Origin of the sequence: Neisseria sp. HMSC068C04 (assembly GCF_001810105.1) — a bacterium.
GTDB lineage: Bacteria > Pseudomonadota > Gammaproteobacteria > Burkholderiales > Neisseriaceae > Neisseria > Neisseria flavescens_B.
In genome coordinates this window covers 1-57671 of the sequence record NZ_KV800009.1, presented here as the reverse complement: position 1 = coordinate 57671, position 57671 = coordinate 1, and the positions used below count along the sequence as shown (strand labels likewise).

The 57671-nt window shown below is 49.5% G+C and carries 47 protein-coding genes and 2 tRNA genes (1 of these 49 running past the window's edge); 25 read left to right on the top strand and 24 right to left on the bottom strand.

Annotated features, from left to right (window positions below; translation table 11 throughout):
- The 3 genes in view from HMPREF2700_RS10905 to HMPREF2700_RS10895 are tightly spaced (at most 10 nt apart) and all read left to right on the top strand, a layout consistent with a single transcriptional unit that may run on beyond the window.
- Positions 1 to 1123, top strand: partial view of an MBOAT family O-acyltransferase gene (locus HMPREF2700_RS10905; protein ID WP_070592084.1) — the 3' portion only. Its footprint begins 314 nt before the window's first position; only the last 1123 of its 1437 coding nucleotides appear in the window; its start codon lies off the left edge, out of view; the stop codon is at positions 1121 to 1123.
- A gap of 10 nt (positions 1124 to 1133) precedes the next feature.
- Complete coding sequence (gene patB, locus HMPREF2700_RS10900) at positions 1134 to 2162, top strand: peptidoglycan O-acetyltransferase PatB (protein ID WP_070592083.1); 1029 nt, start codon at positions 1134 to 1136, stop codon at positions 2160 to 2162.
- Positions 2159 to 3271 (top strand): SGNH/GDSL hydrolase family protein, encoded by a 1113-nt coding sequence (locus HMPREF2700_RS10895; protein WP_070592081.1) that lies wholly within the window; start codon positions 2159 to 2161, stop codon positions 3269 to 3271. Before patB ends, HMPREF2700_RS10895 begins: the two co-directional genes overlap by 4 nt.
- 294 nt (positions 3272 to 3565) lie before the next feature.
- On the opposite strand, the gene HMPREF2700_RS10890 is transcribed toward HMPREF2700_RS10895, so the two are convergent.
- On the bottom strand, positions 3566 to 4156 hold the full coding sequence (locus HMPREF2700_RS10890; protein ID WP_070592080.1) for a LemA family protein: 591 nt from the start codon (positions 4154 to 4156) through the stop codon (positions 3566 to 3568).
- A gap of 142 nt (positions 4157 to 4298) precedes the next feature.
- On the bottom strand, positions 4299 to 5387 hold the full coding sequence (locus tag HMPREF2700_RS10885; RefSeq protein ID WP_070592079.1) for a metallophosphoesterase: 1089 nt from the start codon (positions 5385 to 5387) through the stop codon (positions 4299 to 4301).
- A gap of 103 nt (positions 5388 to 5490) precedes the next feature.
- On the opposite strand from HMPREF2700_RS10885, the gene HMPREF2700_RS10880 reads away from it, so the two are divergent.
- The 4 genes from HMPREF2700_RS10880 (at position 5491) to recB (ending at position 16093) form a co-directional block, all read left to right on the top strand.
- Positions 5491 to 6399, top strand: coding sequence for a Dyp-type peroxidase (locus tag HMPREF2700_RS10880; RefSeq protein ID WP_070592077.1), 909 nt, complete (start codon positions 5491 to 5493; stop codon positions 6397 to 6399).
- Positions 6400 to 6610: 211 nt separating this feature from the next.
- A complete protein-coding gene (locus tag HMPREF2700_RS10875; protein ID WP_070592075.1) occupies positions 6611 to 8278 on the top strand; it encodes a ShlB/FhaC/HecB family hemolysin secretion/activation protein in 1668 nt (555 codons plus the stop codon).
- Between the two features lie 255 nt (positions 8279 to 8533).
- Positions 8534 to 12292 (top strand): beta strand repeat-containing protein, encoded by a 3759-nt coding sequence (locus HMPREF2700_RS10870; RefSeq protein ID WP_070592074.1) that lies wholly within the window; start codon positions 8534 to 8536, stop codon positions 12290 to 12292.
- A 144-nt stretch (positions 12293 to 12436) separates the two neighbouring features.
- The gene (gene recB, locus HMPREF2700_RS10865; RefSeq protein WP_070592073.1) at positions 12437 to 16093 is read left to right on the top strand and encodes an exodeoxyribonuclease V subunit beta; all 3657 of its coding nucleotides are present in this window, start codon (positions 12437 to 12439) and stop codon (positions 16091 to 16093) included.
- Positions 16094 to 16152: 59 nt separating this feature from the next.
- Here the strand turns inward: recB and HMPREF2700_RS10860 are convergent, their stop codons facing one another.
- The 3 genes from HMPREF2700_RS10860 to HMPREF2700_RS10850 all read right to left on the bottom strand — a co-directional run bounded on the left by HMPREF2700_RS10860 (position 16153) and on the right by HMPREF2700_RS10850 (position 19185).
- A complete protein-coding gene (locus HMPREF2700_RS10860) occupies positions 16153 to 16884 on the bottom strand; it encodes a phosphoadenylyl-sulfate reductase (protein WP_070592071.1) in 732 nt (243 codons plus the stop codon).
- A 115-nt stretch (positions 16885 to 16999) separates the two neighbouring features.
- On the bottom strand, positions 17000 to 18058 hold the full coding sequence (gene dinB / locus HMPREF2700_RS10855) for a DNA polymerase IV (RefSeq protein WP_070592070.1): 1059 nt from the start codon (positions 18056 to 18058) through the stop codon (positions 17000 to 17002).
- 77 nt (positions 18059 to 18135) lie between these two features.
- A complete protein-coding gene (locus HMPREF2700_RS10850; RefSeq protein WP_210389913.1) occupies positions 18136 to 19185 on the bottom strand; it encodes a sulfate ABC transporter substrate-binding protein in 1050 nt (349 codons plus the stop codon).
- 388 nt (positions 19186 to 19573) lie between these two features.
- Here HMPREF2700_RS10850 and HMPREF2700_RS10845 point away from each other — a divergent pair, with 388 nt between their 5' ends.
- Complete coding sequence (locus HMPREF2700_RS10845) at positions 19574 to 20410, top strand: DUF4198 domain-containing protein (RefSeq protein ID WP_070592067.1); 837 nt, start codon at positions 19574 to 19576, stop codon at positions 20408 to 20410.
- Between the two features lie 44 nt (positions 20411 to 20454).
- On the opposite strand, the gene HMPREF2700_RS10840 is transcribed toward HMPREF2700_RS10845, so the two are convergent.
- The 7 genes from HMPREF2700_RS10840 to HMPREF2700_RS10810 all read right to left on the bottom strand — a co-directional run bounded on the left by HMPREF2700_RS10840 (position 20455) and on the right by HMPREF2700_RS10810 (position 27121).
- Positions 20455 to 21306, bottom strand: a complete 852-nt coding sequence (locus tag HMPREF2700_RS10840; RefSeq protein ID WP_070592065.1) for a DUF5672 family protein — start codon at positions 21304 to 21306, stop codon at positions 20455 to 20457.
- Positions 21307 to 21343: 37 nt separating this feature from the next.
- On the bottom strand, positions 21344 to 23944 hold the full coding sequence (gene mutS / locus HMPREF2700_RS10835; protein ID WP_070592064.1) for a DNA mismatch repair protein MutS: 2601 nt from the start codon (positions 23942 to 23944) through the stop codon (positions 21344 to 21346).
- A 97-nt stretch (positions 23945 to 24041) separates the two neighbouring features.
- Positions 24042 to 24989: a DUF4424 family protein gene (locus HMPREF2700_RS10830; protein WP_070592062.1), complete on the bottom strand. Its 948-nt coding sequence runs from the start codon at positions 24987 to 24989 to the stop codon at positions 24042 to 24044.
- Between the two features lie 68 nt (positions 24990 to 25057).
- Positions 25058 to 25894, bottom strand: a complete 837-nt coding sequence (panC, locus tag HMPREF2700_RS10825) for a pantoate--beta-alanine ligase (protein WP_070592060.1) — start codon at positions 25892 to 25894, stop codon at positions 25058 to 25060.
- 119 nt (positions 25895 to 26013) lie between these two features.
- Positions 26014 to 26805: a 3-methyl-2-oxobutanoate hydroxymethyltransferase gene (gene panB, locus HMPREF2700_RS10820; RefSeq protein ID WP_070592058.1), complete on the bottom strand. Its 792-nt coding sequence runs from the start codon at positions 26803 to 26805 to the stop codon at positions 26014 to 26016.
- A 128-nt stretch (positions 26806 to 26933) separates the two neighbouring features.
- Positions 26934 to 27009: transfer RNA gene (locus HMPREF2700_RS10815), tRNA-Thr, on the bottom strand.
- A gap of 36 nt (positions 27010 to 27045) precedes the next feature.
- Positions 27046 to 27121, bottom strand: a tRNA-Thr gene (locus HMPREF2700_RS10810).
- Positions 27122 to 27336: 215 nt separating this feature from the next.
- Here HMPREF2700_RS10810 and HMPREF2700_RS10805 point away from each other — a divergent pair.
- Positions 27337 to 28131, top strand: a complete 795-nt coding sequence (locus HMPREF2700_RS10805) for a polyamine aminopropyltransferase (protein WP_070592056.1) — start codon at positions 27337 to 27339, stop codon at positions 28129 to 28131.
- A 40-nt stretch (positions 28132 to 28171) separates the two neighbouring features.
- Positions 28172 to 28810, top strand: a complete 639-nt coding sequence (locus HMPREF2700_RS10800; RefSeq protein WP_070592055.1) for an alpha/beta hydrolase — start codon at positions 28172 to 28174, stop codon at positions 28808 to 28810.
- 129 nt (positions 28811 to 28939) lie between these two features.
- On the opposite strand, the gene HMPREF2700_RS10795 is transcribed toward HMPREF2700_RS10800, so the two are convergent.
- From HMPREF2700_RS10795 to folB, 3 genes are all read right to left on the bottom strand, one after another.
- Complete coding sequence (locus tag HMPREF2700_RS10795; RefSeq protein WP_070592054.1) at positions 28940 to 29476, bottom strand: NUDIX hydrolase; 537 nt, start codon at positions 29474 to 29476, stop codon at positions 28940 to 28942.
- Between the two features lie 85 nt (positions 29477 to 29561).
- Entirely contained in the window at positions 29562 to 30209 is a 648-nt protein-coding gene (locus HMPREF2700_RS10790) for a nuclease-related domain-containing protein (RefSeq protein WP_070592052.1), read from the bottom strand.
- 46 nt (positions 30210 to 30255) lie between these two features.
- Positions 30256 to 30606 carry a dihydroneopterin aldolase gene (folB, locus tag HMPREF2700_RS10785; RefSeq protein WP_070592051.1) on the bottom strand — a complete coding sequence of 117 codons (351 nt, stop codon included), beginning with the start codon at positions 30604 to 30606 and terminating at the stop codon, positions 30256 to 30258.
- Between the two features lie 57 nt (positions 30607 to 30663).
- On the opposite strand from folB, the gene plsY reads away from it, so the two are divergent.
- On the top strand, positions 30664 to 31275 hold the full coding sequence (gene plsY, locus HMPREF2700_RS10780; RefSeq protein ID WP_070592049.1) for a glycerol-3-phosphate 1-O-acyltransferase PlsY: 612 nt from the start codon (positions 30664 to 30666) through the stop codon (positions 31273 to 31275).
- A gap of 202 nt (positions 31276 to 31477) precedes the next feature.
- On the opposite strand, the gene HMPREF2700_RS10775 is transcribed toward plsY, so the two are convergent.
- The 6 genes from HMPREF2700_RS10775 to HMPREF2700_RS10750 all read right to left on the bottom strand — a co-directional run bounded on the left by HMPREF2700_RS10775 (position 31478) and on the right by HMPREF2700_RS10750 (position 40267).
- The gene (locus HMPREF2700_RS10775; RefSeq protein WP_070592048.1) at positions 31478 to 32980 is read right to left on the bottom strand and encodes a class I SAM-dependent DNA methyltransferase; all 1503 of its coding nucleotides are present in this window, start codon (positions 32978 to 32980) and stop codon (positions 31478 to 31480) included.
- A gap of 18 nt (positions 32981 to 32998) precedes the next feature.
- Positions 32999 to 34411 carry a restriction endonuclease subunit S gene (locus tag HMPREF2700_RS10770; RefSeq protein WP_070592046.1) on the bottom strand — a complete coding sequence of 471 codons (1413 nt, stop codon included), beginning with the start codon at positions 34409 to 34411 and terminating at the stop codon, positions 32999 to 33001.
- Positions 34412 to 34413: 2 nt separating this feature from the next.
- Positions 34414 to 37257: a type I restriction endonuclease subunit R gene (locus tag HMPREF2700_RS10765; protein WP_070592045.1), complete on the bottom strand. Its 2844-nt coding sequence runs from the start codon at positions 37255 to 37257 to the stop codon at positions 34414 to 34416.
- A gap of 268 nt (positions 37258 to 37525) precedes the next feature.
- On the bottom strand, positions 37526 to 38053 hold the full coding sequence (locus tag HMPREF2700_RS10760; RefSeq protein WP_049332709.1) for a single-stranded DNA-binding protein: 528 nt from the start codon (positions 38051 to 38053) through the stop codon (positions 37526 to 37528).
- A gap of 1 nt (position 38054) precedes the next feature.
- Positions 38055 to 39437: an MFS transporter gene (locus HMPREF2700_RS10755; RefSeq protein WP_070592043.1), complete on the bottom strand. Its 1383-nt coding sequence runs from the start codon at positions 39435 to 39437 to the stop codon at positions 38055 to 38057.
- 206 nt (positions 39438 to 39643) lie between these two features.
- Positions 39644 to 40267, bottom strand: coding sequence for a lytic transglycosylase domain-containing protein (locus HMPREF2700_RS10750; RefSeq protein WP_039863563.1), 624 nt, complete (start codon positions 40265 to 40267; stop codon positions 39644 to 39646).
- 173 nt (positions 40268 to 40440) lie between these two features.
- Between HMPREF2700_RS10750 and ppx the strand changes: the two genes are divergently transcribed.
- The 4 genes from ppx (at position 40441) to HMPREF2700_RS10730 (ending at position 44039) form a co-directional block, all read left to right on the top strand.
- Positions 40441 to 41949 (top strand): exopolyphosphatase, encoded by a 1509-nt coding sequence (gene ppx, locus HMPREF2700_RS10745; protein WP_070592042.1) that lies wholly within the window; start codon positions 40441 to 40443, stop codon positions 41947 to 41949.
- An 87-nt stretch (positions 41950 to 42036) separates the two neighbouring features.
- A complete protein-coding gene (gene rbfA / locus HMPREF2700_RS10740) occupies positions 42037 to 42408 on the top strand; it encodes a 30S ribosome-binding factor RbfA (protein WP_003685554.1) in 372 nt (123 codons plus the stop codon).
- A 67-nt stretch (positions 42409 to 42475) separates the two neighbouring features.
- A complete protein-coding gene (truB, locus tag HMPREF2700_RS10735) occupies positions 42476 to 43390 on the top strand; it encodes a tRNA pseudouridine(55) synthase TruB (RefSeq protein WP_070592040.1) in 915 nt (304 codons plus the stop codon).
- 22 nt (positions 43391 to 43412) lie between these two features.
- Complete coding sequence (locus HMPREF2700_RS10730; RefSeq protein WP_070592039.1) at positions 43413 to 44039, top strand: NAD(P)H-hydrate epimerase; 627 nt, start codon at positions 43413 to 43415, stop codon at positions 44037 to 44039.
- Between the two features lie 49 nt (positions 44040 to 44088).
- Here HMPREF2700_RS10730 and HMPREF2700_RS10725 read toward each other — a convergent pair whose 3' ends face one another.
- Together HMPREF2700_RS10725 and HMPREF2700_RS10720 are read right to left on the bottom strand one after the other, a co-directional pair.
- Entirely contained in the window at positions 44089 to 44448 is a 360-nt protein-coding gene (locus tag HMPREF2700_RS10725) for a CrcB family protein (protein WP_003679592.1), read from the bottom strand.
- A gap of 82 nt (positions 44449 to 44530) precedes the next feature.
- Positions 44531 to 45208: an energy-coupling factor ABC transporter permease gene (locus tag HMPREF2700_RS10720; protein WP_070592037.1), complete on the bottom strand. Its 678-nt coding sequence runs from the start codon at positions 45206 to 45208 to the stop codon at positions 44531 to 44533.
- Between the two features lie 164 nt (positions 45209 to 45372).
- Between HMPREF2700_RS10720 and HMPREF2700_RS10715 the strand changes: the two genes are divergently transcribed.
- The 4 genes from HMPREF2700_RS10715 (at position 45373) to HMPREF2700_RS10700 (ending at position 50206) form a co-directional block, all read left to right on the top strand.
- On the top strand, positions 45373 to 48426 hold the full coding sequence (locus tag HMPREF2700_RS10715) for a DNA translocase FtsK (RefSeq protein ID WP_070592035.1): 3054 nt from the start codon (positions 45373 to 45375) through the stop codon (positions 48424 to 48426).
- A 338-nt stretch (positions 48427 to 48764) separates the two neighbouring features.
- Positions 48765 to 49460: an aquaporin Z gene (aqpZ, locus tag HMPREF2700_RS10710; protein ID WP_070592033.1), complete on the top strand. Its 696-nt coding sequence runs from the start codon at positions 48765 to 48767 to the stop codon at positions 49458 to 49460.
- Positions 49461 to 49607: 147 nt separating this feature from the next.
- Complete coding sequence (locus HMPREF2700_RS10705) at positions 49608 to 49940, top strand: general secretion pathway protein GspG (RefSeq protein ID WP_070592099.1); 333 nt, start codon at positions 49608 to 49610, stop codon at positions 49938 to 49940.
- The gene (locus HMPREF2700_RS10700) at positions 49928 to 50206 is read left to right on the top strand and encodes an NF038104 family lipoprotein (protein ID WP_070592032.1); all 279 of its coding nucleotides are present in this window, start codon (positions 49928 to 49930) and stop codon (positions 50204 to 50206) included. The genes HMPREF2700_RS10705 and HMPREF2700_RS10700 overlap by 13 nt, the downstream gene beginning before the upstream one ends.
- Positions 50207 to 50265: 59 nt before the next feature.
- On the opposite strand, the gene radC is transcribed toward HMPREF2700_RS10700, so the two are convergent.
- Positions 50266 to 50940, bottom strand: coding sequence for a RadC family protein (gene radC, locus HMPREF2700_RS10695; protein WP_070592030.1), 675 nt, complete (start codon positions 50938 to 50940; stop codon positions 50266 to 50268).
- A 476-nt stretch (positions 50941 to 51416) separates the two neighbouring features.
- On the opposite strand from radC, the gene potA reads away from it, so the two are divergent.
- The 6 genes from potA (at position 51417) to HMPREF2700_RS10665 (ending at position 57569) form a co-directional block, all read left to right on the top strand.
- Positions 51417 to 52541 (top strand): ABC transporter ATP-binding protein, encoded by a 1125-nt coding sequence (gene potA, locus HMPREF2700_RS10690; RefSeq protein WP_070592029.1) that lies wholly within the window; start codon positions 51417 to 51419, stop codon positions 52539 to 52541.
- A gap of 15 nt (positions 52542 to 52556) precedes the next feature.
- The gene (locus HMPREF2700_RS10685; RefSeq protein WP_070592028.1) at positions 52557 to 53522 is read left to right on the top strand and encodes an ABC transporter permease subunit; all 966 of its coding nucleotides are present in this window, start codon (positions 52557 to 52559) and stop codon (positions 53520 to 53522) included.
- Entirely contained in the window at positions 53522 to 54409 is an 888-nt protein-coding gene (locus tag HMPREF2700_RS10680; protein ID WP_070592026.1) for an ABC transporter permease subunit, read from the top strand. Before HMPREF2700_RS10685 ends, HMPREF2700_RS10680 begins: the two co-directional genes overlap by 1 nt.
- Before the next feature lie 149 nt (positions 54410 to 54558).
- Entirely contained in the window at positions 54559 to 55854 is a 1296-nt protein-coding gene (locus tag HMPREF2700_RS10675) for an NAD(P)/FAD-dependent oxidoreductase (protein ID WP_070592025.1), read from the top strand.
- A 108-nt stretch (positions 55855 to 55962) separates the two neighbouring features.
- Positions 55963 to 56913 carry a thioredoxin-disulfide reductase gene (trxB, locus tag HMPREF2700_RS10670; RefSeq protein WP_049329772.1) on the top strand — a complete coding sequence of 317 codons (951 nt, stop codon included), beginning with the start codon at positions 55963 to 55965 and terminating at the stop codon, positions 56911 to 56913.
- A 170-nt stretch (positions 56914 to 57083) separates the two neighbouring features.
- A complete protein-coding gene (locus tag HMPREF2700_RS10665) occupies positions 57084 to 57569 on the top strand; it encodes a DUF4189 domain-containing protein (RefSeq protein ID WP_070592024.1) in 486 nt (161 codons plus the stop codon).
- Positions 57570 to 57671: the final 102 nt, after the last annotated feature.

Below are 57671 nucleotides of genomic sequence, written 5' to 3'. Positions count from 1 at the left end.
TACGGGGCAAAGCGCCGTCATCGACATCCTTTTGCCTTTGGGTTTGTCTTATTACACTTTCCAATCGCTGGCTTACTTGGTGTATTGCTACCGCGAGCCTAAGGGAGACCGTTTTGAATGGCACGAGCTCCTACTGCATCTGAGCTTCTTCCCCACCATCACATCCGGCCCGATTATCCGTGCAGCCGCTTTTAAAAGCATAGACGGCGAACAAGCGGGCGCATTGGCGCAAATCCGCACCAAACAGGCACGCCAGCTGATTTATCCGGCTTTGGCGGTCGGCCTGATTGTATTGGGCATTGCCAAAAAATGGTGGCTTGCCGGCGTATTGGCGGAAGGCTGGGTATCGCCTGTTTTTGAAAATCCGGCCCAGTTCGACGGCTGGGGCGTGTTGTCTGCGATTTATGGCTACACCTTCCAACTCTTTTTCGACTTTTCCGGCTACTCGGATTTGGTCATCGGCTTGGCCATGCTGCTCGGCTTCCAGCTGCCGAAAAACTTTGCCGCGCCGCTTCGCGCCATCAACATCCGCGACTTCTGGGACAGGTGGCACATCAGCCTGTCCACTTGGATTCGCGACTATATCTATATCCCTTTGGGCGGCAGCAAAAAAGGCTTCGGACGCACCCAGCTCAATCTGATGATTGCCATGTTACTTTCCGGCATTTGGCATGGCTACGGCTGGAGCTTTTTGATTTGGGGCGCGCTGCACGGTGCGGCTTTGGTATTCCTTAACTGCGGCGATAAAATCGTCGGCCGCAATGCCCTAGGCCGTCTGAAAATCGGCAAACCGCTTGCCTGGCTGTTTACCTTCCATTTCGTTTGTTTCGCTTTTGTCGTGTTCAACAGCGCAACGCTTGCCGATACGGAAATGCTGTTCAGTGCCTTATTTGCCAATGACAAAGGTTGGAACGCGCCTCTGCCGACCGACCTCATGTTGCTGGGTGCATTTGCGATGATGCTTTTGCTATACCCGTATTTGCTTCGCTTATTTGAAGCATCAATAAAAGGCTTGGACAAACTGCCTGCATGGCTATGGTTTATCCCCATCACGCTTATCCTCGCCCTGATTATCGTCTTCGCCCCGTCCGGCATTCCTGGCTTTATTTACGCCAACTTCTAAGGAGCAGAACATGAAACGCTTTATCTCCCTGTTTGTTTCGATTCTGCTCAGTGCGGTTGCGCTGACGTGGTTTGCACAAAACTCCATCAATGCCTATTGGCAGCAGACCTATCATGAAAGCAGTCCGCTTGAGCCTTTATCCGAATACGCTTGGTGGCGTATCGGTGCAGATTGGCAACAAAAAGCCTACGAATTTTCAGACGGCCTGAAAGCTTCACTGGAAACAGAAGACGCTTTGGCTTCGGAAGACTCTGGTATTGAAACAACAAGGCCGTCTGAAAATACGGAAAACATTGAAGTATCAGACAATCAAAAAGACTCTGCTGCTTCCGATGTAGCTAACAATACGGATACCGCAGCCAGCGAGCCAAGCAATCAGGCTGATCAGTCGGCAACACAGGTCGTGTTGAAAAAAGGCAATAAAGTTTTCTTTGCCGGCGACTCGCTGATGCAGGGTGTTGCACCTTTCGTACAAAAACACCTCAAGCAAGAATATGGCGTACAATCGGTCAACCTCAGCAAACAAAGTACCGGTTTGTCCTACCCCAATTTCTTCGACTGGCCGAAAACCATCGAACAAACTTTACAAAAAGAACCCGACATCCGCGTTTTGGTTGTATTCTTAGGCCCTAACGACCCTTGGGATTTCCCGATGGGTAAAAAATACCTGAAGTTCGCCTCCCCCGAATGGGAGGCAGAATACCTCAACCGCGTCCGCCGTATTCTTGATGCAGCCTCCACACATGATGTCCAAGTCATTTGGCTGGGCATTCCTTACATGAAAAAAGCCAAGCTCAACGAACAGATGCGCTACCTCGACAAAATCCTGTCGGGTACGGTGTCGCCTCAAGCCATTTGGCTGCCGACCGACAAACTGTTGAGCAATGGCGCAGAAGAATATGCCGACTCTGTCAAAGTAGATGGAAAAATCATCCGTTACCGCAGCAAGGACGGCATTCACTTTTCCGCAGAAGGCCAAAAACTATTGGCCGGAAAAATTATGGAAAAAATTAATTTTACACACGATACACAACCATGAAATTTAATAAAACCTTACTCCTCACGCTTCTCGCACTCCCTATTACCGCCTGCGCAACCAATGACGGCCTGTTAAGCAACTACGGCTCCAACCGCCCTGCCTGGCTAAACAAACTGCAACAGCTCAACCATACTTCAGACGGCAAATTCCGCATTATCCAAGTCGGCGACTCCCACACCGCCGGCGACTATTTCACCGACCGCCTGCGTCGCCGTTTGCAACAACAATGGGGCAACGGCGGCATCGGTTGGGTTTACCCCAATACTGTCAAAGGCCAGCGCATGGCAACCATCCGTTACAACGGCAGCGGTTGGAACACCATCAGCAGCCGCAAATCACACAGCGATTTTTCTTTCGGCGGTATTGAAGCACGCGCCGATGGCGGCAGCGTTACCTTAAGCGCAGCCGACGGAAGCATGGATATGCAACAAATTTCCATTTTCGGCAAACCGGTTTGGTCCGAGCAAACCCTGACCGTCAACGGACGCGAAATCCCTGCCACACAAAATGGTTGGCAACTGCTGCATACCAATACCTCCCTGCCGATAACCCTCAGCAGCGGCATGCCTTGGCAAATCGGTTTCATTAATATCGAACGCCCCGGACGCGGCGTAACCGTTTCCGCCATGGGCATCAACGGCGCGCAGTTATCCCAATGGTCAAAATGGCGGCCGGGTATGTGGGAAGATTTGGCACAAACCAAAGCCGATTTAATCATCCTTGCCTACGGTACCAATGAAGCCTTTTCCGGCAATCTCGATATTTCCTCTACCGAACGGACATGGCACAATTACATCCGCCAAATCAAAAACACCCTGCCCAACGCAGGTATCCTGATCCTCGGCGCTCCGGAATCTTTGAAAACCGCCTACGGCAGCTGCGGCAACCGTCCGGTCTTGCTCAGCGAAGTACAACAAATGCAGCAACGTGTTGCCCGTGACGAAAAAATCATGTTCTGGTCTTGGCAGGATGCGATGGGCGGAGCATGCAGCATGAAAAACTGGATGGCTCAAGGCTTGGCAGCCAAAGACGGCGTTCACTTCTCTGCACAAGGTTATGAAACTGCAGCCGATAAACTTGCCGACAGCCTGATCCGCTTTGCTCAATAAATTGGCCGAAGCCTAAGTGTTTTTCATTAACAGCACATAAAAGGCCGTCTGAAATTAATATTTCAGACGGCCTGAGACCTTTGCAATAACATAGGTTACTAAAATTTTATGCTCAATCTCATTTTCAAAATGCAAAACCTTTCTGATTTTTCCTACTTTTTGCTCAATATTAGGAGGGTTTTAGTCAATTGAAAATTTTTTGGCGCATTTTTATGCGTCAAATTTCGTTAACAGGCTATTTTTGCAAAGGTCTCGGCCTTTTGTTTATCGCTTATTCAGCAAACCGCTTAATTTTTAAGCCAACATATTGTTGCTCATTCGTTGCGTTTGGTTTTCCGTAAAACGAACCAATCCTGCCTGCTTGTCAAAGCCTAATGGCTTGGCGACAAGGCGGTTGGGCAATTTGTTTAAATGATGGTTGTAGCTTCCGGCTCTGCGGTTGTACGTGCGGCGTGCCGATGCGACTTCTGCCTCTGCTGCACCCAACATTTCCATCAAACCGGCCAATTTTTCATCAGGATACTGTTTCAAAAGGCCTTTGACAGCAGTTTGCAATTTTTTCAGCGCATGATTCAATGCTGTTTCGGCTTCACACAGATGTTTGATTTTGGATTCGGAAAATGTTTTGGCAGTTTGCGCCAATGCGGTTTCGACTTCGGCACACATCTGCTGAACGTTTGGATCCGATGCAATGCCCTGCTTTTGCAGGTGTTTGCCGTATGCATCCAATACATGACGGACGGCCTGATGTCGGCAGTCAAGCGCAATGCGCAAAGAGACAAAAGATTCGCGACAGTCTTTTTTGCGGTCTTTCAACTGTTGTTTGAAATACAATAAGACGACGGCGATTGATACGAAGATAAGTGCAAGACTAATAATGCCCATAGTGAGTTCCCTAGTTATGATGCCACTCATATCGGTGGCTGATTTTATTAACGTCGATTATAATCCAATTTCAATATTTTTTCCCATTTTTCATAAAAAAGGCCGTCTGAAATTCAGACGGCCTGAAGTTTATATTTCTATTTCAATGCTTTGACTTGATGTCGATAACCCACACTTCTGATTGTGAACCCAAACGCAGGGGAATGCCCCAAAAGCCGTAGCCCGAAGTGGTGAAGAAATGGCCGTTGCCGATCGCCTCATAACCGTAAGCAAGACGATAAAGCGTACGGACGATAAGGTTGGCAGGTGCAATTTGGCCGTTGTGGACATGGCCGGAAACTTGCACATCAATCGGCAGCCGTGCATGGGCTTCGATTGAAGTAGGACGGTGGTCCATCAATAAAACCGGTAATTGGGTATTTTGACCTTCCAAAAGCTGCTCCGCACTGGGACGCTTGCGATCCAAATCATCGCTCCGCCCTACCAGCAACACACCATTCACTTCCAAAACCTGATTGGCCAAAACCGTCAAGCCTGCCGCTTCCAATTCATGCTTGATACGCTTCTGATCGCGGAACCAGTCATGATTGCCCAAAGTGGCATAAACGCCCATCGGTGCAGTCAGCTTCTGCAAATGCGGTTTCATGTTTTCTTTCAAGTACGCATCGACGGTATCGTCCATCAAATCGCCCGGCAGCAACACCATATCGACTTGTTCCTGCTTCATGATGTCCGTCAGCTTGTCTAATTGACGTGCGCCGAACAAAATCCCCAAGTGCAAATCGCTGGCCACGCCGATACGCAGCGGCTTATCCATTTTCTTATTGATGAATACGGTTTGATGGCGGACAACGGGCGTATAGGCGTTATACATCCCAAAACCGAGTAGACCGACCACAAACAAAGGCGCAAACAGCCGCAGGCTTCGTGACAGCGGTTGGCCCGCCACAAAACGGCGCAGCAAAAGATAGAGGATAAATGTCGCCAACGCGGCATACATCACAAACAGCAAGATCACCATCCAAAACGCCACCACGCGGAACATTATATGTCCCAACTCCAGCAGCAAGCCGACCAACAAGCCGTTTGTAATGAAATAGGAAATACCCATCAGCCAACGTCTGCCGACTTTGCCAATCCAAGGCGCAAACAGCCATTGCAGCGAACGCCCGAGCCCGAATGTAAACACTTGCAACAGAATGACGCTCACAAAAAACATCTTGCCAAACATGCCTTTCCGCCCTAAAAAATCAAAAGGCAGATTTTAGGCCGTCTGAAACTTTCAGTGTATAATCCTACGCGTAAAAACCCATAATATTTTGAAAGGAATCATCATGAGCCATCCCCAATCAGCCATTATTCCTGATCATGCACAAGCCGGTATTTTTATCGAAGCAGACATTTCAGACGGCCGCAACGAAGACATCAAATCTGCCTGCCGTCTTTCTTTGGAGGCTCTGGCCAAATTAAAAACCCGTTTTCCAAATGATATTTTGGGTTTGACCATTGCCTTCGGCAGCCGCGCATGGCAATCGTTCGGCCATACTGACGAAGGCAGCGAAATCAAACCTTTCCCTGAATTGGGCAACGGCCTCGCCCCTTCCACCCAACACGACCTCTATATCCACATTCAAGCCACCGAGCAAAAAGCCGCCTATGCCTTGGCACAATCTGTTTTAGGCGCATTCGGCGACAGCATCCGCGTAGCCACTGAAGAACACGGCCTGCGCCTGTATGAAGACCGCGGCTTGGACGGTTTTGTCGATGGTACGGAAAATCCGCAAGGGGATGACAATGTACGCAATGTCGCCATTATTCCCGAAGGCAAGCCGGATGCCGGCGGCAGCTATGTTTTGCTGCAAAAATACCTGCACGATTTGAAAAAATGGGATGCCGTTCCTACTGCCGTGCAAGAAGCCAGCGTAGGCCGCAGCAAAGAAACCAATGACGAATTCAGCAAAGACGTGCGCCTGCCTGACTCCCATCTCGGTCGCGTCAATGTCAAAGAAAACGGCGTTGGCCTGAAAATCGTCCGCCGCAGTCTGCCCTTCGGCAAACTCAGCGGCGAACACGGTTTGATGTTCACTTCCTATTGCAACACGCTGCACAATATTGAAGTTCAGCTACTCAATATGTTCGGCGAATCTGACGGCAAAACCGACTTGCTGTTGAAACATTTGTCTAAAGCCGTGTCAGGTGCATACTACTACGCGCCTTCTGTCGAGCGTTTACAAAATCTTTAACGGCTCAAAGGCCGTCTGAAAAAAACCTGCCTTTTCAAAGGCAGGTTTTTGTTATTTAAATTCCATTAATACTTTTATGGTATCATCATAGAAATTTATCCTATCATTGCTTAATAAACCCTGATTACAGACAATGATAAAACTGATACGCCCCAAGCGACTATTTTCGATAAAATAAACCCAATTATTATCCCTATAAAATTACGACACCATGTATAAATCCCGCCTTCTTCCCCTGCCCGTATTGATTCTCTCCGCGCTGAACGCCTATGCGACCAACACGCCGAATCCGCTTGATCAAATCGATAAAAACGTACCCAACCAATTCGACAAAGACTTCCGTGACAATCTCGATCAGATTCATTCGGTCGAAATCCAAAAACGCGAGCAGTCAGCATGGGATTTACAGAAAAAACAAGATAACGACGCAGTTACACAAAAGGGGCCGTCTGAAAACAATACCGAATGCTTGGATTACACCGGTATCGAGCTTTCCGGCATTACCCTTATCGATTCCCCAAAAATTGAAGCTAAGTTACCCAAATGCATCAATCAAAACAGCATCAACCAACTGAACCGGGACATCGTTGCCGAGTATATCGCTCAAGGCTATCCGCACACGCAAATCAAATTTGAAACCACGCCTGAACGCATCCTGAAATTGGCAGTCATCGAAGGCAAAATCCGTGAGATTACCGGCGGCTCCCGTACAGTCAACGTCGACACCCTCTTCCCCAATCATCAAGGCAAACCGCTGAACATCCAATACCTCGACCAAGGTATCGAACAGGCAAACCATGTTGCCGGCAACAACGTCAGCATCGATGTTTATCCGCATGATGACGGCACCGCCTCCATCCAACTCAACAACGATGCCCAAAAACATTGGGGCGGCAGCGTCACCATCGACAATAAAGGCAGCAAACCCAATACCACGACACTGCGCGGCAGCCTGAATATCGGCAGCCCGTTGGGATTGAGCGACTCCCTTTATTTAAACGGCTATACCAATCTAAACAACCACGACAGCCATTACAGTCGCGGCGGCAGTATGTTCTACCAAATTCCTTATGGCGCATGGACATTCAGCACTTACGCCGCCGCGTCGCAATCGCAAAGCATCTTAACGCCCAGCGTGACACGCTATGCCTACCGCTCCAAATCCAAAGCGGCAGGAATCAAAGCAGACCGCGTATTCTCACGCAGTCAAAAACACATTACCTCCGCCTATGCCGGCATCGATTATGTGAAACAGACTGCAAAATTTGCCGACAGCAAACTGGAATTGCAAAGCCCTGAAATCTATTCGGTACAAGTCGGCCTGTCGCATACAGCCATCCTTCCAAACGGCATTTGGCTCAACAATATCGGCGTGGAACAAGGATTTGCGAAAAATACCGAACATACGCCGTTCGACAAGCGCTATACCTCTGTATCCTTGCAAAGCAATTTGATTCAAAACCGCCCATTGGGTAAATGGATCGTGCGCAACCATCACCAAATCGATGCCCAATATAGCCCGCATGATTTGTTTGCCGCCAAAGAAATGGACGTCGTCGGCTATCAAAATGTACGCGGTTTCCGTTCGACTTCTTTGAGCGCAAACAGTGCAGTCCTGTTAAGCAATACCGTTTATTTCCGCCGCAATACGCCCCACGGCATCTATATCGAGCCTTATCTGGGCGCAGACATCGGCGTTGCCAAAAACAATAACGAAGGTTCGCAACGCGCCATGGGTGTGGTTGCAGGTTTGAATTTAGGCAAGGCGGACAAATGGCAACTTTCTGCCGACTATGGCAAAGGTTTTGCACGCATGCCCAACCAATCAAACAGCGAAATACAGGATCATGTGACCGTTTCTTTGCGCATTCCATTTTAAAGTTATGTAAATATATATCCTTTTATCCAATATATGAACCGCCCATCTTAACATTATTAATTTTCTATTAATATCAATAAGATGGGAGGTTTTTATTTGCATTTGAAATAGTGCACGCAAGGCCATACTGGTGGTATGATTGTAAAAAATTTCATAACAATGTTAATACATTCAAAAATTTCCTCAACAGAAATCCGATACCCGATATGGGATTTCTGATTCAATCTCCATCACGATAAATAAGGATTAAAATCCATGAAAATCGACACTTTATATCAGCCTAAGCTCTCAGCTTCCGGCAAAGTAACTGTCGCCGTGTGCTTTGCATTCCTGGGAAATGCAGCGGTAGCGGCCAATATCGAAGCCATCGGCCAAACTTCGGTACAGCAGCAACACAATGTCGACATCGTCAACATTGCCGCACCGACGGCCCAAGGTCTTTCTCACAACCAATACAACAAGTACAACGTTTCCCAACACGGCGCCGTTTTGAATAACGCCCTGTCTGCCGGTAAATCCCAACTGGCCGGAAACCTGTCTGCCAACAAAAATTTCCAAGGTCAGGCCGCATCTGTGATCTTGAACGAAGTGGTCAGCAAAAACCCTTCTCTGATCTTGGGTCAGCAAGAGATCTTCGGTATTGCCGCAGACTATGTTTTGGCAAACCCTAACGGCATTACCCACAACGGCGGCAGCATCCTGAATGCCAACCGCGCATCCTTGGTTGTCGGCACGCCAACCGTTTCAGACGGCGCGTTGAAATCTTTCAATATCAGCGACAATGGCAAACAACTGCAAGTAAACGGCAATTTGAGCGGCAACCGCGTGGTTGACCTGCTTGCTCCGCAAGTTGTTGTCGGCAAATCAGCCAACGTCAATGCCGCCGATGCCATCAACGTTTCTTCAGGCAAAAGCAACTTCGACTACAAAACCGCACAAATCGAAGCATTGGACGCTGCTTCAAATGCGCCGGTGCTTGACGGTCATATCTTCGGCAGTATGCGCGCTGGTACCATCCGTATCCACGCGACCGACAAACGCGCCAAACAAAACATTCAAAATGCCACCATTACCGGCACCCGCTACCTGAATATCGACAGCAAAGGCAACCTGAGCATCCAGTCTGCCAATCTGACCGGCGCACAAATGGAACTGTTTGCCCGCGATACCGACATCAAAGGCACGGTTACCAGCCATTCCGCCAACAAATCTTCCAGCGGCAAAGAAGCGAAAAATGTTCAGCACTTCCGTTCGGACCGCAACAAAACGGAAACCTTTACCGCCAGCAATATCAATGCATCCGAGTCATTGACTTTGAACAATAGCGGCAGCCTCAACCTAAGCGCGGCCAACATCAATGCCGGTGCGCTGACTGCATCTGCCACGGGCAACATCAATTCTAACGCGGTAAAAACAACCAACCGTACAGAATCAGACCACACTCAAAGCAAAGGTCTTTGGTACAACAACAACCTGAGCTCCTCTACTGACGAAAGCCTGCATCAAACCAAAATCAATGCCGGTTCTGTCAATATCGCCACCACAGGCAAAGTCCAATTGGACGCGACCGAACTGAACTCGGCTGCAGATGCACGCATTGCCGCCCAACAAGGCATCGTATTGAGCAGCAACAGCGAAACCGACAGCAGCTCGACTTATGTCAGCTTCAAAAATGAAACTGCAGCCCTGAAAACCGGTATCGCTACAAAATCTTCCAAAAACTCTACCGCCCATCAAACCAAAATCTCCGCAGCCGGTGATATCGGTTTAATTTCCGACGGCGATTTGAGCACTTACGGCGCAAGCATTGCGGCAAACGGCAATGTCGTTACCGATGTCAACAAGATCAACTTGGGTACTCAAACCACCATCAATACCAACAGCCTCGACGACCAGAAAAAATACTGGGGCGGCCTGTTCGGCGGTGAAAGCCAAGTTCAAAACAACCGTACCGAAAACCTGCACGGCAGCAGCATTACTGCCAACTCAAACGTAGTCTTGGGTGCAAAAAACGGTGTCAACGTTTACGGCAGTACCGTTGAAGGCCAAGCCGGTACATTCGTCAGCTCCAAAGAAGGCAACGTTGATATTAAAAATGCCACCAGCACCGATACTTCCGCACAAAGCGCGCGTAAAGGTACGATTTTCAATATCACAACCTCTAAAACCAGTAGCAACAGCAGCATTGAAAAAGTAACCGGTTCCACCCTGGTTTCCAATGCCGACCTGACCGTTGTTTCCAACAAAGACATCAATGTGATCGGCTCTGCATTGTTTGCGGCACAAAAACTGCAACTGTCTTCCGCAGGCGATTTGACCATTGATGTAGCCAAAGCGGTAGAAAACAAACAGGTTAACGAGTATTCCATCAAAGGCTACTCTGGCACCGAAACCAATAAAGAAAACGGCAGCGTGACTGCCAAAGCCGGTATCAAATTCACCGATACCCACACCGACACCCACTCTGTCGGTCTGAACGGCAGCATTTTGACCGGTAAAAACACCCAGTTGTCTTCCAACTCAAACGTTACCGTCAGTGGCAGCCAAGTCAACGGCGAAGAATCCGTCAACATTTCCGCAGCCAATGACGTCAATATTGTTGCATCCAAAGGCAGCAACACTGTAACCGAATCCGGCCGTGTAACCGATTTGGGCGTATCTGCTACTGCATACGAAAAAAATAACGTTGCAGGCGTCGGCGTATCTGTCGGCATTACCAGCACCAAAACAGATGCAACTACCGTAACGAATACATCCCATGTATCCAACATCAACACCGGCGGTAATACCACCATCACTGCAAACGGCAATATTAATCAAGAAGGTACCGTGATTAATGCGACCGGCAATGTGGTTGAAGCTGCCAAAAACGTTACCCATGCAGCGGCACACAGCGGTGCGAAATCCGATGTGAAACAAAACGGTGGCGGTTTGGTCGTTTCTGCTGGCATCAGCACCAACAAAGGTATCGGCGGTGAAATCACTGCACAAGGTCAAGGCAACTCTTCGACCCACAATGAATCCACTGCAACCGTAACCACCATCAACGCAGGCAATGCTATCGTTTTGGCAAATGACAAAGTGTCTGATGAAGGTACAAAATACGATGTTACCGGTGCAATCAACATTGATGCAGGTTCATACCACAACACTGCCGCCCACAACACCAGCAACAGCAGCAGCAAACAAGGCGGCGCTTCTTTGACTGTCGGCGCATACACCAAAGACGGTTCGAACGTTGATGTAAATGCCAACCTGAACGTCAACTACGCTGATGAAAACAAAAAAGAATCTACCGCCGTCAAAGGCGATATGAATGCTACCAATGTTGTCATCAACGCCAAAAACTCTGCTGAAATTGCATCCAACATTACTGCAAACAACAACGTCAACATTACCGCAGGCAACGGCGTAACCTTCACCGAGTCAGCCAATACTGCCTCCAACCAAGGTACAGCCGTTAATGTCGGTATCGGCGCTGGTGCGACAATCAATGTGGAAACCGGTGTTGCCGTTCCTCACGTCAATGGCTCTGTCGGCGTCAACAAAACCGATAACGCTTCTTCTACCGCCACAGGCGCAAATGTAGCGGCCGGCAATGACATTAAAATCAATGCCAACAACGGCGACGTCAACCTGCACGGTACCAATCTAGTATCCAACAACTCCGTTGAAGTAGAAGGCAACAAAGTCAATACTTCCGGCGCGATCAGCAGCGTTAACGAAAAAAATCTGACCGTCAATGTCAACGGCAGCTACGCTTCAGGCAAACTAAACGGCGGCATCAACGCCAAAGGTAAAAACGAAGCCAACGTAACCAATACGGCAAACACCATCCAAAGCAACAATGTTGTTATTACTACCGGCTCTCCAACCGGTTTGAGCGTCAACAATACGACCATCAACGGTAATAATGTTGCGTACTACTATGACGACAGTAAAGCTCCTGCGGCGAACCGTTATACCTACCGTCCTCGCCAACCAAGCTACGCCAGACGCCGTTTGCGCTACTAAGATGCGCTATTGAAGCCATTTAATAGCCATTAAGACATGCCGTCTGAAAACAGAAAGTTTTCAGACGGCATTTTTATCATCAATGCAAAACAACACACTATCTCTGTTATGATAATGCCTCGCTAATATTATTCCGTTCCCACCATGTCTTCCGCCCTTCCTTTTGACGCGCTCACACTTTCCATCGACGGTACCAACCTCATCGAAGCTTCTGCCGGTACGGGTAAAACCTACGGCATTGCCGCGCTCTTTACCCGACTGATTGTTTTAGAAAAAAAAGACATCGAGAAAATTCTGGTCGTTACCTTTACCAAAGCGGCGACGGCAGAACTGAAAACCCGTTTGCGCGCGCGTTTGGACGAAGTGTTGCAGGTTTTGAACGAAATCCAAACCTTGGGCGGCGAGCCGGAACATATTTCAGACGGCCTGAACAAATATTACGAAAAAGAGAAAAAATCTCCCGATGACTTTCTCAATCGTTTGATTCCTTTGGCTTTAGGCGAGCAAGACGGACAGGAAAGCTGCCATCGCCTGATTCTCCGCCTCAAAGCCGCACTAAGCCAGTTTGACAACGCATCGATTTACACCATCCATGGCTTCTGTCAGCGCGTCTTGCGCGATTACGCGTTTTTGTGCGGTGCGCCTTTGGATGTCGAGCTGTCGGACGACTCGCGCGAGAGGCTGCTGATTCCTGCGCAGGACTTTTGGCGGCAGAAAGTGGCAACCGATGCCACATTGGCACAATTGGTTTTTGACCGGAAATGCACGCCTGAAGAAATGCTTGCCGAAATCAAAAACTACACCGGCCGCCCCTATCTGAAATTCAGACGGCCTGAAGGCGATTTGAAAGAAGCCCAAGCCAACCTTCAAGAAACATGGCAAAAAGTTTGCGGCCAGTTGGAAGACCTGGAAAAAGCGTTTTGGGCAATCTTTCCCAAACTTAATGGCCAGACCTACAAAAGAAATACCTTTGAAAATGTTTTTACCGATTTAAAAACAAACGCCGAATCCAACCGTCTGCCCCGCCTGAGCAAACAAACGCTAGGAAAACTAAACCATTTCAGTATCGATACACTCAACAGCAAACTGAAAAAAGAATATAAAGCCGATGCTGATGCGCCGGAAATTATTCAGCTGCAAGCCTTGGCCAATCTCGGTCGTGATTTGCAAGCAATGGAAAGCGCGGAAGAAGCGGTCTTCATCTGCCTGCAACTCGATCTCCTTTCCTACATCAACCAATCTGTTGCCGAACAAAAAAAATCACGCCGCGAGCGCGTGTTTGACGATTTGCTGCTGGATGTCCATCAGGCATTGACCACCAGTGAACACGGCAACGCATTGGCAAAAGCGGCGGCGGCAAACTGGGAAATCGCGCTGATTGACGAATTCCAAGATACCGACCCGTTGCAGTACGAAACTTTCCGCCAAATTTTTATCGAACAAGGCTGCCCGCTGTTTCTCGTTGGCGACCCCAAACAGGCGATTTACAGCTTTCGCGGTGCGGACATTTACGCCTATCTGCAAGCCGCGCAAGATGCGGACAGGCATTACACCCTTGCCGTCAACTACCGCAGCCATGCCAAGCTGATCAACGGCATCAGCGCCTTGTTCAAACAAAAAAAACACCCCTTTGTATTGGAAAACATCGATTACAGCGATGTCTCCGCCAGCCGTGCCGAAAGCCGGCTGTCGCCACACCGCCCCGCCATCCAAGTGCGCTGGCTCAATACGGACGATCAAACCGGCAAAGAGATTTTGCGCGGCCGTGCCGCCGAATATTGCGCCGATGAAATTGCCTTTGCGCTCAATGAAGCAGCCGAAGGCCGTCTGAACTTTAAAGGCCGCGCGCTGGAATCCGGCGATATTGCCGTCTTGGTGCGCACCAATAACGAAGCGGCAATGATTGCTGGAAAACTGAAACAGCGCCGTATCCAAAGCGTGTTGCTGTCGCGCCAGTCCGTTTTCGATTCCGCCGAGGCCGACTCGCTGTCCGCACTGATCGGCTTTTGGCTCAACCCAAGGCAAACCGACTGGCTGCGCTTTGTCTTGACCGGCATTTTGTTCGGCTATACCGCCAAAGAAATTTACGAACTCAACCACAACGAACACCAGCTGCTGAAATGGCTGGAGTCGTCTGCCGAGGCCATGGAAAAATGGCGGAAAGGCGGCATTTTTGCCGCCGTGCAGCAGTTTGCCGCCCTTCATGACATCGAAACACGCCTGCTCAAAGGCGGCAACGAACGCAGCCTGACCAACTACTACCAAATTCTGGAACTTTTGGCCGAAGAAGACAGCCAAAGCCGCAACCCTGCCGCCCTGCATAAATGGTTAAACGAACAAATCAGCCGTGCGCGCAGCGGCCATTTCCCGTCAGACGCGCAAACCATCCGTCTTGAAAGCGACGAAAAACTGGTCAAAATCGTTACCATGCACGCGTCGAAAGGTTTACAATATCCTTTGGTGTACTGCCCCTTCGCATGGGATACCAAAGACAATTCCAAAGAAAACTGGAAAATCCTGCATACCGAAAACCACGAAACCGAGCTGCTGGCAACATCGCAAACCTCGGAAGCAGAACTAAGCCACCTTGCCGACGAAAAGACGGCAGAAGATTTACGTCTGCTTTATGTTGCCCTTACCCGCGCCGAAGAACAGCTCAACATCTACGCCGCCGCCAACAAAAACTGTACGCCAAACAATCCTTTTGCCTACCTGCTCGAAGGTTTGCCAGATGCCGACCGCGAAAGCGTCAGCCAAAGCTATAAAAGCGCGACAGACGTTGTGGAAATGCTCAAGATCAACTGGCAACGCTTTATTAAAAACGCGCCTGAAAATACGGAGTTTACCTTCACGGAAGAAGCCCCGCTGGAAACCGTCTACCAATACAGCCGCCAGCAAGACCAAGCCTTAAGCGCACATAGCATTAAACGCCACGATTTTGACTTTATCCGCCACACCAGCTTTACCGGTTTGAGCCGGCACACCAAGTCAACCGACGAACAACACGAGCCTTTGCAACCTGCCATCGACCCGGCAGAAAGCGCAGACCGTGCCATGCCGTCTGAAAACCTGCCGTCCCCGCTTTCAGACGGCCTCGATATCCACCATTTTCCCCGCGGTACCAATGCCGGCGTATGTTTGCATGAAATGTTGGAAAAACTCGACTTCGCCGCCTCTGCCGAGAGCCAATCCGAAATGATTGCCGAAGTTTTGCAACGCCACAGCTTTGAAGATAAATGGCTGCCGACGGTAAGCACTATGCTTGATACCTGCCGCCTGACGCCTTTAATCGGTGAGAGCCTGTCGCAGATTCCGCCGACCCGACGCCTGCCCGAAATGGGGTTCACCCTGTACATGGACGATTTCAAACTGGACGACTTGCGCCGTTGGTTCGCATCAAGCGAAGCAAACCTGCCGCCCGAATGCGTCCAAGCCGCGCAACTGCTTGATTTCCATGATTTGCAAGGCTATTTAAACGGCTTTATCGATATGGTTTGCCAAGATTCAGACGGCAATGTCGTTTTAATCGACTACAAATCCAACCATTTGGGCAACGATGCAAGCGCGTACACGCAACAGGCGATGAACGAAGCCGTAGCGCATCATCACTACTACCTGCAAGCCCTGATCTACGCCGTTGCCATCGCGCGCTACCATGCCCTGCGCGGCAAGCTGTTGCCCAAAATCGCCATCCGCTACCTCTTCCTGCGCGGCATGGACGGATCGGAACGAGGCATTTGGAAATGGGACATCGATACCGCCCTGCTTTCCACTTTTGTTGAGCGAAAAGCAAATACTTGATAAATCATCTTGTTAAGCCGTCAAAAAGGCCGTCTGAAAATGTTTCAGACGGCCTTTGATTATTTGTGCAAACCGCATTCCTTACTGTCTTTGCTTTCCCACCACCATCGTCCGGCGCGGATATTTTCGCCCAACTTGACCGGACGCGTGCAGGGTTCGCACCCAATGCTGGGATAGCCCTGATGATACAGCGCATTGAGCGGTACTTGGTGCTCGTGCGCATATGCCCAAACGTCCTGCTCTTCCCAATCGAAAATAGGATTGAATTTGGCGATGTTGCGGCCTGTATCCAGCTCTTCAAAATTCAATTCGCTGCGCGTTTCGGACTGGCTGCGGCGTTGTCCGGTCAACCATGCGGGTGCGTTGTGCAAAGCGCGGTTGAGCGGTTCGATTTTGCGGATATAGCAGCAACGGCGGCGCAACTCGACGCTGTCGTACATGGCGGTTGAGCCGAATTCCTCTTCAAATTCATCGGCGGTTTGTCGGTTGGGATAAAACACTTCCAATTCGGTTTGATAACGCGCATTGGTTTCGGCAATCAGTGCGGCGGTTTCAGGATTGAGTTTGCCCGTATTGAGCGTGATGATGCGGATGGGCAGTTTCAGACGGCACACGGCATCGGTAATGACCATATCTTCAACCGCAAGGCTGGATGCGAACACGGCTTGCGGATAGCGTGCGGCAATGTCTTGCAAACGGCGCTCCAAAGCGGCCGCCAACTCAGGCAGGCGGCGGCGTTCGGCATCGCTGATTTCGGGGATTTTCCAGAATTGAGGACGGAATAAAGACATGGCTGGTTGTTCCTAATAATTTTCAGACGGCCTGTTTAAACGGCTGCCGATATGGTTATGGAACAATATTGTCCTGCGCCCTATCTTCAAACGGAAAGAATGCTTTTCTATTTCTTTATAACCAAAGCGTCTGCTGCTGGTTTTTCGGCAGCAAATGACTCACGCCGATACCGATCAGGCGGAAGGCGTCTTCGCGTTGCGGCGGTATGCGTTGCAACAAAGTATGCGCCGCCTGAAGCAGTGAGGCGCTGTCGGGAAGGACGGAAGAATACGTCAGCGAACGCGTGATAATGCGGAAATCGTGGGTTTTGAGTTTGAGGGTAACGCCTTTGGCTTCGACGTTTTTGCGCTCAATCTGCCGCCAAAGGTCTTCGGCAAGGTGCGGTAAATGGCTCGAAGCCTGCGCCAAAGACAAATCTTCGGGCAAGGTGATTTCGGTTGAGATTTGCAGGCGTTCGCGTTCGGCTTTGACCGGCCGCTCGTCGATACCGCGTGCCAAATCATAAAGACGGTAGCCGTAGCGGCCGAAATGGTTTAAAAGTTCGCCACGCTCAAAACGGCGTAAATCGCCGGCAGTCTGCATACCGAGGGCATTCATCTTTTTCAGCGTGACTTTGCCGACACCGGGAATCTTACCCAACGGCAAGCTCTCCAAAAACGCCATGATTTTTTGTGGCGGCAGCACAAACTGTCCGTTCGGTTTGCGCCAGTCGGATGCGATTTTGGCCAAAAACTTATTGGGCGCGATGCCTGCGGAGGCTGTCAAACCGGTTTCTTCAAAAATTTCGGCACGAATGCGTTTGGCCACCTCGCTGGCGTACGGGATATTTTCAAAATTTCGGGTAACATCCAAATAAGCCTCGTCCAAAGACAAAGGCTCGATCAAATCGGTATAACTCCGAAATACAGCATGAATCTGCGCCGAAACTTGGCGGTACAAATCAAAATGCGGCGGCACAAACACCGCCTGCGGACACAGCCTTTTCGCTGTCGCCACCGACATCGCCGAGTGCAAACCGAATTTGCGCGCTTCATAAGAAGCGGCACAAATAACCGACCGCGTACCGTCCCACGCCACAACGACGGGCAGCCCTTTCAGGTGCGGCTGCTCGCGCAGTTCTACCGAAGCGTAGAATGCGTCCATATCGATATGGATGATTTTGCGTTGGGACATGGGAAAAGGTGGATAAGAAAAAGGCTTATTGTAGCAAAAGGCCGTCTGAAGTTTCAGACGGCCTCTATGTTTAAGCCTTATTTTTTACTGGAAAGCTGGTCAAACAATCCGCCGTCGGCAAAGAATTTTTTCATGATTTCTTCCCACGTGCCAAATTTCTCATTCGGATTAAACGTCTCAATTTCAGGGAAATCGGCTTTGTGTTTCGCCAATACTTCGGCATTGCGCGGACGCAGGTAAAGATTGGCGGCCAACTCTTGGGCCGGTTCGCTCCAAAGGTTTTGCAGATACGCTTCGGCAGCGGCGCGTGTGCCTTTCTTATCGACTACGCTGTCCACGACGGCAACCGGTGCTTCGGAAAGAATGGTGTAGCTTGGGTAGACAATTTCAAATTGGTCTTGGGTCAGCTTTTTGCTGACGTAGTTGGCCTCATTTTCAAAGGTAACCAGAACATCGCCGATATGGCGTTGACTAAAGGTCGTTGTCGCCGCGCGGCCGCCGTTTTCAAACACAGGCGTGTTTTTTAGTAATGCGGCCACAAAATCTTTGGTTTTGCCTTCATCGCCGTTATTCACTTTCAAACCATAACCGTACGCACCCAAAAAGGCGTAGCGGCCGTTGCCGGTGGTTTTCGGGTTGGCCAAAACAATTTGCACGCCGTCTTTAGCCAAATCGCCCCAGTCTTGGATGTGTTTCGGATTACCTTTGCGTACCAAGAAAACGACGTTGCTGGTATAAGGTACGGCATTGTCCGGCAGGCGCGTGTTCCAATCGGCTTTGACCAAACCTTTTTTTACCAAAAGCTCGATATCGGAAGTCTGGTTCATGGTCACCACATCGGCAGCCAAACCATTAGCGACAGCCAAAGCCTGCTTGCTGGAGCCGCCGTGAGACTGTTGGACCTCAACCGACTGTCCGCCGTTTTTTGCGGCAAACTCTTTGACAAATAAAGGATTGTATTCTTTATAAAAATCGCGGGCGACATCGTAGGAGACGTTCAGCAATTTGACTTCGCCCCCCTTACCTCCGGCAGCTTGAGAGGCATTGTCGGCGGATTGTTCGGCTTTTGGCGAGCACGCGCTCAAAGCCAGCGCGGTGGTCAAAGCGGCAAAAGAAAGCGTACGGATATTCATGATCGGCTCCTGTTAAAAATATGGGAGCACTTTATCGGGATTGGATGCAAACTGGAAATAATGTTTGCTTTCGCGTTTATCAGTTTTGGTTATATACAATCCGGGCGGAAGTCGGGAAAAAATGCCCACTCAGACAAACATCACAATAAATTGCATATAAATTAATTAGATAAAGATTAAAGTAGCTATTTATACAGGATAAACATACGTTGCAAACAGCATTGCCCAATACGTCAGGCCGTCTGAAAATCCAATATAAATAATTATTTATAATTAAAAAAATATAATCCTTATTATTTACAAAAAATGCAAATAAGAGTAATGTTTCTACTCGCCAAAATACAAGGCCTTTCATTCAACAACAAAATGGAGTGTAGAAACTATGAAACAATGGATGCTTTTAGGATTGCTGGGATTGGGCGCAGTGGCGCAGGCGCACGATGTTTGGGTGGCCGCACCGACACATCAGCCTGCCGGCCAAATCCTGCATGCGGATTTGGGTTACAGCCATGACTTCCCCAATGTCGAAAAAATCGCCGATGACCGCGTGCATATTTTCAAACCGCTGCAATTGACCGGCAGCTCAAAGAAAACCGTTGACATGGTGAATAAGGGCGAAAACTATCAATACGTTTCTAAAGCCGCTTTGCCTGAAGGCTCCTACTGGGTCAGCGCAACCTACAAACCGACTTTCTGGTCGAAAAACCAAGACGGCTGGAAACAGCAAACCTTGAAACAGCTGGCCGGTTCAACCTATTGCGAACAATCGCAAATGTTCGGCAAGAGCTTTGTCCAAGTAGGCAACGGCGCAGTTGATGAAGCTGTGTTGACCCGCCCTATCGGCCAAGAGCTGGAACTGGTTCCGCTGAAAAATCCGAACGAAGTCAAAGCCGGCGGTATTTTGCCGGTCAAAGTCCTGTACAAAGGCGAGCCTTTGGTTAAAGCCACCGTTACCGCCAGCTCGGACACTTTGGCGGAAATGGACTTGGAATCAACCCATGACCACCGCGAACCTCAAGGCTTTTCCGGCAAAACCGATAAAAACGGCGTGGTCAATGTGATTACTCTGATTGACGGTTTGTGGAAAATCAAAGTGGTGAACGAGACCGATTACAGCGATAAAAGCGTATGTCAGAAAGACAATACTTACGCAACGCTGATTGTGCCTGTCGGTACCAAACGCGCGGCTGCACGCCATGCCCACCATCATCAACATTAACAACCATTAAAAAAAGGCCGTCTGAACTTTCAGACGGCCTTCATTTATTCTAATTCATAACCCAAATTTCTAAAAAAACGGGATAATGTTTCCAACTCATCACCATTTAATTGGGCAAAACGGACACGGTTGCAGCCAGTCAAGACCACACTGCCCGTCCAGTGCGCCCCAAAGACGCGCTCTAAAGGGACATTCCTCATTCGATTGATAAACGGTACTTCTGAAGAAAATTGCGTTGCAATATTCGGAGGCGCAAATTTCAAACCCAAGTCCTGCAATGTATAACGGTGTTGCGCCGTCAAAAACATATCCTCGTGGTGCAGCCGCACCAGCCATTCCATACCGGCAATTTTTCCGTCTATCGGCGGCAAAGGCGGCCGGATTTCTACATTTAAACCCAGTTGCCGAGGCATGGTTAAAAGCCGCTTGCTGCGCAGGCTGAAACCGCCGTTCTGCGGCTCGTCCAAATTCGGGGAGTTCTGAATCAGATGCTGTTTGGCCAAATATTGGTCGATTCCCTTCAGGAAAAACTGCCCGTCTGCTTCAGTTTCCAACAAAAGCGACAAAGGTGCGCCGATGTAGTCATATTCCCAATAGGCATCCTGCCAGTTTTGACCGTTCAACACCCAGCCGTCATTTTGAACGATCAAACAATAATCAGTATCGATGTAATACATCAGTTGGTACAAAACAAACAGATTGTATTCCAAATAACCGAATGGCCGGCAAGGCTGATGCAGGATATTTTCCGGCAAACCTTGCGGACAGCTCGGGCTGATCAGCAATCCGCGGCTGCCGGGCAATTCGGCGCAACTGCGGGCAACGGCATACATCGTGCCCTCGGTATAAGAATCTGCACCGGTAATACCCACCACGGTAATGTCAGTAAAACTCATCAATATGTTCCCCTGTTTCAGATGGCCTTTGAGTTATTTACGACGCCTTATTACAGATATCTTTCAAGCGATACAAGGCATCCAAGGCTTCGCGCGGCGTAAGGTTGTCGGGCTGAATTTGCGCCAACGCTTCAGCCAATTCATTGTTCTGCAAATTATCGACAGGCTCAACTTCTTGTTCTTTCCCTTCCTCTTCAACCTCATTTTCAGACGGCATGGCACTGAAAATATCCAACTGCGGACGGTTGGCGGCGGCTTGGTTTTCCAAATCGTTTAAATGCTTTTGAGCCGCTTTCAAAGCGCGGTTGGGCAGGCCTGCGAGTTTGGCAACGGCGATACCGTAGCTTTTGCTGGCAGGGCCGGGTTCGATGTGGTGGAGGAAGACAATGTCTTGGCCTTGCTCAAGTGCGGAGAGGTGCATATTGACTGCCGTAGCATGGGCTTCGGGCAGTTTGGTCAGCTCGAAATAGTGGGTGGCGAAGAGGCTGAAGGATTTGTTTTTTTGCAGCAAATGTTCGGCAATAGCTTGCGCAAGGGCGAGGCCGTCAAAAGTCGAAGTGCCGCGTCCGACTTCGTCCATGAGGACGAGGGATTGCTCGGTGGCGTGGTGGAGGATGTAGGCGGTTTCGCTCATTTCGACCATGAAGGTGGAGCGGTTGGAAGCTAAGTCATCCGATGCACCGATACGGGTAAAGATTTGGTCGATGGGGCCGATTTGGGCTGAATCGGCAGGCACGAAGCTGCCGGTGTGCGCCATGAGGACGATGTGGGCAACTTGGCGCATGTAGGTGGATTTACCGCCCATATTGGGGCCGGTCAAGAGCATGAGGCGGTGTTTGTGGTCGAGACGGGTGTGGTTGGCGGTAAAGTGACGCACTTGTTGCTCGACGACGGGATGGCGGCCGTTTTCGATATGGATGACCGGATAGTCGGCAAACTCGGGGCAGACGAAGCCGCGTTCGGCCGCAATCGCGGCAAACGTAGAAAGTACGTCGAGGGCAGCGGCGGCTTTGGCGGCTTTTTGAAGCTGGGGCAGGGTCGTCTGAATGTCTTTGAGGAGAGCTTCAAACAGGCGTTTTTCCAATGCCAATGCCTGCTCTTGCGCGGTCAGGACTTTGTCTTCAAAGGTTTTGAGCTCGGGGGTGATGAAGCGTTCGGCGTTTTTCAGGGTCTGACGGCGTTGGTAGTCGGCAGGAGCTTGTTCGGCTTGGGCTTTGGAAAGCTCGATGTAGAAGCCGTGGACACGGTTGAACTCGACTTTGAGGGTGGAGAGGCCGGTGCGTTCGCGTTCGCGCGCTTCAAGCTCAAGCAGGAATTCGTCGCCGTGGTTTTGGATATGGCGCAGTTCGTCCAGTTCTGCCGAATAGCCTTGGTTGATGACGCCGCCGTCTTTGAGCCAGACGGTGGGTTCGGGCATCACGGCGGCTTTGAGGGTTTCAGCGACGGGCAGGGTTTCGGGGAAAACGGCTTTGAGGGTTTCCAACAGGCTGCTGCCCTCGGCGGACAATTCGATTTCGGACAGGGCAAACAGGCTGTCGCGCAGGGCGGCGAGGTCGCGCGGGCGGGCGTTGCCAACGGCGATACGGGCGGCGATGCGTTCGATGTCCGCGATGTTTTTCAGACGGCCTTGCAGGGTTTCGTATTGCGAACCCAGCGCGGCAACGGCTTCTTGTCGGGCGCGGATGTGGGCGCGGCTGCGTAAGGGGTGGTGCAGCCAGAGTGCCAAGAGGCGGCTGCCCATGTGGGTGGCGCAGCCGTCGAGTATGGAAAACAGGGTCGGCGATTTTTTGCCGGAGAGGGTTTGCGTGATTTCGAGATTGCGGCGCGTGGCGGCATCCATGCCGATATATTGGCTGTCGGTTTCGAGCGAAATGCCGTCGAGGTGTTGCGGCATCAGGTTTTGCGTCAGGCGGATGTAGTTCAACAACGCGCCCGCCGCGCCGACGGCGGCTTCGTGTTCCTTGCCGTCCAAACCGAAGCCGTGCAGGTCTTGGCAGCCGAAGTATTCGGTCAACAGTTTCGCGCCCGCATCGGCGGCAAACTGCCATGAGTTCAGGCGCGTAATGTTGGCAGAGGTCGTCTGAAAACCATTAGGCAGGCTTTTGCCTTCGGGCAACAGGATTTCCGCCGCCTGCAAACGCGCCAGCTCGTCGGCGAGTTTGTCCGCCGTCGTCAGCTTGGTTTTGAATTCGCCGCTTTGCAAAGATGCCCACGCGATGGCGACGTGTTTTTTATCCGCGTTCACCGCCGCGATGCGGTTGGTTTCCTTGTCTTCCAAAAACGCCGCGTCGGTCAGCGTGCCGGGCGTAACGATGCGCACGACTTTGCGCTCCACCGGCCCTTTGCCCGCGCCGACTTCGCCCACCTGCTCGCACACCGCCACGCTTTTGCCCATCTTCACCAGCCGCGCCAGATACTGCTCCGCCGCGTGAAACGGCACGCCCGCCATCTTAATCGGCACGCCGTCCATCTGCCCGCGTGTGGTCAGGGTGATGTCCAACAGCTTCGCCGCTTCCACCGCATCATCCAAAAACAACTCGTAAAAGTCGCCCATACGGTAAAACACCAGCTTGTCGGCGTGTTGCGATTTGATGGCGAGATACTGCTGCATCATCGGGGAAACAGTGGGTTTGGACATGGAAAAGCCTTAGAAACGCAAAAGCGTTATTGTAACAAAAGGCCGTCTGAAAACCTAAATAAGCTTTCAGACGGCCTTTTATGTGTGCCAAATAAAATTAGTTATAAACGAAAATAATGTCTAAATCTTTCTTCGGCAGGAAATTTTCTTTGACTGCTTGGAAGCGGTTCGGCCCTACTTTGCGCAGGGATTTGTCCCAGCAGAGTGAAATCACGGTATTGGGCTCGCGGTCTATGGTCAGGGTGAATTTACCGATGGGTTTTGCCCAGTTGGCACCTGTGGTCAGGATATAGCCCAAATGGTGATAGACCTTTTCTTCTTTCACATTTTTAAAGTTTTTAAGGAAGTTTTCATCCATACAGTACTCATCTATGAATGCTTTGCTGTCTTTGGCTTTGAGCGAAGGCAGGAAGCTGCCGCCAACCAACGGGGTGTATTGGTGTTTGATTTCGGTTACAGCGTTGGCTTTAAAGGTTTGCTTCCAGCTGTAAATAATCTGCGACGACCAAGACGTCCAGCCCACTATGTTTGATTCGCTGGCTGGAAGCAAGGATTTGATTTTGGGCGAGTTACAAGTACGAATTTTCTCATTGAGCTTTTCGGCATCTTTGTTTTTCGTCCAAGGGTGCATCAGTTCCTGATCGCTCAAACCGCATTTTTTCAAATCGGCGGTCACGTCCACCAGCGAGCCGTTACTCCGTTCAAAATAGGCGCGGACGTGGGCTTGCGAGCGGACAGGTTTGCCGTCGGCGTAAATTCGGAAGCTGTTAACCAAGCCTTTGGTGTCGGCAAAGTCGGAATCGGTGAAAGCAGGAACAATCGGCAAAGGGAAAAGGACGGTTTCGGTAAGGTCTTGCGAGGAGGTGTTTTTAAACCGGTAATGCACGCGAATCTGGTGTTCGCTGATGTATAAATCTTCGCTCTGCATATCGATATGCGGATTTTTCAGATATTTGATGCCGCTTGTGCTGACCGTACCCATACTGTCATTGGCATGAGCGACCCCAGCCAGCAGAAGGAGCAAGATTAAAGCTTTTTGTTTCATGATTTAACCCCTTTGAAACAGGCCGTCTGAAAAACAAGTTTCAGACGGCCTTTACCAGAAGCTTGGTTTTAAGCCAAAGCCACTTCCAAATTATCAATCAGGCGCGTGGTACCCAAACGGGCGGCGGCAAGCACCACCAATTCTTTATCGCCAACATGAGCCACTGCCAAGTTGTGTGCATGGCGGATTTCAACGTAATCAACCACCCAGCCGGCATCGGTCAAACGACGGATACATTCGGCTTCAAGCTGAGCGTAATCCAGATTGCCGTTTTTCAAGGCGGCGGCAATGTTTTGCAACTCTTGATAGAGGCGGGGCGCTTCTGCGCGCTCTGCTTCGCTCAAATATTGGTTGCGGCTGGAAAGTGCCAGGCCGTCTGAAGCGCGGCCGGTGTCGACCGGGACGATTTCGATATTGAAATTCAAGTCTTCGACAAAGCCTTTGATAATCACCAGCTGCTGATAGTCTTTTTTGCCGAAACAGGCGGTATCGGGTTGAACGATGTTGAACAACTTGGTCACAACGGTCGCCACGCCGCGGAAATGGCCCGGACGGAATTTGCCGCACAATTCGTTTTGCAAATGCGGAGGCTCAACATTGAAACGCTGTTCCACATTCGGATACAGCTCTTTTTCATCAGGCGCGAACACGACGGCAACGCCTTCGCCCACCAATTTGTCGGCATCTTGCTGCAAAGTGCGCGGATATTTGTCGAAATCTTCGCCTTGTCCGAATTGCAGGCGGTTGACAAAAATACTGACCACAACGTTATCGGCACGTTTTTTCGCTTCGCGCACCAGCGCAAGATGGCCTTCGTGTAGATTGCCCATGGTCGGCACAAATGCCACTTTTCCGGCAGTTTTGCGCCACTCGCGCAATTCTTTAATCGTATGAATGATTTGCATGGTTTGAAAAATCCTTTATCTTTTCCGCCGCTTCATCAACGGAAATCACGCGCCGATTATACGCTTTTATTCATCAAAAAGGCCGTCTGAAATAAGTTTCAGACGGCCTGGTTTTTATTTTATCCGGCAAACGTATGTTCGACAGATGGGAACGTTTTTGCTTTGACTTCGTCCACATAGGCTTTGACCGCAGCTTGAACGCTGTCTTTGCCCTGCATAAAGTTTTTCACGAATTTGGCGGTTTTACCGGGAAAAATGCCGAGCATATCGTGCATCACCAAAACCTGACCGTCGCAATCCACGCCTGCGCCAATACCGATGGTTGGGCAAGAAACTGTCTCGGTCACTTTTTTCGCCAACTCTGCAGGAACGCATTCCATCAATACGATTGCCGCACCTGCCGCATCATGTGCTTTAGCGTCGTTGAGCAACGCTTCTGCCTTGTCGCCGCGGCCTTGAACTTTATAGCCGCCGAATGCAAACACGGATTGCGGAGTCAGGCCGATGTGGGCGCAAACAGGGATACCGCGCATTTGCAGAAATTCAGTGGTCTCCGCCATCCAGACACCGCCTTCGAGCTTGACCATATGCGCGCCGGCCGCCATCAACTCTGCCGCCGCCGCAAATGCCTGCTCTTTGCTCTGCTGATACGCGCCAAACGGCAAATCACTGACAATCATGGCATTTTTAGTACCGCGAGCCACACATTCAGTGTGGTAGCACATATCCTGCAAGCTCACCGGTAAAGTGGACTGACGACCTTGCACCGCCATGCCCAAAGAATCGCCGACCAGCAATACATCTACTCCGGTATTGTCCATCAGCGCGGCAAAGCTGGATTCATAAGCGGTCAGCATGGCGATTTTTTCGCCCTCTGCTTTCATTTTTTGCAAAGTGTTTACGGTAATCATGGTGTTTTGTGTGTTCCGCCTGACGGGCAGCCCTTTGTTGTAATGGAAACGCGGTATTATAAGGTCTGCTTTTAAAATATCAAAGCATAAGCAAAAAGCCCGACTGCTTTCACAATCGGGCTTTTAATTGGTGCCGGCACCAAGAGTCGAACTCGGGACCCCCTGATTACAAGTCAGGTGCTCTACCAACTGAGCTATACCGGCTTACTGAAATGCTTTGCGGCACCATCAGTCTTTAACTGGTGCCGGCACCAAGAGTCGAACTCGGGACCCCCTGATTACAAGTCAGGTGCTCTACCAACTGAGCTATACCGGCAAGGAAGTCGGCATTATGCCGATAAGTTCCCATTTTGGCAAGCATTTTAAAACAAAGTTACTCACGAAATTATAAAAACCAATGATTTTAAAGAAAATTAAATCCCTGCCTTATCTTTCCATCCAACACACACAAAGGCCGTCTGAAAACCGCCCCAGCGCAAAACATCATTGTTTCTGTTAAAATAACGCCTTTTACATCTTTCGTCTGCACCCATGCCACCCCGCCATCCTTACCGCCGCCTGCGCCCAGCCAAATCCCATCTGCCCGAAGTCGGCATTTCCGAAGAAGGCAATATCCGTTCCCTGCACTTGGGCAGCGACACCATTCAAAGCTCCATGAATGTCGATCATCCGTCCGAGCTGGTGTTGTCGTACAGCCGCGCCATGATGGGTTGGCTGCTGTTTGCAGAAACCCCGCCGAAACACATCACCCAAATCGGCTTAGGTGGCGGCTCGTTTGCCCGTTGGATAGACAGCTATCTGCCCCACACTAAGCAAACCGCCGTGGACATCAATCCGCAAGTCATCGCCGTGGCACGCAGCCTGTTTGAATTGCCGCACGAAGGCGAAAATTTTGAAATTATCGAGGCAGATGGTGCGGAATATATTAAAGTGTTCCGCCACAATACCGATGTAATTTTGGTAGATGGTTTTGACGGCGAACAGATTATTGATGCTTTGGTAGAAGAACCCTTCTTCCAAGACTGCCGCAATGCCCTCTCTCCCGACGGCGTATTTGTCACCAACTGGTGGAGTGGCGACCAGCGTTATCAACGCTTTGTCGAACGCCTGCTCAACGTCTTTGACGGCCGCGTACTCGAGCTGCCTGCAGAAAGCCACGGCAACGTAGCGGTCATGGCATTCCAAAGCAGCCCTAAAGAACAAAATCTCGACAACCTGAAAAAACGCGCCGAAAAATTAAGCGAAAAGTACGGCTTGGACTTCAAACGGATGCTTGCTGATTTGAAAGCCAACAATCAAAACAACGGCAAGAATTTTTATCTGTAAACCGCTTCAGGCCGTCTGAAAAACAAACAAGGACACACTCATGCTCAAACCCGACATCATTCAAATCCCCGGCCCGGCCGGTTTGCTGGAAACCATCTACCTGCCAAGCACACAAGACTCCGCCCGCGGCGTTGCCGTCATCAACCACCCCAATCCCCTGCAAGGCGGCACCAACACCAACAAAGTCATCCAAACCGCTGCCAAAGCCCTCAGCCAGCTCGGTTTCCATTGCTACCTGCCCAATTTGCGCGGCGTAGGCAATAGCGAAGGCGAACACGACTACGGTCGCGGCGAAACGCAAGACTGCATTGCCGTTATCGACTACGCCCGCGCGCAACATCCTGACGCGCCGCAATTCGTCCTGGCCGGTTTCTCATTCGGCGGCTACGTTTCCACCTTTGCCGCACAAGCGCGCACGCCTGATTTGCTGTTGCTGATGGGCGCCGCCGTCCATCACTACACCGACCGACCGGAACCATCCGACGTTCCCGATGTCGCCAAAACATTGATGATTCATGGCGCGGAAGACGAAGTCGTCGAAATCAACAAAGTCCTGACATGGGCAGAACCACAAGGCCTGCCTGTTGTCACCATTGCCGGTTCGTCCCACTTCTTCCACGGCAAACTCATCGTTTTGCGCGATACGATTACACGGTTTGCACCGGCTTTATTAGGTTAAAATCCGGCTACAAAATAAAACAAGGCCGTCTGAAAGCTTTTTCAGACGGCCCTGTTTGTATGAAACCTTATTATCTCAATATCAGGCTCAAGTATTCAGAAATCCATAAAGGATTTTCTGCTTAACATATCAATTCTGAGTCAACCAATACTGCAAACCAATCAAAGTCTTACCATCTTTGATTTCATCGTTTGCCAATGCATTGCGCACCTCGTCCTTGCTCATCAGGACGGTTTCTGTAATTTCATCCTCATCGTTGCTCAACTCGCTGCCCAAACGTACGCCTTGCGCTTGGTAGAGATACATTTTTTCATCGCAAAAACCGACTGCAGTATAAAAGGAGTACAACAGTTTGACACTGTCGGCGACATATGGCGTTTCTTCCGCCAACTCACGCAAAGCGCATTCGGCAGGATCTTCGCCTGCAATATCCAATTTACCCGCCGGCAATTCCAACGTTGCCTGATCAGCGGCATAACGCCACTGGCGCACCAAAACAACTTTGCCGTCTTCCGTTTCCGCCAACACACACGCAGCACCCGGATGGCGGATCACAACCCGTTGGCTTTCATTGCCGTTGGGCAGGCGCACCCGATCGCGGCTGATGGTAACAAAAGAACCTTCATAGATTGGCTCGCTGCTTAATTTAGTTTCTTTCAAATCCATTTTTTACCTCATTTCCAAATTATTAAATATTAAAGGCCGTCTGAAATTTTACAGAAATAAACTCAGAGGATGACTTCTCTAATAGTTACCGCTGATGTCGTTGTTGCAAACGCTCCGTATGTGTTCGCAGCTTCTCACTATTTGCTTGGTAGTCACTTGAAGACAATACAGCAACTATTGCCTCTACCTCATGAGGAAGCAATAAGGCCGTCTGAAAATTCTTAATATAAGCCGCCGCCTGCCTAATACGGCAAACATTGGGTGGCATTTTCGATTTCAACTCACAATCACCTAAGAAAACTACCATTGAATGAAACTTCTCCTCAGGAAATTGCAATAGTTCTGACAATGCTTTGATATGAGCATAATTCTGACGCAACGGGTTTTGGAAATAATGTTTCTGTTTATAGATGATTTGCGTCCATTTAGATTGCTTTTCACTACCAAAAATCCAACCTGTGTAATTTTTAGTTTCTATCACAAATATCCCAAAAATTGAGACATAAATATGATCAATTTGTGTCGTACCATCTCGAGATGGAATAATTAAATCGTGAAACTCAAAATAAGTTTTCTCATCTAAATTTTTTCCAATTACAGAACGAACTGCTATTTCCCCCATGCTTCCCTTTATTTTAGGATTTCTCAACAGTGCTTTGAATAAAAGCAAAGGAATAATGATTAGAAAAATCCAAAATATACCTGACATACTTCCCAATATTTGTTCAATCATGACGTTTTCTTTTTTATTTAAAACTAAAAATTTATATATTTATGATTTATTCCCGAGTACGTTCAATTTCAATACCAACCTGCGCCACATCAGGCAAGATGCCCGGTTTCACAATACGGACGCGCACTTTGGCCGCACCAAAATCATTTAAAATCAATTGGGCAATATGTTCAGCCAACGTTTCCAGCAGTAAAAAATCCTGTTCGGCAAGGTTGCGGCGTACGACTTCACATACTTCGCCATAATGGATGGTGTCGCCGATATCGTCGCTCATGCCCGTACGCTCGGGAACACTGATTTCCAAATCCAAAATCAAAGTCTGTTTACGCTCACGTTCCCAATCATATACGCCGATTAAAGTATCGGCCTTCATGCCGTACAAAAAGATTTTATCCATTTGCCTGTCCGTTTTTTTGATAGAATAACCATTCCCATTTTAAGTAAAGCACCCAAAATGTTCAATGTACTTGCCATTATTGCCGCCTATCTTATCGGCTCCCTGTCTTTTGCCGTCATCGTATCAAAATATTACGGCATGGACGATCCGCGCACTTACGGCTCCGGCAACCCCGGTGCCACCAACGTCTTGCGCAGCGGTAAGAAAAAAGCGGCCGCACTGACCCTGCTCGGCGATGCTGTAAAAGGCTTGGTTGCCGTCATCTTGGCGCGCTGTCTGCAAGATGCTTTAGATTTATCGGATGCAACAATAGCCCTGGTCGCCATTGCCGCATTGGTCGGCCATATGTGGCCAATATTTTTCAATTTTAAAGGCGGCAAAGGCGTAGCCACCGCATTGGGTGTTTTGCTCGCCCTCTCTCCCGTAACCGCCCTGCTCTGCGCCTTGATTTGGCTGCTTATGGCGTTCGGTTTCAAAGTCTCCTCCCTCGCCGCACTGGTCGCCACCGTCTGCGCACCCATCTTCGCCTTCTTCATGATGCCACACACCTCTTGGGCATGGGCAACCGTATTCATTGCAGCATTGGTGTTGTACCGCCATAAAAGCAATATTCAAAACCTGATTCAAGGCAAAGAAAGTAAAATCGGAGATAAAGCCGGAAAATCTTAAAAGTGTAGTGCAATCAATAAAAGGCCGTCTGAAAGTATATTTTTCAGACGGCCTTTTGTATTATTCAAAAATAGCAAAATATCCGTATAAATCAACTGAACATCAAGATAACCCTTAAACTTTCAGTGACAATAACTATTTCTAAAAAATAAAGCCTTGCCAACTTGATGATAAACCAATCAACAAGACCTCAGATGCTTTTCTATTCGTGTTCTTCCAACTGCGCTGCAACGCTGCGAAAATTCAGTAAAGCCGCTTCGATATTCTCAATAATTTCATCGGCCAAAATATCAGGGGCGGGCAGATTGTCCAAGTCGGTTAAAGAATGGTCTTTCAGCCAGAAAATATCCAAGCTGGTTTTTTCGCGCTGATTGATTTCATCGATACCAAATTTACGCCAGCGTCCGTCGGGATTGTTTTCGGCATGATAGGTTTCCACACGTTTTGAACGGTCTTCGGGGCAATAGCAGGTAATGAAATCTTGTAAATCTGCCAACTGCATCGGTTTTTTCTTCAGTGTGTGATGCACATTGGTGCGGTAGTCATATATCCAAACTTCTTGGGTAATCGCTTGCTCTTGTGCGGGGCGGTTATCAAAAAACAACACGTTTGCCTTAACTCCATTCGCGTAGAAAATACCCGTTGGCAAACGTAAAATTGTATGCAAGTCAGTAATTTGCAAAAGCTTCTTACGCACGATTTCGCCTGCGCCGCCTTCAAATAACACATTATCGGGCACGACTACGGCAGCCCGTCCGTTGTTTTTGAGCATGGTGTAAATATGCTGTAAGAAGTTGACTTGTTTGTTGGAAGTGGTTGCCCAAAAGTCTTGGCGGTTATAGACAAAATCTTCGGTTTCGGCTTCGCCCTCGGCATTGGTAATGGTCATGCTGCTTTTTTTACCGAATGGCGGATTGGCTAAAACCAAGTCCACTTTGCGTGCGCTTGGCGCAACCAAGGAGTCATCGGAACTAATCGGGCTATCGCCGTCCATTTCGCCGATGCCGTGTAAAAACAGATTCATCAAACACAAACGGCGCGTATTGGCGACGATTTCATTGCCGAAAAACGTCCCGTTTTTTAACCGCGCTTTTTGCTCGGTGTTTAGATTGGCGTGTTTTTCCAAATAACTGTATGCCGCTAATAAAAAGCCGCCGGTGCCTGCTGCCGGGTCGGCAATCAGGGTATCTACCTGCGGGCGGACACATTCGACAATTGCTTGAATCAAAGCGCGCGGCGTAAAGTATTGCCCCGCGCCTGATTTGGTATCTTCGGCATTTTTTTCCAAAATGCCTTCATAAATATCGCCTTTCACATCCACGCCCAAGCGTGTCCATTTGGTTTCATCAATCATCGCCACCAAACGTGATAATTTGGCCGGGTCTTGGATTTTGTTTTGCGCCTTGGCAAAGATTTGGCCAAGCAAGCCTTTGCGCATACTTAAATCGCGCAACAAAGCGAGATAATGGCTTTCCAATTCCGCGCCCGTGCGGTCGGTCAGACTTTTCCAGTTGTATTCTTGCGGAATGCCGACATCACGATTGTAGGGCGGCTGGCTGTACTCAAATGCCATCTTCAAGAAAATCAGATAGGTAATCTGCTCCAAATAGTCGCCGTAGCTCACGCCGTCATCGCGCAGCATATGGCAGAAACTCCAAACCTTTTGGACGATAGCGTTTGATGTATGGTTTTGCGTTGTGGTCATATTCGTTTTCTCTTTAATTTATTTATCCAAAAGGTTACCTGAAAAAGCCGCTTTTAAGACTGCCTGTTTGAGCAGCTCGGCTTGTTTGAGTTGTTTGGCAAGTTCGGCGGCGAGTTGGTCGCAGGCGGTGAGTTTGCTTTCTAAAATGGCAACGATTTGGGTTTGTTCCGTTAGAGAACAGATAGGAAACAACATATTTTCTATAATTGTTTTATTTAATGCTTTTTGATTGTTTCCTGAACCAATTCGTCTTGTCTGTTCATAATTAAACATAAAAAAATAGTAAAGGTACTCAGAAAGTAAATACTTTTTATTTACTCTGATTGCTGCTGTATTTTGATTGTGGCAAGCCTCTATTTTTAGAATTCCTGCTTGTCCTCTTGTTTTTCCCTCTCCAATCATTGCAAGCATGACTGTTCCAATCGGATGAATATTTGTAGATGAGTTGCTAAGACCTAAATTAGTTATTTTCTCTTTTGTCTCAAGAATATTGGAAAAATTGACTTCACCACTGCTTACCCAAGAAATATCACCGTCCCAATATTCATTATTCTTGCGACTTGGTGTAGAACCAACAAAAACATCTGTAGTATCACCCAAACTACTTTCTAGCCACCCCCTCGGCAAATCTGCAACATTTTCTTCAAATTTGACCGCTTGTGTCGGTGCTTTGGGCTTGCTCGGTTTTTTCCCTTCTTTTCCATTTTGTTCCCATTGGCTGACGGCTGTTTGCCAGTCGGCAAGCTGTTGGGCGTGGTGTTGTTCGCGGGCCGTCTGAATTTGGGCGAGCAGTTCGTTTTCAGACGGCAAGGTATCTGCGTGCTTGCTGCGCCATTCTTTGGTAAGTTCGCCGTTAAAGGCGTTTTTAAGCAGGGATTGGCGGTATTGTTGGATTTGCTGCGCTGCGGTTTTCAGACGACCTATGCCTTCGTCGATTTCGTCAAACAGGCTTTCGATTTTATTGACGATGGCTTGTTGGGTTTCTTTGTTGGTTGGGTAAACAATCGGTAATTTTTTTAATGTAGGGCTAGAAACTTGTTGAAACGTTGTACCAGTGCTATTTTTTAAAAGATATGCCTCACTATTCATTAAAGAATACCAAATAAATTTAGCTTCAACGTTTGCATTAACTTCAATTCCTGCAACACCGCGTCCCAAACAATAAACCTTATCGCTTAAATTCAAGCGTCCAATTGTTGCTCGAATGCAGATAATAATGTCATTGGTCTTGCTTAATTTAGTAGCTTCGTTGGTATATTGTTTAGGAGATGGATATATATTGCCCAAATCACTTGCACCGCCAATTAGCAGATAACCTTCTTTTTCTTTGTTGTAAGATTTTCCGTTTGGAGATTGCCCCATTTTTACAATAGAAATCTCCCCCAAAGTCGTTTTTTCCCACCCTTTCGGCAATTGCTGTTCTGTGGTCATTTTTATGCTGTCCATTGTCGGTTAATCTCGTCTAATAGGGTGTTAAAGTCTTGGTCGTTGGCGGCAATTTCACTCAATACATCATAGGCTTGCCCCAAGCCACCGTATTGATTGAACGGGGTGAGTTCAAAGTCGTTTTCTTCGATGGCAAAGGAAGTGATGATGTGGTCACGAATCATGGTCAGCCATTGCATTTGTTCTTCAGTCAGCGGTTTGTCGGCGCGGGCGTTGTGTTCAAACGTCCATGTTTGGAAGTTTTTACGCACGGTTTTGGTAAACGGGGTGATTTTGTCATCAATGCCAATCACGCGGCGAACAAGGCTGACTAAGGCGGTGAGTTCGCTTTCTACCTGTTCGCTGACGTTATCCAAACGCGCGTATGCCTGCCAAATATGACTGAATGCCAATTTCGGTTTGGCTTTTTTGATGGCGGTTGCCAGCTCTTTAATCATCGCAAGGCTTAAGGCTTGGCGTTGATAAGGCTGATTATAGAAAATCTGCAAGGCGGTAATTTCGTCTTTGTTGTTGTGTATCCATTCGGCAAAATCTTGGGTCAGGGTTTCATCATTTTCTGCCCAGCCTGCGTGGATGACTTCATCAATCTCGGCGTCAATTTTCTGCTCGTTTTGTTTGCGGATGTCGTCCAACGTGGTGATGAGTTCCATGGAAAGCGGACGTGTGGCGGCTTTGACGCGCTGTTTTTGTATCTGTAAAACGGTTTTTTCAGACGGCGTCTCATCGATGGAAATGCCTTCTTGCTCGCAAGCTGCCCGATGGATTTCATCGGCATTGATAGCGTGAAACAGGTCTTTGACCAATTGCGGTAATGGGACGCCGCCTGTAATGGCGGTGATCTGCTGCTGTTGTTCGTCATCCAGCTGTTTGTTTAAACGGGCAAGGCGCGCGGCTAGGGAGCTGATGCTGTCGCTATCAAATGCGCCGCCGAAGACGACAGCTTTTCCTAAATCGGAAAAGCTGACCGAACGCTTGGTGTCTAATTGTTGGCTTGCCGTTTTAAGCGATTTGGTAACACCGATGGCATCAACAATCACATAATGGGTTTTGGCTGATGATGCGGAAGGGCTGACTTTTTGCAAGCCTTCTTTATCAAGCGTGCGTGTGCCGCGTCCTTTCATTTGCTCAAAATAGTTGCGGCTTTTGACATCGCGCATAAACAGCAGGCATTCGAGCGGGCGGACATCTGTTCCCGTGGCAATCATATCGACGGTAACGGCGATGCGCGGGTTGTAATCGTTGCGGAAATTCGCCAAGACGGTTTTGGGTTCTTCGCCTTGCTCAATGATTTCTCCGTTCTCGCCCACAATATCGTCTTTGGCTTTGTAAGTGATTTTTTTGCAAAATTCGTTGCCTTGTCCGAACTCTTCCCGCACCATTTTGATGATGTCGTCGGCGTGGCTGTCGTTTTTGGCAAAAATCAGGGTTTTTGGCACTTCTTGACGATTTGGGAACATTACGGGCAAATGGTCTCGGAAAGTACGGATAATGGTGCGGATTTGGCTTGGATTGACAACATCTCTGTCGAGTTGCTTGGCGGTATAGTCTTCATCGCTATCTTGCTGCTGCCAGCGTTTACGGCGTGTGGTGCGTTCGCGGTGTTCGACCAGCTCTTCTGCTTTGAATTTGCCGCCATCCAGGCTGATTTTGGTATTGATCAGATAGACTTCATTGCCTACGTTTACGCCATCGGCAACGGCTTGCTCGTGGCTGTATTCGCTGACCACGTTTTGATTGAAAAAACCAAAAGTGCGGTTGTCCGGTGTGGCCGTTAAGCCAATCAGATAAGCATCAAAATAATCCAGCACTTGCCGCCACAGGTTGTAAATGGAGCGATGGCATTCGTCGATAAAAATAAAATCAAAAAATTCGGGTGGCAGATCCGGTTGATAGGCAACGGGCAATGGTTCTTTTAAGCGGTTTTCCCATTCTTCCAATTCTATGCTGTCATCCGGTATCGCCAGATCTTCCCCTTTTAATAGGGAATACATGCGCTGAATGGTACAAATGCAAACTTCTACGCCGTTGGGAATGTGCGGCGATTTAATAACTTGAGCGTTGTAGAGTTCGGTAAATTTGCGGTTGTCGTCAGACGGGGTAAAAACCAACATTTCCTGCTCGGCCTGTTCGCCCAAATTGACGGTATCGACTAAAAACAAGATGCGGCGTTTGCCTGTGTATTTGAGCAAGCGATACATAATGCTGATGGCGGTATAGGTTTTGCCTGCACCTGTGGCCATTTGAATCAAGGCGCGCGGTAAATCTTTTGCCAAAGAATCTTGCATATTTTCGATGGCGGTTAATTGGCAATCGCGCAAGCCGAGTTCAGCCGCAGACAGATGGTTGGGATTGAGCGCAGGTATGGCTTTAAGTTTGGCACGCAGGGTGTTTTTGCCTTCTTTTGCCCATTTTTTCAATGTCTCGGGGCGGTGAAAGTTGAATACTTCACGGGCACGCGGGGCGGGATCGTTGCGGTTGGTAAAGCGGGTAATGACGCCCGTGCTTTCATATAAAAAAGCAATATCCGCTTGCGGGATATGTTTGAGTTCGCTATCTGCATAACGCGCGCTTTGCTCTTCAACTGTGTTGAGCTTATGGCCAAAGTTTTCTTCTTTGGCTTCAATAATGGCAACCGGCTCTCTATCAACAAATAGCAAATAATCTACTGGCCCGCTGTCTGTAGGGTATTCACGCACTGCTACACCCAAACTATTATTGGGATTAAAGTGCTTCACCGACTGTATCGTCCAGCCTGCCTGCTTTAATTTTTGATCAATAATGTCGCGGGCTTGCTGTTCGGGATGTTGGTTGTAGGTTATTTGTTTTCCCATATATTTTTCCTAGGTATCTCGTTAGCTTTTATAAGAAATTAAAAATAAAACTGTCCCATGCCTTATTAATAGAATTGCAATGACTGTATATTTTGGAACTGTTTTTCTTGATCATCGCAGAATTGACTTTAGATTTTACTACATGGGATTAATTACAGTAAGAAATTTGCTGATAAACAGTTTTCTAAAAAAGAAAAGCCCTCTAAATATACCTATTAAAGATATTTAGAGGGCTTTAAATTAACTTAACCTTAATTTATTAAGTAACTTAGAACGGAATATCGTCGTCGATATCATCAACCGGAGCAGTCGGTTGTGCTGGGGCAGGACGACGGGCTGGGGCGGCTGGGGGTTCTTGAGCTGGGGCAGATTGGTATTGCTGCTGTGGCGCTTGTTGGTAGCTGCTTTGGCTTGAATGACCGCCTTGGTTGTAGCCGTCATCGTATGGTGCACCGCCGCTGTTGTCGTTGCGGCCGCCGAGCATTTTCATTTCGTTGGCGATGATGTCGTAAGCGGTGCGCTCGATGCCGTCTTTGCCTTGGTATTTACGGCTTTGGATACGGCCTTCCAAATACACTTGGCTGCCTTTACGCAGGTATTGACCGGCGATTTCGGCGAGTTTGCGGTACATGGTGATGTTGTGCCATTCGGTACGTTCTACGCGTTGGCCGTTGCGGTCGTTCCACGTTTCACTGGTGGCAACGCTGAAGTTACAGACGGCCTCGCCGTTGGGCATATAGCGGACTTCTGGGTCGCGGCCGAGGCGGCCGATGAGGATAACTTTATTCAATGACATTTTACACTCCTATGATAATTTTTTCGGCGGCCTCTTGGTTGAATCCTTTTTGCAAGGCCTTGATATAAATGGTTTGTTTGTCCGCGCTAAAGCTAATGCTTTCAACGCCTTCAATTTCGGTCAATTTTTGGTAGAGCAAATCCGGATTTTGTTGCCATTCGGCGTTAAGTGGATAGCTGAGGTTTTTGACGGGTTTCGGTGCCGGCGAAATGACTGCCAATACCAGCCACAGCAACATCAATACGCTACAAAAGGCAAATACGCCTACAAAACCGTATTTTTGGAACAATAAACCACCGGTTGCGCCGCCGACAAACAAGCCGACCGACTGCATGGTGTTATACACGCCCATCGCGGTGCCTTTCAAATCGGACGGAGCGATTTTCGACACCATAGACGGCAGGCTGGCTTCCAATACATTGAAACCAATAAAATAAACAATCAGATAAGCGGTAATCAACCATACCGAGTGCATTCCAAACAGCAGACCGATTTGCGCCGCGGCAATGCAGACGATACCTAGGATAAACACTTGTTTGAGTTTGTTGCGCGTTTCGCCGACGATAATCAGCGGCACCATAATAATCAGGCCGGTAATGGTTGACGGCAGATAGACTTGCCAGTGATGGATTTTTTCCAAACCCAACTGCGTCATGGCAAACGGCAATGCGGTAAATAAAGCCATTTGCGCCGCATGCAAGGCAAAAATACCGAAATCGAGATTGAGCAGTTGGCGGTTTTTCAATACTTCGCCCATACGAGAAGGCTGCGCCTGCGTGTCTTCGTGCATTTTGGATACTTCAGGATCAGGCGTCATCCAGGCAACCACGCCGATACTAATTACAGTCAGAATACCGGTCAGCGCAAACAGGCCGGATACGCCGATAAAGCTGGCAATCATCGGGGCAAGCACTAGGCTGACAGAGAAGGTCAAGCCGATACTCAGGCCGATCATCGCCATCGCACGCGTCCGCACTTCATTACGGGTCAAATCCGCCAGCAAAGCCGTTACCGCCGCGCTGACGGCACCCGCGCCTTGAATGGCACGCGCGGCAACCAACATCTGCAGGCTGTCGGCAACTGCGGCCAAAAAACTACCCGCCGCAAACACAATCAAGCCGGCATAAATCACTTTTTTACGGCCGAACTTATCAGAAGCCATGCCCAAAGGCAGCTGCAGCAAAGCCTGTGTCAGCCCGTAAATACCCATCGCCATACCGACCAACGCTTTATTGTTTTCTGCGCCGGGCAACGAAGCGGCATACATCGCCAAAACAGGCAACACCAAAAACATCCCCAACATACGCAGTGCGTAAACGCCGGAAAGTGTGGTACTGGCACGCCACTCGTGCGGAAACATTTGAATGCGGTTATCTCTTGCCATAAATAATGTTTCAGACGGCCTTAAGTTTGCGAAAGGCCGTCTGAAAGTGTGAATTAACAGATTTTCTGATTATACAGGATTCAAAGGAATTGCATGGGGTCAAATCGCAAGCCGTTTATTGCAAACCCGCTCCATCAGTATAAAACGGTTTGGTTTCAACAAAAAACAATGTCACGCAAGATCTGCCCTATCCCATTTATCCCGAATCAACCCCACTGCCATCTATTTCGCCACGCGCCTAACACGGCATTTGGATATTTGTTACTGCCCAAGCTGCCGTTAAACCTTGCCAAAGCGCGGACAATATTGCCTTTTTCGATATTGTTGTAATGGCGAAGAATGGTGCAACCATAGCGCAGATTGGTGCGGATATCGAAAAGGTTGTGTGACGGATTACCGATATAGTTTTTCCAAAACGGCATCACCTGCATCAAACCGCGCGCGCCCACGCCGCTGATGGCATATTGGCGAAACGCGCTTTCCACTTCAATCAAACCTAAAATCACTTGAGTATTGAGTCCGGCACGACTGCTTTCGTATTGAATATTGACCAACAGGCGGCGGCGCTCACCCTCATCGGGAATAAAGCGTGCCAATCGGGAAGACATCGCCGCCAACCAACGCTCCCCTTCCCTCGAATCGGCAAACACCAGCCGCGCAGGGCTGGCACTATTGATCGAACTGCGCATCACGGAAGCCACATCATCGGCCAGCGTTTCTTCACGTTGCGCCCCCGCCCATGCGGTCGCAGGCGTCAAAAGCATGGCTCCGCCGACTTGCAACAGACGGCGGCGCGATAAAAATAAGGAATCTTGGTTTTCCGATTTCATGTGTTTTCTCTTTTTAGGCCGTCTGAAAAGTTCAGACGGCCTTTGATATATTGGCTTAAAGTCAGCATTATAAAATACATCTATGAGCAGAATCAAAGAGCTGTATACCTTTTATTGTCAAGTGATACCGCCTCAAGTAACATTTAGGTTTTTCTAATCAACCGGTATTTTTTATGACCACCACTCCCGCCAACGTTTTAGCCTCCGTCGACTTGGGTTCCAACAGTTTCCGCCTGCAAATCTGTGAAAACAACAACGGCCAGCTGAAAGTCATCGACTCGTTCAAACAAATGGTTCGCTTTGCCGCCGGCTTGGACGAACAAAAAAACCTGAGCGAAGCCTCTCAAGAACAAGCCTTGGAATGTTTGGCAAAATTTGGCGAACGCCTGCGCGGATTCCAACCCGAAAACGTGCGCGTGGTGGCCACCAACACTTTCCGCGTCGCCAAAAACATCGCCCAATTCCTGCCCCGTGCCGAAGCGGCGTTGGGCTTCCCCATCGAAGTCATTGCCGGCCGTGAAGAAGCGCGTCTGATTTACACCGGCGTAGTGCATACCCTGCCGCCCAAAGGCGACAAAATGCTGGTTATCGACATTGGCGGCGGCTCGACCGAATTTGTCATCGGCTCGGATTTGCAACCACTGACTACAGAAAGCCTGCCTTTGGGCTGCGTAACGTACAGCATGCGCTTCTTCCAAAACAAAGTGACCGCCAAAGATTTCCAAGCCGCCGTTTCCGCCGCGCGTATCGAAATCCAGCGCATCAGCAAAATGATGAAGCGTACCGGTTGGGATTTCGCCATCGGCACTTCCGGCTCGGCAAAATCCATACGCGACGTTTTGGCGGCCGAATTGCCGCAAGAAGCCGACATTACCGCCCAAGGCATGCGTTATCTTGCCGATAGGATTATCGAGGCCGGTTCGGTAAAAAAAGCCAAATTTGAAAACCTCAAACCCGAACGCATTGAAGTTTTTGCAGGCGGATTGGCTGTGATGATGGCCGCTTTTGAAGAACTCTCGCTGACCAAAATGACCGTTACCGAGGCCGCACTCCGCGACGGTGTGTTCTACGACTTAATCGGCCGCAGCCTCAATGTCGATATGCGCGAACAGACAACGGCAGAGTTCCAAAAACGCTACCACGTCAGCCTCAACCAAGCCAAACGCGTTGCCGATACCGCGCAAGCCTTCATGAACAGCCTGTGCCACGCCAAAAATGTAACCGTTCAAGAGCTTGCCCTGTGGAACCAATACCTCAGCCGCGCAGGCCGTCTGCATGAAATCGGTTTGGATATTGCCCATACCGGCTATCACAAACACTCCGCCTATATTCTCGAAAACGCCGATATGCCGGGCTTCTCACGCAAAGAGCAAACCATTTTGGCGCAACTGGTTATCGGCCATCGCGGCGACCTCAAGAAAATGGCGGACATTATCGGCAACAACGAAATCATGTGGTGTGCCGTATTGTCCCTGCGCCTGGCCGCCCTCTTCTGCCGCTCGCGCCTGCCGCTTGATTTGCCGCCGCAAACCCAGCTTCGCGTCGATGAAAACAACCACGGCTTTATCTTGCGCATCAGCGCACAATGGCTGGAGCAACACCCGCTCATCGCCGATGCGCTGGACTACGAAAGCGCGCAATGGCAAAAAATCGATATGCCTTTCTCGGTTCAAGCACAATAAACCGCGCTCCGTTATAATAGGCAGCTTTTCAAAATCCAAACCGCAGGCCGTCTGAAAACGACAGCCTGCCATACATCAAGGAAAACCATGAGAAAACCCCAACGCGGCTACGCCCGCCAAGACCGTGTCAAAGAACAAATCATGCGCGAGCTTGCCGAACTCGTCCGCACCGGCCTGAAAGACCCGCGCGCCGGTTTCATCACCATCAACGAAGTCGAAGTCACCCGCGACTACAGCCACGCCACCGTGTTCTACACTGTCCTCGACGACAGCACGCGCGACATTACCGAAGAAGCTTTGGAACACGCCAAAGGCCATTTGCGCAGCGAATTGGCCAAACGCATCAAACTCTTCAAAACGCCCGAACTACACTTCAAATACGACGAATCACTCGAACGCGGCATGAGCATTTCCAGCCTGATCGACCAAGTGGCGGCGGAAAAACCGGTTGAAGACTGATTGATTAAAACACGCAGGCCGTCTGAACCCTTTCAGACGGCCTGAACATTAATATTCCCTAATTAATATGACCAATAAACCCACCAAACGCCCTGTCAACGGCGTTCTTCTCCTCGACAAACCCGAAGGCCTTTCCAGCAACACAGCCCTGCAAAAAGCGCGACGCTTGTTCCGTGCCGAAAAAGCCGGGCATACCGGCGTACTCGATCCTTTGGCCACAGGGCTTTTGCCTGTTTGCTTCGGCGAAGCGACCAAGTTCGCCCAATATCTGATTGATGCCGACAAAGCCTATACGGCCACGCTGAAACTGGGCGAAGCCAGCAGTACGGGCGATGCAGAAGGTGAAATCGTTGCCACCGCACGCGCCGATATTTCATTGTCCGAATTTCAGACGGCCTGCCAAGCCTTAACGGGCGATATCCGCCAAGTGCCTCCCATGTTTTCCGCCCTCAAACACGAAGGCAAACCGCTGTACGAATACGCACGCAAAGGCATCGTTATCGAACGCAAAGCGCGCGATATTACGATTTACTCCATTGATATCACTGAATTTGATACCCCCAAAGCCGTGATAGACGTACGTTGCAGCAAGGGTACTTACATCCGCACCCTCAGCGAAGATATCGCCAAACACATCGACACATTCGCCCACCTGACCGCCCTGCGCCGTACTGAAACAGCAGGCTTTACCATTGCCCAAAGCCACACGCTCGAAGCTTTGGCAGAATTAGATGAAGCCGAACGCGATGCCTTGTTGCTGCCTTGCGATGTTTTGGTGCAACATTTCCCCAAACTCGAGCTGAACGACTACGCCGTTACCATGCTCAAACACGGCCAACGTCCCCAGTTTATCGAAGACATTTCCGCCGAACAGCCCATCCGTGTGTACAGCCGAGACGGCACATTTATCGGACTGGTGGAATATCAAAAAGAAATAGGCCGTCTGAAAGCCTTGCGCCTGATGAATACCGCCGACAAATAACTTCCTGTAAAGAGAACCAATCATGAAAGTCTATACCGCCGCCCAAATGCGCGAACGCGAGCAAGCAGCCGTCGATAAAGGCACAAGCTTCGACCAACTGATGGAAAATGCCGGTAGCTCTGCCGCGCAAGACCTCATGCAGCGTCATCCTCAAGCCGGACGCGCCCTGATCGTTTGCGGCAAAGGCAACAATGGCGGCGACGGCCTAGTCATGGCAAGATATATGCAGGCGCAAGGTTGGCACATCGACATTCTGTTTTCACTCGGAGAAAACCTCTCCCCTTTGGCTCAAACCAATCGCGAACGCCTTAACGGTTTGCCCCATATTGAATTTATTACCAAGCAAGAGCTGGAAGGCCGTCTGAAAAAAGGTTACGACATCATTATCGAAGGCATATTCGGCACAGGCTTCAGCGGCGCGCTTCCAGCAGAAATCGCCGCCCTCTGCCGCCAACTCAATCATTCAGACGGCCTGAAAGTCGCCCTCGATATTCCCACCGGCCTCAACTGCGACACCGCCGAAGCCGATCCCGACACATTCCGCGCAGATCTGACCTACACCTTTGCCGCCTACAAACCGGCGCATTTAAGCGAGTCCGGCAAAACCTATTGTCAAGAAACCGTCTGTTTACCTATTGGCATTGATTAAATGTCTATAAAAAATAACAGGGTGCAATTTTGCGCCCTGTTATTTTTGTTTACTTCCAAATCTGCGCCAATTTAATCCCCAGCGCCGTCAAACCAAACGAACCGAAGACATGCAGACAGGTTGCCATCAAAGCCATGCCCCAACGTTGTGCCTGCATCAAACCCACCATCTCCACTGAAAAACCTGAAAATGTGGTCAAGCTGCCGAGAAAGCCGGTAATCCAAAGCAAACGCCATTGCGGATCGGTTAAGAGTTCCGCCAATACGCCGATCAGCAGCGCACCCAGCCAGTTTGCCGCCAATGTACCGATAGAAAAAGGCGCAGAAGACACCAGCACCAAGCCAAACAGCCAACGCAATACAGCCCCGACAGCGGCACCGCAAACAATGGGAAAAATATAAGCAAACATAACAAGTTAAAAATTCAATTCAAAAAGCAGGCCATCCGGTCATTTAGGCCGTCTGAAAACCAAGCAAGGATGCCTTCATATCTTATTGCCAAATCTTAGGCGCGGATTTCAAATACCTGTCGTCATCGAAAGTACAAATCCATTGCGGCTTGAGCGCGATAAAAATGGCTGTTGAAATACCGCTCAAAAATGCCTCTGCCCAAGCGATTAAGAAGAAAACAGGAAAAGCAGTTTTCCATAATACCGACGTATCGAATACGTCCGCCCAGTCCAACAAACCGACCAAAACCACACCGGCAAACACCATTCCGACCGCCGCAGCCCAAAAACCATTCAGAAAAATAAAGATAAAGATATTGGCAGGCAAACGCGATACCCAATGGCGGAAACCCAAATTCACCAACAAAGGCGGAAGCAATACGGACAAGGCGTTGATGGGGAACATATGCCAATCGCCCCAAAGCCACAAATACGGAAAAAACAGTAAAACGCCAAGGCAGAACGCGGCAGATGTGCCCAGCATTAAAGCCGTCAGGTTTAAAGCAAGCAGATGATAGCTCATGCCGGCCAGTTGTCCGCTTTCCGGGGAGGCATTCAAACTCCAAGCCAGCGGCAACATCACGGCAGCCACCAAGAATGCGGAACGATGCTGCGATACCGACACCCATGCCTGCTTTGCACACAAAGCAAAAATCACCAGCAACACAGGCCATGCCGCCATCACGACACCAACGGGAAACCATCCGTTTTGAAAAATCATCATCTCATCCGCAAAATGTTCAGACGGCCTATTATACGCGTCTCAAGCCATAGCTTTGACAATCCTGTCTGCCTTTGCCGTTAAAGCTTGTTTCGGCTGGTTTTGTTTACCCGAAAAAAGCGTTAGAATAACGGACTTTGCCGTTTAATTAAGGGGATGGACGCATGCTTTGGACAATATTGGCTTTAATTCTGCTGGCTGTCATAGCCGGCTTGTTCTGGTGGCGCCAGAAACAAGAGCAAAAGTGGCGCCAAGAATTGGCCCGACTCAGTGGCGACGAACAAGAAATAAACGAAGAAAACTGCTCGGTCGGTTTTTCCGACCAACTGGAGAGCCTGAAACGTTTGTTCAGCATGAACAAGCGCACTGCCGACAACCATAAAATCGCCCGCATCCGCCTGCTTTCCGCGCTCGAACACAATAAAATGCAACGCTCTGAAACAGACGAAGAGCACACAACAGAGCCAGTTACCGAAGAGCCGGAACACATCACAGCTACTGAAGAAGAAATCAAAATTGCGCCTAAAACCCGCAAATCTGCCAAACCGGAACGTATTCCTAAAATCACGCCGTTTGCACAAATGGAAACGCCCGAATACAGCCCGTCTTTGGTGCAAAACAGCAATTTTGAAGAAATCACATTAGAAGAAGCCACCCGTTCCCTGCACGAAGCAGCGGTTGAAGAATGGAACGAGCATTTGGCCGAAAAAAATGCGCCGATTTACAAAGACGAAGTCGAAACTCCATTGTTGCGTGCTTCATCCCTGCCGATGACAGGCATGGAAATCATCGACTACAACGACCCCATCTTGCGCCGCACACGCGAGCGTGCCTTGGCGCGCGCCAATAATGTCCGCGTGGCAGAAGCCAATGCGCCGCATATCGAAACCGTTCAGACGGCCTTAAGAACTGCCGAAAAAGAAGCCATCCTCCCCTATACTTCCATGCAGGCATTCCCTTCTGAAATCCAAGCGGAAGATATTCACAACAACCTTGCCCGCCGTACCGCCGCCCGCCACAAACTGGCCGCGGCCGTCGCTCCTTTGCGCGACTACTCTCCGCGCACCATCGAAAATGACGAAATTCTGGCCAACTTGGGACAAATCAGCCGTCCTGCCAGCTTGCGCCGTCAAGTTCGCCATACCGAAGCGGCCGCCGAAAGATGGGCGCGTAAACAAGCTGCCACGGAAGCTGTTGCACCACAACCTGCCGCACCGGCAACGCCGTCCCGTCCGAAACCGGCTGCGCCTGTTAAAAAATCCCCTTATATCTCCCGACCTGCCGCGCCAAACGCAACCGTAGTTGAGCCCCCTGCCGTACCAGTTGTCCCTATGGCTAAAACCGATATTCCCGAGCCGCCTGTTTTCCAAACCTCGATTGCGCCGATTGATATCCCCGAGCCGCCTGCTTTTGAACATAAAATCCAAGTACCGATTTTTGATGCACAAGTCAATGCGCATGTCAGCAATCAGCCTGAACGCAGCATCCGCGATTATTTAATCAGCGAATCTGCCGTCGAAGAAGCGGAATTCGATGGCGAGCCGGAAGCAACTGTACAACCGGAAGCAAAAGCTATTCAAGCGGTTGAAACCATTGAACCCGTTGAATCTGTTGAAACAATCGCAAGGCCGTCTGAATATACACAGACAGTCGTTGAAACGCTTGTTCAAACCGTAGAACCAAACGTTCAAGAGAGTACGCCAAGCGTAGTTCTTCCGACTTCGGCAACACTTACCGAGGCACACCTGCCGACTACTGCCCTGCTTCTGCCACCGCAATTTGATCCGAGCGCTTCGCAAACTGAAGAACAGTTGTTGGAAAACAGCATTACCATCGAAGAAAAACTGGCCGAGTTCAAAGTTAAAGTCAAAGTGATGGACTCCTATTCCGGCCCGGTCATTACGCGCTACGAGATTGAGCCTGATGTCGGCGTACGCGGCAGTGCCGTTTTGAACCTTGAAAAAGACTTGGCGCGCTCGCTTGGCGTGGCTTCCATCCGCGTGGTGGAAACCATCCCCGGCAAAACCTGCATGGGCTTGGAATTGCCTAATCCGAAACGCCAAATGATCCGCTTGAGCGAAATCTTCAATTCGCCTGCGTTTACCGAATCCAAATCTAAACTGACCCTTGCTCTCGGCCAAGACATTACCGGCCAGCCTGTTGTGACAGACTTGGCTAAAGCACCGCATCTACTGGTTGCCGGTACGACCGGTTCGGGTAAATCCGTAGGCGTGAACGCCATGATCCTGTCCATGCTCTTCAAAGCAACGCCTGAAGACGTGCGCATGATTATGATTGACCCGAAAATGCTGGAGCTGAGCATTTACGAAGGCATTCCACACCTGCTTGCCCCTGTCGTGACCGATATGAAGCTGGCAGCAAACGCCCTGAACTGGTGCGTCAACGAAATGGAAAAACGCTACCGCCTGATGAGCTTTATGGGCGTGCGCAATCTTGCCGGTTTCAACCAAAAAATTGCCGAAGCCGCCGCGCGTGGCGAAAAAATCGGCAGCCCGTTCAGCCTCACGCCTGAAAATCCTGAGCCATTGGAGAAACTGCCGTTTATCGTGGTTGTAGTAGATGAGTTTGCCGACCTGATGATGACTGCAGGCAAGAAAATTGAAGAACTGATTGCCCGTCTTGCCCAAAAAGCGCGTGCAGCCGGCATCCATTTAATTCTTGCCACCCAACGCCCAAGCGTGGATGTCATTACCGGCCTGATTAAAGCCAATATTCCGACACGCATTGCCTTCCAAGTGTCCAGCAAAATCGACAGCCGCACGATTCTTGACCAAATGGGTGCGGAAAACCTGCTCGGCCAAGGCGATATGCTGTTCCTGCCGCCCGGTACCGGCTATCCTCAACGCGTACACGGCGCATTCGCATCCGATAATGAAGTACACCGCGTAGTGGAATACCTGAAACAATTCGGTGCGCCTGACTATATCGATGATATTTTGAGCAGCGGTTCGACCGAGGACTTTACCGGCACCAGCCGCAGCAACGACAGCGACCTCGACCCCATGTATGACGAAGCCGTTTCCGTTGTCTTAAAATCGCGTAAGGCCAGCATTTCCAATATCCAACGCCAACTGCGCATCGGCTACAACCGCGCCGCCCGCCTGATTGACCAAATGGAAGCCGACGGTATTGTTTCCCCGGCGGAAAACAACGGCAACCGCACCATCTTGGCGCAAAGCAGCGACCATCTGGATTAATTTATCCTCGCTTAAATCAAGGCCGTCTGAAAACTTTTCAGACGGCCTTTTCAATTAGATAATGGGTTCAAAGATTCCGATCAAATTAATAATCTGTAAATAATATTACCTACAAAACCAAAAGCTTTTGCATTAACGGCATTTGCTTCGCTATTAAATAAACCCAGCCTAAATAAACAACACTCGACCTGCCAGATATATCCCTATCCATTTGTCACCCTTTTCAGACGGCCTTTTGTCAAGACCGGAAAAAACAGGTAAATCCGTTTTTCGATTAGAAACAATATTATTATGATTCATGCCTTCGGCAACACCCCACCCTTTACGAGGAAAAACAAATGAAAAAATATTTTGCAGAATTTTTCGGCACTTTCTGGCTGGTATTCGGCGGCTGCGGCAGCGCAGTTTTGGCAGCAGCCTACCCTGAACTTGGCATTGGTTTTGCCGGTGTCGCTTTAGCATTCGGTTTGACCGTACTGACCATGGCTTACGCCGTCGGCCACATTTCCGGCGGCCACTTCAACCCTGCCGTTTCCGTCGGCCTCTTCATCGGCGGCCGTTTCAACGGTAAAGACCTGTTGCCTTACATCGTATCCCAAGTTATCGGTGCGATTGCCGCCGCGGGCGTTCTGTATCTGATTGCTTCCGGTAAAACCGGTTTTGATGCTGCTGCCTCCGGCTTTGCCAGCAACGGTTTCGGCGAACACTCTCCTAACGGTTACGATATGATGGCCGCTTTGCTGATCGAATTCGTCCTAACCGCATTCTTCCTGATCATCATCATGGGTTCTACCGACAAATTGGCTCCGATCGGCTTTGCCCCTATCGCCATCGGCCTGGGTCTGACCCTGATTCACTTGATCAGCATTCCTGTAACCAATACTTCCGTTAACCCTGCACGTTCTACCGGTGTTGCCTTGTTCCAAGGCGGCTGGGCTGTTGAACAGCTGTGGTTGTTCTGGTTGGCTCCTATTGCCGGCGCAGCAGTTGGCGCGGCTATTTACCGCTTCGTTTTGGCTAACGACGACAAATAATCTTGACGGAATGACATTCCCGGTGCAGCTGACACTCTAAACTGACCGCACCCAAGTTGCCGAGACACAAACGCACCGCCTGACTCAGACGGTGCGTTTGTTTTTGCCATGTTACAATACTTTCTTTTCCCACATTCTCAAACCATCATGCAAACCTTACCTTTTCAAACCGATATCGCCGCCAGAATGCTGGTCAATACCGAAAACGAAACCATCCATCCCGATGCCGTATTCGTACAAACGCAAAACGGCTATTGGATTGCTTGGCATGACCAACAAGCCGCCCTACTTGCCCCCGACACACCGCCCGATATTCCCTGCTTTTGGGTAGAAGGCGCAGAAAGCTTGGAAGAGCTGGTAAGCATGGTAGAAAACGGTGAATTTGACGAAGTTGAGGAATTTGACGGCGATGATGATGCTTGGCAAGAAGCACTCGGATGCGGCCATCATTACGAAGGACACTGCGGATGCAGCCATTGAGATGCACAAAACGCCTGATTCCGGCACTTGCCCTTTACCTGACGCTTAACGGCTGCGTTGTAGGTGCGGCTGTCGATTTGGCCGCCACAACCGTCCTGACTGCCGGAAAGTTGGTTGTCAAAGGAACGGGTGCAGTGATTGATGCCGCCATTCCCGACGGTAAAAAAGACAAGGATAAAGAAAAAGAGAAGGAGAAGAGCAAAGAAAAGCCAAAATCGGAAGAAATCGTCTATAAAGAAGAATCCTCCGACGAAGTAGCGCAATAATCCTTCAGACGGCCTCAGTAAGGTAACCAATCCTACTGAGGCCGTCTGAACATTCATCCTTACATATAGCCCTGTTCGCGCAAAGAGCAGGTTTCTTTTGCCGTTACAATAAAATGGTCCAACAGCGTAATATCGACCAAACTTAAAGCCTGTTGCAAACGCTCTGTAAACTGCACATCAGATTCAGACGGCCTTGCCGAACCGCCCGGATGATTGTGTGCCAAAATCAAACTGTCGGCATATTCATCCAATGCCAATTTGACGATTTCACGGATATAAACCGTATTTTCCGCCACCGTACCGCGCGACAATTCCCGTACCGCAATCAATTGATTTTGACGGTTGAGCAGCAAAGCAACGCTGACCTCGATTTTTTCATGTCCAAGATGCAGGCGCAGATAATCCGCAACCGATTTCGGGTTTGACAAAACAATCTGCTCCTGCAAATCCTCACCCAAAATCCTCCGCCCGATTTCTTTGACCACTGCAAATTGAGTATAGCTCGCCAAACCCATGCCCTTATAAGCAGCGAGTGTTTTGGCATCCGCACTCATCAGCTTCCCCAAGCTGCCAAACTCACCCAACAAATAACGAGCCAAATCGACCGCACTCATACCACGCGTTCCAACACGCAGCAAAATTGCCAGCAACTCCGCATCACTCAATGCCGCCGCACCGTGCGCCAAGAGCTTCTCACGCGGCCGCTCCCCTTCGGGCCATTCTTTGATACTCATGTTTTCCTTTTTATTCATATAGCGGATTTAGTTTCAATTCTGAGCAAAACCGCCTCGCCCGATATAAAACGTAATCCATTATGGTTTTAGCAAATAAATGCAATTTGCGTATTTTATTCTATTTTGAATAATTATTTAAGACATATAAATAACAATTAAGCCACTTTGTGCAGAAAAACAACGTTACCCATTTTCGCTATCCTGTTCCCCTGCCTGCCTTTCCTTTCATATTTGTTTCAAATCAGCCGATACAAGTAATTTCATATTGCCCCTATGAGGCTTAGACTAATATAATATCGAGTTTGCCGAGAGCAAAAGCTTAGGCTTAAACTGCTTTCTATCCACGCTGCCCGTGCGCTTTACAAGAGTTTCAGACGGCCTCCGTCCGACTCCCGCCAGCAATCAAACAGCTTTTTATCACCCATTCGAAAATCCGTTTTGCCGGTACTCGTCTTTCTTTTTGGAGTATTGCCATTATGACCGCAACCACTGCGTCTTCAGCCAAACCTTATCTGCAAATCCAAGGCTTGGTGAAAAAGTTTGGTGACAATTACGCTGTCGATAACATCGACTTGGACATTTATCAACATGAAATCTTTGCCCTTTTGGGCAGCTCAGGCAGTGGCAAATCCACGCTGCTGCGCATGTTGGCAGGCATGGAAAGCCCCAATCAGGGCAAAATCATTCTCGACGGCCAAGACATTACCAAACTTGCTCCGTACGAACGCCCAATCAACATGATGTTCCAAAGCTATGCCCTGTTCCCGCACATGAGCGTTGAGCAAAACATCGCGTTCGGTCTGAAACAAGACAAAATGCCTAAAGGCGAAATTGACGCCCGTGTGGAAGAAATGCTGCGTCTGGTACAAATGACCAAATACGCCAAACGCAAGCCGCACCAACTCTCCGGTGGTCAGCAACAACGTATCGCTTTGGCGCGTAGCCTGGCGAAACGTCCTAAAATCCTGCTGCTTGACGAACCTTTGGGCGCACTCGATAAAAAACTGCGCCAACAAACCCAACTGGAATTGGTCAACACGCTGGAACAAGTCGGCGTAACCTGCATTATGGTTACCCACGACCAAGAAGAAGCGATGACGATGGCTACCCGTATCGCTATTATGTCCGACGGTCAATTGCGTCAAGTCGGTACGCCTAGCGACGTGTACGATTACCCTAATAGCCGCTTTACCGCTGAATTTATCGGCGAAACCAATATTTTTGATGGCGTCGTCATTGATGACCGCGCCGATTTCTCCATCGTCAAATGTGATGGCTTGGAAAACCACGTCCGCATCGACCACGGTTTGGGCGTTCCGAACGACCATGAAATTTGGATCAGCATTCGCCCTGAAGACATTGATTTGCACAAAGAAAAACCGGAACACTTAGGCGTGCACAACTGGGCTCAAGGTACAGTCAAAGAAATTGCCTATCTAGGCAGCTTCGCGATTTACCACATCAAACTCGCCAACGGCCGTGTCGTCAAAAGCCAAGTTCCCGCACCTTATTGGTATGTGCGCAACATTACTCCGCCGACTTGGGACGAAACTGTCTATATCAGCTGGCCTGAAAACCAACCTACGCCTCTGTACAGTTAATTTGAGGGAAATGCAATGGACCTTAAAAAACTGAAAAAGAAACTGTTTCGCCGTCCTGGACAGCGTGCAGTGATTGCCGTGCCGTATATCTGGCTCTTGGTGCTGTTTCTGATTCCATTCGCCATCGTCTTGAAAATCAGCTTTGCCGAACAAGAAATCTCCATTCCGCCATTTACGCCGTTGACGACGATTGATGAAGACTTAGGCCGTCTGAACATTGCCATCAGCTATCAGAACTACGCCGACATCTTCCAAAACTTTTGGAATACGCTCAATCCGTTTGGCGACAGTGAAAACAGCAATATCTATCTGATGACCTACTGGTCTTCGATTAAGACTGCGCTGACGACAACCATCATCTGCCTGTTGATTGGTTATCCGACCGCTTATGCCATTTCACGCGCCAATCCGGCTGCGCGTAACGGCCTGCTGTTGGCAATCATGTTGCCTTTCTGGACCTCTTTCCTGTTGCGTGTTTACGCATGGATGGGCTTATTGGGTCACAACGGTATCATCAACAATTTCTTAATTAAATATGGAATCATCAGCGAGCCTTTAGACCTGTTCTATAATGCTTTCTCGCTGAATTTGGTGATGGTTTACGCCTATTTGCCGTTTATGATTTTGCCGCTGTACACACAACTGGTAAAACTGGACAACCGTCTGCTCGAAGCCGCTTCCGACTTGGGCGCAGGTCCGATCAAATCTTTCTTTACCATTACCCTGCCTTTATCCAAAACAGGCATCATCGCAGGCTCTATGCTGGTCTTCGTTCCGGCCGTCGGCGAATTTGTGATTCCTGAATTGGTGGGCGGTTCTGAAAACCTGATGATCGGTAAAGTATTGTGGCAGGCATTCTTCGACCAAAACAACTGGCCGCTGGCTTCTGCCGTCGCCGTCGTTATGGTTGCCCTGCTGGTTGTACCGATTGCCCTGTTCCAGCACTATGAAAACCGCGAATTGGAAGAAGGAGGAAAATAATGCAGAAAACCAAATTATCCTGGTTCTTGAAACTGATGCTCCTGCTCTCGCTGGCATTCCTCTATATTCCGCTGGTGGTTTTGGTCGTCTATTCTTTCAATGAATCCAAGCTGGTTACCGTTTGGGGCGGTTTTTCAACCAAATGGTACGGCGCATTGATGGAAAACGACACCATCTTGGAAGCGGCCTGGCTGTCATTGCGTATCGCCATCGTTTCCTCGCTTGCCGCCGTAGCACTCGGCACATTGGCTGGTTACGCCATGGCGCGCATCAAACGCTTCCGCGGCAGTACCCTGTTTGCCGGTATGATTTCCGCGCCTATGGTGATGCCTGATGTGATTACCGGTTTGTCCATGCTGCTATTGATTATTCAGGTGCAAATGTTCCTGCAAGGCAGTGAATTGCTGCAATCGCTCTACTTCGATCGCGGTTTCTTCACCATCTTCCTCGGCCACACCACACTTTGCATGGCGTACATTACCGTCGTTATCCGCTCGCGCTTGGTGGAATTGGATCAATCCTTGGAAGAAGCCGCTATGGACTTGGGCGCTCATCCGCTGAAAATTTTCTTCGTGATTACCCTGCCGCTGATTGCCCCTGCGATTGCTTCCGGCTTCCTCTTGGGCATTACCCTGTCTTTGGACGACTTGGTGATTACCTCCTTCCTGTCAGGCCCGGGTTCATCGACATTGCCGCAAGTGATTTTCTCCAAAATCAAACTCGGCCTTGACCCTCAGATGAACGTTTTGGCAACCATCCTGATCGGTATCATCGGTACGCTGGTGATTGTCGTCAACTACTGGATGATGCGTCAGGCAACCAAACGGGAACGCGAGGCTGCCGAAGCCTACCGCCAAGAAAAATTGGCAGCCGAGAAAGCCGCCTAATATGCAGACAGGCTGTCCGATAAAGCGTCGGAACAGCCTGTTTTATTAACTGCATCTTATCCTTTCAGACTGCCTGAACCCAAACCCACATTCCAGGCCGTCTGAAAACCTATTTTCAATGAAGTGAAAACCAACCTAAAGCTCAAATCATGATCAATCCCAGCTTCAAAGAATATCTTCCTTCCTACTATGTCAGCACTGCCAATCCCCATCCGTCTTATCCGACGCTTGAAGGCCGTCTGAAAACTGAAACCTGCGTTATCGGCGGCGGCCTGTCCGGCTTATGCACCGCCCTGCCGCTTGCCGAAAACGGCCATGAAGTCATCGTACTTGAAGCCGCCCGTATCGGTTTCGGCGCATCAGGCCGCAGCGGCGGACAAGTCATCAGCGACTTTGCCTGCGGCATGGAAGAAATCGAAAAACAAGTCGGTTTGGAACAGGCCCAATGGTTCTGGCAGCAATCTCTGCAAGCCGTTGAACTGGTTGACTCGCGCATTCAAAAACACAACATCCAATGCGATTGGCAACGCGGCTACGCTACCGTCGCCGTCCGTCCTCAGCATTGGGAAGAATTGCAACAATGGCACGAACACGCCCAAAAACATTATGGCGCAAGCCATTACCGGCTTTGGGATAAAGCCACGCTGAAGCAGCAACTTGCCAGCGATATGTATCAAGGCGCGCAATTTGATCCTTTATCCGGCCACTTACACCCGCTCAATTACACCCTAGGCATTGCCAAAGCGGCAGCCGATGCAGGCGCACAACTTTTTGAGCAATCCCCGATGACGCGTATCGAGCCATGCGATAACGGCTGGCTGGTACACACGCCCAATGGCAGCGTTGAGTGCAAAAACCTCGTTTATGCCGTCAATACTTATGCCGGTTTGCATCCAAAATTCAAAGTATTGGAACAAAAAGCCATTGCAGTCAGCACCTTTATCATCGCCACCGAACCTTTGGGCGAACGCGCCAAAGACCTGATCCGCAACAATATGGCCATCTGCGACAACCGCCACATCCTCGACTACTACCGCCTCAGCGCCGACGGCCGCCTGCTCTTCGGCGGCAAAGACAACGAGTTTATCGATGACCCTGACCGCATGACCGAACTCGTCCGCCAAGACATGCTGAAAGTTTTCCCGCAACTTGCCGACGTCAGAATCGAGCATTCCTGGGGTGGTGAATGCGACATTACGCGCAACCTCGCCCCACATTTCGGCCGCCTCGCCCCTACCGTTTTCTACGCCCAAGGCTATTCCGGACACGGTATGGCGATTACCGGCATTGCCGGTTTGGCGATTGCCGAAGCCATCATGGACGATGACGGCCGTCTGAAACCTTTTGAGCAACTGCGCCACAGCAACATCATTACCCAGCCTTTCCTGCGCAAACTCGGCTCTTTCCTCGGCTCAAAATACTATCAATGGAAAGACAGCCACTAAACCCAAACAACAAACATATTTCAGGCAGCGGCAGATTCAAGTAAAATTCAGGCCGTCTGAAAGCTTAGATACGACAAAATTCAATCATTTATCAGCAAGGAAACCATCATGAGCAACCATCATAAACTCATCATCCTCGGCTCCGGTCCTGCCGGCTATACTGCCGCCGTCTATGCCGCCCGTGCCAACCTCAACCCTGTGATCATTACCGGCGTTGAACAAGGCGGACAACTGATGACCACCACCGAAGTGGACAACTGGCCTGCCGACGCAGAAGGCGTACAAGGTCCGGAACTGATGGCCCGTTTCCAAGCCCATGCCGAACGCTTCGGCACTGAAATGATTTTCGACCAAATCCACACCGTTGATTTGCAAAACCGTCCGTTTACCCTCAAAGGCGATATGGGCGAATACACCTGCGACGCACTCATCGTTGCCACCGGCGCATCCGCCAAATATTTAGGTTTACCAAGCGAAGAAACCTTTGCCGGGAAAGGCGTTTCCGCCTGCGCAACTTGCGATGGTTTCTTCTACAAAAAACAAGATGTTGCCGTAGTAGGCGGTGGCAATACCGCTGTGGAAGAAGCCCTCTACCTTGCCAATATCGCTAACACCGTTACCCTGATTCACCGCCGCGACAGTTTCCGCGCCGAGAAAATCATGGTGGACAAACTGATGCAACGCGTCGAAGAAGGCAAAATCATCCTCAAGCTCAACAGCTCGGTTGATGAAATCTTGGGCGACGAAAGCGGCGTTACCGGTGCACGCCTGAAACACAATGACGGCAGCACTGAAGAAATCGCGGTAAAAGGCGTTTTCATCGCCATCGGCCACAAACCCAATACCGATATCTTCAAAGGCCAACTCGATATGGATGAAACCGGCTACCTGAAAACCAAAGGCGGTACCGGCGACAATGTCGGCGCAACCAATATCGAAGGCGTATGGGCGGCAGGCGACGTCAAAGACCATACCTACCGTCAAGCCATCACCAGCGCAGCTTCCGGCTGCCAAGCCGCGCTTGATGCCGAACGTTGGCTCGACCGCCACGGTGTATAAGCCTCTAAGCTACGCCCTATTCTTTAAAACATAATCAAAAGGCCGTCTGAAATTTCAGACGGCCTATAATTTATCTGCTACACTAAATATTCATTTTAAAAGCAAATTTATATCAAATAAGTACTTTTGCTTTATAATAACGACAAATACCCAACAAACAGGGAACGAACATGAAAAAAACACTAACGACACTTATCCTTTGCGCACTGACTCCTGCCGCCCTGGCTGCCGATACTTACGGCTACCTGGCCATGTGGCAAAACCCTGCCGACAGCAATGAAGCGCTGCAAATCAAAACCACCAAAGAAAATGCCACCCAACTGGATGCGACAGCCGAGCTCGAAACATTCTGCAAAGGCCAAGATGCCTTAGCCGGTATCGGCGCAGGTCAAGCAACAGGCTGTAAAACTGTTGTCCCTCTGCACAACACCTGTATCGCTGTTGCCTACCCTAAAGCCATGGGCAAATTGACTGCGCAAAACGTTGTGGCCATTACCTCCCCTCGTTTCAAAACCGTGCATCAAATTGCATTGAACCAGTGTATCAAAAAATACGGCTCACAAGGACAATGCGCTTTAGAAACAGTCTATTGCACTTCCGAAACCTACTATCAAGGTACGGTCAAAACCCTCTGGGAAAAAATCAAATCCATCTAAGGCCGTCTGAAAATAAAACCGGCTTGCCCGATATTCTCCATATCACGGCAAGCCGGTTTTTTATTCTGGCTGAGACCTTTGCAAAATTCCCCAAAATCCCCT

Bases quoted from the DNA above. Each gene is read 5' to 3' on its own strand.
- patB (WP_070592083.1), top strand. From the start codon at position 1,134: ATGAAACGCTTTATCTCCCTGTTTGTTTCGATTCTGCTCAGTGCGGTT.
- HMPREF2700_RS10895 (WP_070592081.1), top strand. From the start codon at position 2,159: ATGAAATTTAATAAAACCTTACTCCTCACGCTTCTCGCACTCCCTATT.
- HMPREF2700_RS10890 (WP_070592080.1), bottom strand. From the start codon at position 4,156: ATGGGCATTATTAGTCTTGCACTTATCTTCGTATCAATCGCCGTCGTC.
- HMPREF2700_RS10885 (WP_070592079.1), bottom strand. From the start codon at position 5,387: ATGTTTGGCAAGATGTTTTTTGTGAGCGTCATTCTGTTGCAAGTGTTT.
- HMPREF2700_RS10880 (WP_070592077.1), top strand. From the start codon at position 5,491: ATGAGCCATCCCCAATCAGCCATTATTCCTGATCATGCACAAGCCGGT.
- HMPREF2700_RS10875 (WP_070592075.1), top strand. From the start codon at position 6,611: ATGTATAAATCCCGCCTTCTTCCCCTGCCCGTATTGATTCTCTCCGCG.
- HMPREF2700_RS10870 (WP_070592074.1), top strand. From the start codon at position 8,534: ATGAAAATCGACACTTTATATCAGCCTAAGCTCTCAGCTTCCGGCAAA.
- recB (WP_070592073.1), top strand. From the start codon at position 12,437: ATGTCTTCCGCCCTTCCTTTTGACGCGCTCACACTTTCCATCGACGGT.
- HMPREF2700_RS10860 (WP_070592071.1), bottom strand. From the start codon at position 16,884: ATGTCTTTATTCCGTCCTCAATTCTGGAAAATCCCCGAAATCAGCGAT.
- dinB (WP_070592070.1), bottom strand. From the start codon at position 18,058: ATGTCCCAACGCAAAATCATCCATATCGATATGGACGCATTCTACGCT.
- HMPREF2700_RS10845 (WP_070592067.1), top strand. From the start codon at position 19,574: ATGAAACAATGGATGCTTTTAGGATTGCTGGGATTGGGCGCAGTGGCG.
- HMPREF2700_RS10840 (WP_070592065.1), bottom strand. From the start codon at position 21,306: ATGAGTTTTACTGACATTACCGTGGTGGGTATTACCGGTGCAGATTCT.
- mutS (WP_070592064.1), bottom strand. From the start codon at position 23,944: ATGTCCAAACCCACTGTTTCCCCGATGATGCAGCAGTATCTCGCCATC.
- HMPREF2700_RS10830 (WP_070592062.1), bottom strand. From the start codon at position 24,989: ATGAAACAAAAAGCTTTAATCTTGCTCCTTCTGCTGGCTGGGGTCGCT.
- panC (WP_070592060.1), bottom strand. From the start codon at position 25,894: ATGCAAATCATTCATACGATTAAAGAATTGCGCGAGTGGCGCAAAACT.
- panB (WP_070592058.1), bottom strand. From the start codon at position 26,805: ATGATTACCGTAAACACTTTGCAAAAAATGAAAGCAGAGGGCGAAAAA.
- HMPREF2700_RS10805 (WP_070592056.1), top strand. From the start codon at position 27,337: ATGCCACCCCGCCATCCTTACCGCCGCCTGCGCCCAGCCAAATCCCAT.
- HMPREF2700_RS10800 (WP_070592055.1), top strand. From the start codon at position 28,172: ATGCTCAAACCCGACATCATTCAAATCCCCGGCCCGGCCGGTTTGCTG.
- HMPREF2700_RS10795 (WP_070592054.1), bottom strand. From the start codon at position 29,476: ATGGATTTGAAAGAAACTAAATTAAGCAGCGAGCCAATCTATGAAGGT.
- HMPREF2700_RS10790 (WP_070592052.1), bottom strand. From the start codon at position 30,209: ATGATTGAACAAATATTGGGAAGTATGTCAGGTATATTTTGGATTTTT.
- folB (WP_070592051.1), bottom strand. From the start codon at position 30,606: ATGGATAAAATCTTTTTGTACGGCATGAAGGCCGATACTTTAATCGGC.
- plsY (WP_070592049.1), top strand. From the start codon at position 30,664: ATGTTCAATGTACTTGCCATTATTGCCGCCTATCTTATCGGCTCCCTG.
- HMPREF2700_RS10775 (WP_070592048.1), bottom strand. From the start codon at position 32,980: ATGACCACAACGCAAAACCATACATCAAACGCTATCGTCCAAAAGGTT.
- HMPREF2700_RS10770 (WP_070592046.1), bottom strand. From the start codon at position 34,411: ATGACCACAGAACAGCAATTGCCGAAAGGGTGGGAAAAAACGACTTTG.
- HMPREF2700_RS10765 (WP_070592045.1), bottom strand. From the start codon at position 37,257: ATGGGAAAACAAATAACCTACAACCAACATCCCGAACAGCAAGCCCGC.
- HMPREF2700_RS10760 (WP_049332709.1), bottom strand. From the start codon at position 38,053: ATGTCATTGAATAAAGTTATCCTCATCGGCCGCCTCGGCCGCGACCCA.
- HMPREF2700_RS10755 (WP_070592043.1), bottom strand. From the start codon at position 39,437: ATGGCAAGAGATAACCGCATTCAAATGTTTCCGCACGAGTGGCGTGCC.
- HMPREF2700_RS10750 (WP_039863563.1), bottom strand. From the start codon at position 40,267: ATGAAATCGGAAAACCAAGATTCCTTATTTTTATCGCGCCGCCGTCTG.
- ppx (WP_070592042.1), top strand. From the start codon at position 40,441: ATGACCACCACTCCCGCCAACGTTTTAGCCTCCGTCGACTTGGGTTCC.
- rbfA (WP_003685554.1), top strand. From the start codon at position 42,037: ATGAGAAAACCCCAACGCGGCTACGCCCGCCAAGACCGTGTCAAAGAA.
- truB (WP_070592040.1), top strand. From the start codon at position 42,476: ATGACCAATAAACCCACCAAACGCCCTGTCAACGGCGTTCTTCTCCTC.
- HMPREF2700_RS10730 (WP_070592039.1), top strand. From the start codon at position 43,413: ATGAAAGTCTATACCGCCGCCCAAATGCGCGAACGCGAGCAAGCAGCC.
- HMPREF2700_RS10725 (WP_003679592.1), bottom strand. From the start codon at position 44,448: ATGTTTGCTTATATTTTTCCCATTGTTTGCGGTGCCGCTGTCGGGGCT.
- HMPREF2700_RS10720 (WP_070592037.1), bottom strand. From the start codon at position 45,208: ATGATTTTTCAAAACGGATGGTTTCCCGTTGGTGTCGTGATGGCGGCA.
- HMPREF2700_RS10715 (WP_070592035.1), top strand. From the start codon at position 45,373: ATGCTTTGGACAATATTGGCTTTAATTCTGCTGGCTGTCATAGCCGGC.
- aqpZ (WP_070592033.1), top strand. From the start codon at position 48,765: ATGAAAAAATATTTTGCAGAATTTTTCGGCACTTTCTGGCTGGTATTC.
- HMPREF2700_RS10705 (WP_070592099.1), top strand. From the start codon at position 49,608: ATGCAAACCTTACCTTTTCAAACCGATATCGCCGCCAGAATGCTGGTC.
- HMPREF2700_RS10700 (WP_070592032.1), top strand. From the start codon at position 49,928: ATGCAGCCATTGAGATGCACAAAACGCCTGATTCCGGCACTTGCCCTT.
- radC (WP_070592030.1), bottom strand. From the start codon at position 50,940: ATGAGTATCAAAGAATGGCCCGAAGGGGAGCGGCCGCGTGAGAAGCTC.
- potA (WP_070592029.1), top strand. From the start codon at position 51,417: ATGACCGCAACCACTGCGTCTTCAGCCAAACCTTATCTGCAAATCCAA.
- HMPREF2700_RS10685 (WP_070592028.1), top strand. From the start codon at position 52,557: ATGGACCTTAAAAAACTGAAAAAGAAACTGTTTCGCCGTCCTGGACAG.
- HMPREF2700_RS10680 (WP_070592026.1), top strand. From the start codon at position 53,522: ATGCAGAAAACCAAATTATCCTGGTTCTTGAAACTGATGCTCCTGCTC.
- HMPREF2700_RS10675 (WP_070592025.1), top strand. From the start codon at position 54,559: ATGATCAATCCCAGCTTCAAAGAATATCTTCCTTCCTACTATGTCAGC.
- trxB (WP_049329772.1), top strand. From the start codon at position 55,963: ATGAGCAACCATCATAAACTCATCATCCTCGGCTCCGGTCCTGCCGGC.
- HMPREF2700_RS10665 (WP_070592024.1), top strand. From the start codon at position 57,084: ATGAAAAAAACACTAACGACACTTATCCTTTGCGCACTGACTCCTGCC.